48 protein-coding genes and 2 tRNA genes (2 of these 50 running past the window's edge) are annotated in these 57,671 nt (G+C 41.1%); 34 read left to right on the forward strand and 16 right to left on the reverse strand.

The features are described from left to right. A protein-coding gene (locus AK823_RS02660) for a LysR family transcriptional regulator (protein WP_068326011.1) crosses the window boundary here: on the reverse strand, nt 1-750 show its 5' portion. The gene continues 135 nt to the left of window position 1, outside the view; the window shows 750 of its 885 coding nt (coding positions 1-750); it begins with the start codon at nt 748-750; its stop codon lies beyond the left edge, outside the window. A gap of 148 nt (nt 751-898) precedes the next feature. On the opposite strand from AK823_RS02660, the gene AK823_RS02665 reads away from it, so the two are divergent. Continuing rightward, the gene (locus tag AK823_RS02665) at nt 899-2,041 is read left to right on the forward strand and encodes an alkene reductase (protein WP_068326012.1); all 1,143 of its coding nucleotides are present in this window, start codon (nt 899-901) and stop codon (nt 2,039-2,041) included. Nucleotides 2,042-2,622: 581 nt separating this feature from the next. Here AK823_RS02665 and AK823_RS02670 read toward each other — a convergent pair. Continuing rightward, a complete protein-coding gene (locus tag AK823_RS02670) occupies nt 2,623-3,468 on the reverse strand; it encodes a hypothetical protein (RefSeq protein ID WP_068326013.1) in 846 nt (281 codons plus the stop codon). A 375-nt stretch (nt 3,469-3,843) separates the two neighbouring features. Here AK823_RS02670 and AK823_RS02675 point away from each other — a divergent pair, with 375 nt between their 5' ends. Beyond that, nucleotides 3,844-4,338 (forward strand): hypothetical protein, encoded by a 495-nt coding sequence (locus AK823_RS02675; RefSeq protein ID WP_068326015.1) that lies wholly within the window; start codon nt 3,844-3,846, stop codon nt 4,336-4,338. Between the two features lie 104 nt (nt 4,339-4,442). After that, entirely contained in the window at nt 4,443-5,030 is a 588-nt protein-coding gene (locus AK823_RS02680) for an HNH endonuclease (protein WP_068326016.1), read from the forward strand. Here the strand turns inward: AK823_RS02680 and AK823_RS02685 are convergent. Continuing rightward, a complete protein-coding gene (locus AK823_RS02685; RefSeq protein WP_149031835.1) occupies nt 5,017-5,541 on the reverse strand; it encodes an IS630 family transposase in 525 nt (174 codons plus the stop codon). The genes AK823_RS02680 and AK823_RS02685 overlap by 14 nt on opposite strands. Before the next feature lie 20 nt (nt 5,542-5,561). Continuing rightward, the gene (locus tag AK823_RS02690) at nt 5,562-5,864 is read right to left on the reverse strand and encodes an IS630 transposase-related protein (RefSeq protein ID WP_068325749.1); all 303 of its coding nucleotides are present in this window, start codon (nt 5,862-5,864) and stop codon (nt 5,562-5,564) included. Nucleotides 5,865-5,979: 115 nt separating this feature from the next. Between AK823_RS02690 and AK823_RS02695 the strand changes: the two genes are divergently transcribed. Further along, a complete protein-coding gene (locus tag AK823_RS02695; RefSeq protein WP_068326020.1) occupies nt 5,980-6,972 on the forward strand; it encodes a hypothetical protein in 993 nt (330 codons plus the stop codon). Nucleotides 6,973-7,019: 47 nt separating this feature from the next. Here AK823_RS02695 and metH read toward each other — a convergent pair whose 3' ends face one another. Further along, a complete protein-coding gene (gene metH / locus AK823_RS02700) occupies nt 7,020-10,706 on the reverse strand; it encodes a methionine synthase (RefSeq protein WP_203226585.1) in 3,687 nt (1,228 codons plus the stop codon). Between the two features lie 752 nt (nt 10,707-11,458). Here metH and AK823_RS02705 point away from each other — a divergent pair. After that, the gene (locus tag AK823_RS02705) at nt 11,459-12,043 is read left to right on the forward strand and encodes a fasciclin domain-containing protein (protein ID WP_068326031.1); all 585 of its coding nucleotides are present in this window, start codon (nt 11,459-11,461) and stop codon (nt 12,041-12,043) included. Nucleotides 12,044-12,123: 80 nt separating this feature from the next. Continuing rightward, complete coding sequence (locus AK823_RS02710) at nt 12,124-12,744, forward strand: fasciclin domain-containing protein (protein ID WP_068034531.1); 621 nt, start codon at nt 12,124-12,126, stop codon at nt 12,742-12,744. Nucleotides 12,745-12,973: 229 nt separating this feature from the next. Here AK823_RS02710 and AK823_RS02715 read toward each other — a convergent pair whose 3' ends face one another. Beyond that, nucleotides 12,974-14,521 (reverse strand): alanine/glycine:cation symporter family protein, encoded by a 1,548-nt coding sequence (locus AK823_RS02715; protein WP_068326034.1) that lies wholly within the window; start codon nt 14,519-14,521, stop codon nt 12,974-12,976. Nucleotides 14,522-15,528: 1,007 nt separating this feature from the next. Between AK823_RS02715 and AK823_RS02720 the strand changes: the two genes are divergently transcribed. The 4 genes from AK823_RS02720 to AK823_RS02735 all read left to right on the forward strand — a co-directional run bounded on the left by AK823_RS02720 (nt 15,529) and on the right by AK823_RS02735 (nt 19,426). After that, nucleotides 15,529-16,161 carry a LemA family protein gene (locus AK823_RS02720; protein WP_068034535.1) on the forward strand — a complete coding sequence of 211 codons (633 nt, stop codon included), beginning with the start codon at nt 15,529-15,531 and terminating at the stop codon, nt 16,159-16,161. Nucleotides 16,162-16,379: 218 nt separating this feature from the next. Next, a complete protein-coding gene (locus tag AK823_RS02725) occupies nt 16,380-17,555 on the forward strand; it encodes a TPM domain-containing protein (RefSeq protein ID WP_068326037.1) in 1,176 nt (391 codons plus the stop codon). 296 nt (nt 17,556-17,851) lie between these two features. After that, on the forward strand, nt 17,852-18,382 hold the full coding sequence (locus AK823_RS02730) for a TPM domain-containing protein (RefSeq protein WP_068326039.1): 531 nt from the start codon (nt 17,852-17,854) through the stop codon (nt 18,380-18,382). A 45-nt stretch (nt 18,383-18,427) separates the two neighbouring features. Then, nucleotides 18,428-19,426 (forward strand): adenosine deaminase, encoded by a 999-nt coding sequence (locus tag AK823_RS02735; protein ID WP_068326040.1) that lies wholly within the window; start codon nt 18,428-18,430, stop codon nt 19,424-19,426. A 56-nt stretch (nt 19,427-19,482) separates the two neighbouring features. On the opposite strand, the gene AK823_RS02740 is transcribed toward AK823_RS02735, so the two are convergent. Next, entirely contained in the window at nt 19,483-20,286 is an 804-nt protein-coding gene (locus AK823_RS02740; protein ID WP_068326043.1) for an NAD-dependent deacylase, read from the reverse strand. A gap of 35 nt (nt 20,287-20,321) precedes the next feature. Here AK823_RS02740 and AK823_RS02745 point away from each other — a divergent pair, with 35 nt between their 5' ends. After that, a complete protein-coding gene (locus tag AK823_RS02745; RefSeq protein WP_068326047.1) occupies nt 20,322-20,690 on the forward strand; it encodes a hypothetical protein in 369 nt (122 codons plus the stop codon). Nucleotides 20,691-21,641: 951 nt separating this feature from the next. On the opposite strand, the gene AK823_RS02750 is transcribed toward AK823_RS02745, so the two are convergent. Continuing rightward, a tRNA-Arg gene (locus AK823_RS02750) sits at nt 21,642-21,718 on the reverse strand. A 359-nt stretch (nt 21,719-22,077) separates the two neighbouring features. On the opposite strand from AK823_RS02750, the gene AK823_RS02755 reads away from it, so the two are divergent. The 4 genes from AK823_RS02755 (at nt 22,078) to queF (ending at nt 25,731) form a co-directional block, all read left to right on the forward strand. Continuing rightward, nucleotides 22,078-22,770 carry a c-type cytochrome gene (locus AK823_RS02755; protein ID WP_068326049.1) on the forward strand — a complete coding sequence of 231 codons (693 nt, stop codon included), beginning with the start codon at nt 22,078-22,080 and terminating at the stop codon, nt 22,768-22,770. A gap of 232 nt (nt 22,771-23,002) precedes the next feature. After that, nucleotides 23,003-23,965, forward strand: coding sequence for an ABC transporter ATP-binding protein (locus AK823_RS02760; protein WP_068034549.1), 963 nt, complete (start codon nt 23,003-23,005; stop codon nt 23,963-23,965). Between the two features lie 32 nt (nt 23,966-23,997). After that, on the forward strand, nt 23,998-24,771 hold the full coding sequence (locus AK823_RS02765; RefSeq protein ID WP_068038942.1) for an ABC transporter permease: 774 nt from the start codon (nt 23,998-24,000) through the stop codon (nt 24,769-24,771). An 87-nt stretch (nt 24,772-24,858) separates the two neighbouring features. Beyond that, a complete protein-coding gene (gene queF, locus AK823_RS02770; RefSeq protein WP_068326050.1) occupies nt 24,859-25,731 on the forward strand; it encodes an NADPH-dependent 7-cyano-7-deazaguanine reductase QueF in 873 nt (290 codons plus the stop codon). Between the two features lie 100 nt (nt 25,732-25,831). Here the strand turns inward: queF and AK823_RS02775 are convergent, their stop codons facing one another. Then, nucleotides 25,832-27,550, reverse strand: coding sequence for a proline--tRNA ligase (locus tag AK823_RS02775; protein ID WP_068326051.1), 1,719 nt, complete (start codon nt 27,548-27,550; stop codon nt 25,832-25,834). 542 nt (nt 27,551-28,092) lie between these two features. On the opposite strand from AK823_RS02775, the gene AK823_RS02780 reads away from it, so the two are divergent. Then, nucleotides 28,093-28,860, forward strand: a complete 768-nt coding sequence (locus AK823_RS02780) for a DUF4230 domain-containing protein (protein ID WP_068326053.1) — start codon at nt 28,093-28,095, stop codon at nt 28,858-28,860. A 165-nt stretch (nt 28,861-29,025) separates the two neighbouring features. Here AK823_RS02780 and AK823_RS02785 read toward each other — a convergent pair whose 3' ends face one another. Next, nucleotides 29,026-30,693: an FAD-binding domain-containing protein gene (locus AK823_RS02785; protein ID WP_068326056.1), complete on the reverse strand. Its 1,668-nt coding sequence runs from the start codon at nt 30,691-30,693 to the stop codon at nt 29,026-29,028. A 194-nt stretch (nt 30,694-30,887) separates the two neighbouring features. Between AK823_RS02785 and AK823_RS02790 the strand changes: the two genes are divergently transcribed. From AK823_RS02790 to AK823_RS02835, 10 genes are all read left to right on the forward strand, one after another. Then, complete coding sequence (locus AK823_RS02790; RefSeq protein ID WP_068326059.1) at nt 30,888-31,559, forward strand: phosphoribosylanthranilate isomerase; 672 nt, start codon at nt 30,888-30,890, stop codon at nt 31,557-31,559. Between the two features lie 150 nt (nt 31,560-31,709). Then, entirely contained in the window at nt 31,710-32,984 is a 1,275-nt protein-coding gene (gene trpB / locus AK823_RS02795; protein WP_228138901.1) for a tryptophan synthase subunit beta, read from the forward strand. A gap of 11 nt (nt 32,985-32,995) precedes the next feature. Continuing rightward, nucleotides 32,996-33,739 (forward strand): hypothetical protein, encoded by a 744-nt coding sequence (locus tag AK823_RS02800; protein ID WP_068326061.1) that lies wholly within the window; start codon nt 32,996-32,998, stop codon nt 33,737-33,739. Between the two features lie 38 nt (nt 33,740-33,777). Further along, complete coding sequence (gene trpA / locus AK823_RS02805) at nt 33,778-34,602, forward strand: tryptophan synthase subunit alpha (protein ID WP_068326062.1); 825 nt, start codon at nt 33,778-33,780, stop codon at nt 34,600-34,602. Between the two features lie 391 nt (nt 34,603-34,993). Beyond that, nucleotides 34,994-35,932: an acetyl-CoA carboxylase, carboxyltransferase subunit beta gene (gene accD / locus AK823_RS02810; protein ID WP_082785745.1), complete on the forward strand. Its 939-nt coding sequence runs from the start codon at nt 34,994-34,996 to the stop codon at nt 35,930-35,932. Nucleotides 35,933-36,202: 270 nt separating this feature from the next. Next, on the forward strand, nt 36,203-37,552 hold the full coding sequence (folC, locus tag AK823_RS02815; RefSeq protein WP_068326063.1) for a bifunctional tetrahydrofolate synthase/dihydrofolate synthase: 1,350 nt from the start codon (nt 36,203-36,205) through the stop codon (nt 37,550-37,552). A 202-nt stretch (nt 37,553-37,754) separates the two neighbouring features. Continuing rightward, on the forward strand, nt 37,755-38,945 hold the full coding sequence (locus AK823_RS02820; protein ID WP_068326064.1) for a LysM peptidoglycan-binding domain-containing protein: 1,191 nt from the start codon (nt 37,755-37,757) through the stop codon (nt 38,943-38,945). A 273-nt stretch (nt 38,946-39,218) separates the two neighbouring features. Continuing rightward, the gene (locus AK823_RS02825; protein WP_068034566.1) at nt 39,219-39,758 is read left to right on the forward strand and encodes a DUF2726 domain-containing protein; all 540 of its coding nucleotides are present in this window, start codon (nt 39,219-39,221) and stop codon (nt 39,756-39,758) included. A 576-nt stretch (nt 39,759-40,334) separates the two neighbouring features. Then, nucleotides 40,335-41,819, forward strand: coding sequence for a hypothetical protein (locus tag AK823_RS02830; protein ID WP_068326068.1), 1,485 nt, complete (start codon nt 40,335-40,337; stop codon nt 41,817-41,819). Nucleotides 41,820-41,956: 137 nt separating this feature from the next. Then, a complete protein-coding gene (locus tag AK823_RS02835; protein WP_068326071.1) occupies nt 41,957-43,264 on the forward strand; it encodes a hypothetical protein in 1,308 nt (435 codons plus the stop codon). A 57-nt stretch (nt 43,265-43,321) separates the two neighbouring features. Here AK823_RS02835 and AK823_RS02840 read toward each other — a convergent pair whose 3' ends face one another. Then, on the reverse strand, nt 43,322-44,305 hold the full coding sequence (locus AK823_RS02840; RefSeq protein WP_068326072.1) for a DUF1853 family protein: 984 nt from the start codon (nt 44,303-44,305) through the stop codon (nt 43,322-43,324). A 152-nt stretch (nt 44,306-44,457) separates the two neighbouring features. Between AK823_RS02840 and AK823_RS02845 the strand changes: the two genes are divergently transcribed. Beyond that, nucleotides 44,458-44,760, forward strand: coding sequence for a monooxygenase (locus AK823_RS02845; protein WP_068326074.1), 303 nt, complete (start codon nt 44,458-44,460; stop codon nt 44,758-44,760). Nucleotides 44,761-44,840: 80 nt separating this feature from the next. On the opposite strand, the gene AK823_RS02850 is transcribed toward AK823_RS02845, so the two are convergent. From AK823_RS02850 to gatC, 5 genes are all read right to left on the reverse strand, one after another. Beyond that, nucleotides 44,841-46,637 (reverse strand): acyltransferase family protein, encoded by a 1,797-nt coding sequence (locus AK823_RS02850; protein WP_082785619.1) that lies wholly within the window; start codon nt 46,635-46,637, stop codon nt 44,841-44,843. A gap of 656 nt (nt 46,638-47,293) precedes the next feature. Continuing rightward, nucleotides 47,294-47,370 (reverse strand) — tRNA-Pro (locus AK823_RS02855). A gap of 114 nt (nt 47,371-47,484) precedes the next feature. Further along, on the reverse strand, nt 47,485-49,014 hold the full coding sequence (gatB, locus tag AK823_RS02860; protein WP_068326076.1) for an Asp-tRNA(Asn)/Glu-tRNA(Gln) amidotransferase subunit GatB: 1,530 nt from the start codon (nt 49,012-49,014) through the stop codon (nt 47,485-47,487). Further along, nucleotides 49,014-50,510: an Asp-tRNA(Asn)/Glu-tRNA(Gln) amidotransferase subunit GatA gene (gene gatA, locus AK823_RS02865; protein WP_068326079.1), complete on the reverse strand. Its 1,497-nt coding sequence runs from the start codon at nt 50,508-50,510 to the stop codon at nt 49,014-49,016. The genes gatB and gatA overlap by 1 nt, the downstream gene beginning before the upstream one ends. Before the next feature lie 70 nt (nt 50,511-50,580). Then, on the reverse strand, nt 50,581-50,895 hold the full coding sequence (gatC, locus tag AK823_RS02870) for an Asp-tRNA(Asn)/Glu-tRNA(Gln) amidotransferase subunit GatC (RefSeq protein ID WP_068034583.1): 315 nt from the start codon (nt 50,893-50,895) through the stop codon (nt 50,581-50,583). Nucleotides 50,896-51,573: 678 nt separating this feature from the next. On the opposite strand from gatC, the gene AK823_RS02875 reads away from it, so the two are divergent. The 7 genes from AK823_RS02875 to rplC form a co-directional block, all read left to right on the forward strand. Then, nucleotides 51,574-52,602: a rod shape-determining protein gene (locus tag AK823_RS02875; RefSeq protein ID WP_068034585.1), complete on the forward strand. Its 1,029-nt coding sequence runs from the start codon at nt 51,574-51,576 to the stop codon at nt 52,600-52,602. A 184-nt stretch (nt 52,603-52,786) separates the two neighbouring features. Further along, on the forward strand, nt 52,787-53,653 hold the full coding sequence (gene mreC / locus AK823_RS02880) for a rod shape-determining protein MreC (protein WP_068326082.1): 867 nt from the start codon (nt 52,787-52,789) through the stop codon (nt 53,651-53,653). Nucleotides 53,654-53,675: 22 nt separating this feature from the next. Beyond that, the gene (mreD, locus tag AK823_RS02885) at nt 53,676-54,161 is read left to right on the forward strand and encodes a rod shape-determining protein MreD (RefSeq protein WP_068326086.1); all 486 of its coding nucleotides are present in this window, start codon (nt 53,676-53,678) and stop codon (nt 54,159-54,161) included. A 104-nt stretch (nt 54,162-54,265) separates the two neighbouring features. Then, complete coding sequence (locus AK823_RS02890) at nt 54,266-54,961, forward strand: Maf family protein (RefSeq protein WP_068326088.1); 696 nt, start codon at nt 54,266-54,268, stop codon at nt 54,959-54,961. A gap of 188 nt (nt 54,962-55,149) precedes the next feature. Then, nucleotides 55,150-56,745, forward strand: a complete 1,596-nt coding sequence (locus AK823_RS02895; protein ID WP_068326089.1) for an Rne/Rng family ribonuclease — start codon at nt 55,150-55,152, stop codon at nt 56,743-56,745. 490 nt (nt 56,746-57,235) lie between these two features. Then, a complete protein-coding gene (gene rpsJ, locus AK823_RS02900) occupies nt 57,236-57,547 on the forward strand; it encodes a 30S ribosomal protein S10 (RefSeq protein ID WP_010196670.1) in 312 nt (103 codons plus the stop codon). Nucleotides 57,548-57,596: 49 nt separating this feature from the next. Further along, nucleotides 57,597-57,671: the 5' portion of a 50S ribosomal protein L3 gene (gene rplC, locus AK823_RS02905; RefSeq protein ID WP_068034596.1), read on the forward strand. It continues 564 nt past the right edge of the window; the window shows 75 of its 639 coding nt (coding positions 1-75); the start codon lies at nt 57,597-57,599; its stop codon lies beyond the right edge, outside the window.

The following is a 57,671-nucleotide window of genomic DNA, read 5'->3' on the forward strand; positions in this document are numbered from 1 at the left end:
TAACCTGGCTGGATAAAACGCAATCATGTCAGTGGTATGAAGAATATCTGGCACTGCTGAAAAACTTGGAACCGACATAACGATATTTCGTTTAAGCCCCCTTGCTGCGAACCATTGATCATGGGAGCCGCGCAAATTAGCACGTGAAGGCGACACTACCAGCTGAGGATAGGCGGCAATTTGTGCCAGTGTTAACGGCGCTTTTGCAAGCTCGTTATTACAACCAGTAATGCATAAATGCTGCTCTTCAAGCAAAGTCACATAAGTCAGGTTATTAGGAATAAATTCTGGAAAAGTAATTAGTAGATCAAGTTCACCAGCCGTAATCAGCTTATTGATATTGTCAGACGCAAAGTCGCGTACTATCAATTTTAGCTCAGGGGCGTCTCGCCTCGTTATCTTAAAAAGCTGTGGTAACAGCGCCTGTGTCGCGTAGTCGGTAGCGCTAATCGTAAAGACGCCTTTATAGGTTTCTGGGGTAAATAAGTCAGGCTCTAACAGCGATTCTAACTGTTCTAATATATCGCTAATAGGTTGCTGAAGTGAGAGCGCTTTTGGTGTTGCCACCATGCTATTGCCTTGACGAATAAACAAGCGATCATCAAATAAATCACGCAACTTGCGTAGCTGCTCGCTAATGGCTTGCTGGGTTAAACCCATTTTACGGGCGACTTGTGAGAGGTTTTTTAAATCTAGCAAAGCATGCAACACTCTAAGCTGTTTAATATCCAGCCGACTGATACCATTCATAATTGTATCTCAAACAAAAAATCGTTGTTTCTAATTGTATCTTTAAAGCCCTAAGCTTATCAATATTGCTTCAGTAAACCCTTAGTTATCAAAATCTATTAAGTGGTTCAAACAATAAGCTTATTTATACACTTTAAAAGAGAATTTTATGGAACAATCTAATCCAAATACTAGCGCCTTATTTTCATCTGTAGCGCTTGGACCTTATACGGCCAAAAACCGTATTGTGCTGCCCGCATTGACACGCTCTCGTAGCACTCAACCAGGCAATATTCCTAACGAATTAATGGCAAGCTACTATGCACAGCGCGCATCAGCGGGATTTATGGTGACGGAAGGCACGCAAATTGAACCAAGAGGACAAGGCTATGCGTGGACGCCAGGTATACACTCGCAATACCAAATTGACGGCTGGAAGAAAGTCACACAAGCCGTGCACGCCAAAGGGGGTATTATCTTTGCTCAGTTGTGGCATGTTGGTCGCGTGTCTCACACCAGCTTACAACCAAACGGCGCACAACCTATAGCGCCTTCTGCTATTACTGCTGATAACGTGAAGGTATTCGTTGAAACTGGGCCCGGTGCAGGCGCTTTAGATGATCCAAGTGAGCCGCGTGCGCTGAGCACTTCTGAGGTTGGTGAGCTGGTCGATATGTACGCGCAAGCAGCACGTAATGCACTAGAGGCAGGATTTGATGGGGTTGAGCTTCATTGTGCTAACGGTTACTTAGTGAATCAGTTTATCTCTGAGCATAGCAATCATCGTGATGACCAATATGGCGGTTCGCTGCCTAACCGCTTACGCTTTTTAAAAGAAATAGTCGAAGCCGTCAGTGCCGTCGTGGGTGCCGAGCGTTTGGGGGTCAGATTTGCTCCCTTATTTGCTAGTACCAATGAGACTCGTGTTTACTTAGGTTTGGTAGAGTCAGACCCGCATACTACTTATGTTGAAGCGGTCAAAGTGCTCGAACAAGCGGGCATTGCTTACTTGTCAATTGCCGAAGCAGATTGGGATAATGCCCCAGATTTACCGGAAGCATTTTATCAAGCGGTCAGAGCTGAGTTTTCAGGCCGTATCATCTATGCTGGTAAATATACCGTTGAAAAAGCAGTCAACATCTTAGCAAAAGGCTATGGCGACTTATTTGCTTTTGGCCGCCCTTTTATTGCCAACCCAGATTTACCTGAGCGCATCGCCAATGATTGGCCACTTAATGAAGTTGATCCCACCACTATGTATGGCGGCACTGACATCGGCTACAACGACTATCCGTTTTACCAAAACACTTAAAACAATCGAGGCCAAGGAAGGCCTCATTTTTTTGTTTTTAAATAGCGTGTGTTCTAGCCGTAAGCTGATGTGATAGTTGAGAGAGTGAGACTGTTTCTATAGAAGATATAGAATGTACTTATTGAGAAGGCTAGGATTTATAATTTTTCGGCTTTCCTTGTAGATTAAAACTATCTAAATGCCAAGCACATAGTGGCAACAGATTGTCCAAACACTCAAGTCCAAACGCTCAAGTCCAAAAGTATTCAAAACCTAAAAAATAATAGGCAGCCAATCCTGCTTTTCGCTCATATCTGCTGGTCTATGCGAGGCATTGGCTAAGTAGGATAGCCGCTATCAGAAAATCCCCTTTAATGGATTTTCTCTTGCGTCCCTAAAATTGCAGTGCAATTTTTTAACGGGTCTCAGGGCTAACGGCAACATCCTATTTTTACAAGTATTGGTCGTTTTTCAATACTGATTAATTTTCTAAATCTAAATTTATTAGTAAGCTAATGTTTGAGATAGGGCGGTATTAGACCTGTCAAAAAGAAGCACTGCTTCTTTTCGACGGCTTTCAGGTTACACTCTTTTAAACCTTCCTAAGATGGTCTTGAAAATTTAAAGAACTCATCGCTGTCTATTGAGCCGCTCTGATTGTTATCAGCTTCAATAGTAAGAGCAGTGTCACCAATAACTCGTGCGTAACGCGTACGTGGTTCTGATAATCCAGTGCCATCGTTATCGTCATAGATCAGAGAAGTTGCTAACTGCTTAGTCGTAGGATCAATGGTGTAGTAACCCCATTCCATACCGTTTTCGGGGTTATTTACAGAGCCAGCTTCATCAACTTGGACATGGACATAAGTACCATTATCGAAGAAGGCTAATCCGATTAGCTCATCGTCATCGGCATCATTGAAACTCCAAGACCCTAAAATCCCTTTAGGTTGGGTCTTTGAGAAGCTATAGGTCTCACTATTATCAATGACGCCATCATTGTTTTCATCGACTTCGAGGATCAGTTTGCCGTTAGATACCTGAGCATGACGGTTGACGGAGTCTGACAATCCAGAGCTACCATTTTTATCAAAAATAGGCGTAGCAGTTAGTTCGCCTGTACTATTATTGATGTTGTAATTACCCCATTCCATACCATTTTCAGGGTCACTCGTAGACTGACTACTATTGACTTGGACCTGTACATAAGCCTCGTCATCTATAAAGACAATCGTTGATAACTCACTACTACTATCGTCATTACTCCACGTTCCAACGATTTCAGTATTGATATCTGGTTGGTCTGGTTTTGGAGTATCTGGTTTATCAGGTTGTGAGGTATCTGGCTTATCAGGCTGTGACGTCGATGAACTGTCATTATCATCATTACATCCTTGTAAAAAGAATATAGCTGTCATGGCTAGTAGTGTTAATTTGAACGATTTCATTTTCATCTCTCCTTGATTTAAAAATGTAAAATCTCAATTTCTATAACTATTATGCCGATATACCTCCTTGTTTCTAACAGTTTGTAATGCTCATGCTATATAGTAGTAGTACTAATCAATTCAAATATATTCTTAACTATAAATATACCAAAAATTTTTAAGTTAATCTAATCAGATAGCTGTTTTTATTGAATATTTATTAAAGTGTAAGTATTGAAATATAGGCGTCAAAAAACCGCCACGTTTTCTAACCCAATGTTGCCAGAGGAGTAAGATAGAGGTGGCGGTGCTGTTACGGTTCATCACAGCTAAAGACGATAGTGCAAACAAGATTAATTAACGAGTTGAAGCCGTTATAAAGTATCAAGGTGAACTATGAGTAAACATTTTGAACACTCAAGCTTCCGAGAAAAGCTTATTGAACATTTATTTATTAGTGAAATGCTGAAACTATCGTGGCTAAAAGGTGATTGTCAGCTTGAAGTTATGAAACCTGAAGTCGACAATGCTGGCTGTGATGTTGTTCTAGAACTTAATAATGTTATTCGGCATATTCAGCTTAAAGCTTCAAAACTAGATGGTAAAACGTCAAGACAGAACATTCATACCCGTTTAGCAACCAAGCCCTCAGGATGTGTTATTTGGATAATATTTGATGAAGACACTTTGGAGTTATGTTCGTTTTATTTTTACGGCTCTGAAGCAGGAAAGCCATTAAATGATTTAGGCAATGTTAGAGTTGCCAAACATACTAAAGGTAATGCGGAAGGCATAAAAGCTGAGCGACCTAATATCCGTTCAATTAATAAAGGACAGTTTACTCGACATGATAGTATTGAGGATTTATATGACGTTTTGTTTTTCACATAAAAAGAGGATTGGAAGTAGGCACTTTATAGTTCTAAGTGATGCCAGCGAGTAAGAATTCTAAGAATAAAATTTAAGAATTTTCAATAAAAATTTGAGGGTATAAAATGGCTAGAGCTAAAGATAACGACTTTACAGATTCGACTAGACGAAAACTAAGAGATAGAGTAGCTAATCTGTGTTCAAACCCTGAATGCCGAAGAAATACCGTTGCTGCAAATTTAGAAACTATTGATAATAGAACCATAATAGGAGAAGCAGCACATATATGCGCAGCAAGTTCTGGAGGACCTAGATTTGATAATAGAATGTCGACAACGGATACAAAGTCTTTTAATAATGGCATCTGGTTATGTTCAATTTGTCATAAGATAATTGATAGAGAGCCTGAGACTTACCCTGTAGAGATGCTTAAAGACTGGAAAGTAAAGGCTGAGGAATACGCTAGTCAAAGTCTTGGTATGAAATATAGAACAGATGAGGATATTAGAGAGTCTCAGCAGTCTCTATTGTGTAAAATGCCATTAAGCCTAATAAACGATGCTATAAGTAATGTGCATGGGAGCGTGGTTCAAACCTTAGAGGTTTTAGACAATAGGTTAAAGCTATCGACCAAGTTTGATAATGAAACAACAATATATAAAGTAGAGCCTAGAAATGATTCGTATGTACCAACTATAGTCAGTTCAAAATAAAAATGTTATGCCTTGGACAAATATCATAAAACAATTTGGATAAGTCATTTTGCATCCAACCTTGGCGTAGAAACTTCACTTGAGCCCATTTCTTTTCGATAGGGTTTAGGTCTGGGCTGTACGGCGGCAACCAAAGAATACGATGCCCGTGCCTGTTTAGTAGCTTTTGAATGCGTTTGCTCTTATGAAATCTGGCGTTATCCATCACAATCACGCATTTGGTTTTAAGACTTGGGATTAGCTTGTGTTTGCACCAGTGATAGAAGACGATGCTGTTGATGTTTGTCTCAAAGTAATCAAGCGCAAACAGCATCTTTTCATACAGAGCACCAATAACGTTGGTTCGCTTTTTACCTTGCCAGTTGTAGCTATCGATACAAGGCTTACCGATCGGCGCATAGCCATGAGAGCGGATGGTCTCGTGCTCAAAGCCGCTTTCATCCATATAGACAATGGGATAGCCTTGCTGCGTAAAGCTATCAAGCTTTCCCTGATACGCCGCTCTTTTTATTGGGCAAGCTTTTGGATGCTCTAAGGTCTTTTTTGACTGATGCCTAGGCGCTTTAGGGCATGATAAATGCCTGTTTTACTACAATTTAAACGATGTGCTCGCTCATACTGGTAATCATCAGGATGTTCTTTGACATCATTAAGTAGCACGTCATCTGGTATTTTATAGGGTTTGGTTTGCCTGATTGTTTTGCTATGAACACGTCTTTTCCAGTTTTGTATGGTGGTTGGGCTGAGATTATAGAACTCAGCCGCCCCGGCAAAGGTCATACCCTCGTCTAAGCTTTTTAGTACTTGTTTGCGAAAATCTAGTGAGTAAGTCATGGTCTTTATGATAACAATTGGGTTTAATAATTAGTTTATAACACTTTTAAATGGGTTTGGCTATATCAACGTTAAAGACTTTTCAAATGAGAGTAATATAAGAAAATATAAAGACTTGATTTTCCATGGTTTAGACTGCGAAATTGAAGGAGACCTAGGTTTCTTAAGTGATTCTAGTCTTATAAATAAGTTGCTAAATGATAGTAGTATTAATTTCAAAAAAGCATCCATTAAAAGAACAAATAAAGTGAGTGCATATTTGAAAATTCCGTATCAGGACTCAAATATAAATAAAACTGTTATAAAAATTAATGGTTATCTCACTCACGGGTTAAAAACGGTAAGTTTCATAGGAGGTTTAAAACGTTATTTTAAATTTGAAGTAATCGGTATGCCTATGTTTGATAAGTCTATCACTGATATTGTTCAAAATTTTAATATGAGTTTTTGTTTTGATGACTGGAATGGTAAAGATATAAGGTCACTAGACAAATTAGAGGATCTATACACCCTAATTAATGAGATTTGCGATAACGAGAATGCTAATATAGGCTTATTCACTTCTGAGAACCATACCTTTCTCGCTAAAGCTAAAATAAATAACTCATCAAATAACGATGATGTTAAACAAATTAGATGGTTGTTAACGTATATTTATAAAGCATTTAGAATTTGTGAAAATTTTGGTGTTAGAGCAATATTTGATTTGAATAATAGTATATCAAATATTGATTATCAAAAAGTTATGAATTTATACAACGAAATATTTGAATGTGACACTTATTATGGTGAGGGTATTAAAATTTTTTCGGATTTAAAATTCTATATTACTAATAAAGAAGACATAAAGAAGTTAAAGAGTACTGAGAAATTTTCATGTAGAATTATAAAAAATGACGAGAAATATTTAAGAATATTTGATAGTGAAATAGAAATTCCTGAGAAGGTATACGTGGTTGAAAATTTCAATGTTGAGGTGTACGAAACTCAAGAACAGGACGTTTATAACGCTAATCTTATAGCAAATGAAGAGAGTAAATTAAGAATTGAATACCTGACAGAAAAAAATGTACTATATGAAGTACATAATTTAGAGGTTAATAAGTAAAAGAGGGGTTCATAATTTTAAAACCCCTCGAGTATTAGATAACAAACCTACAAATTCGGATTCAACCACTTCTCAGCCGTCTTCATATCCCAGCCTTTACGTTCAGCATAACTTTCTAACTGATCGCTGCTGATTTTACCGACGTTGAAGTACTCACTATCAGGGTGCGAGTAATAGAAGCCGCTGACCGATGACGCAGGCCACATCGCAAAGCTTTCGGTGAGCGTCGTGCCGATAGCCTCAACCGTACCGAGCCACTCAAACAGTTTGCCTTTTTCGGTATGCTCAGGACAGGCAGGATAGCCAGGCGCAGGGCGGATACCAACATATTTCTCTTTAATCATCTCATCATTGGTTAAATTCTCATCAGCCTGATAGCCCCAATAATCTTTGCGAATCAGCTCATGCAGATGCTCAGCGAAGGCTTCGGCTAAACGGTCAGACAACGCTTGTACCATGATAGCGTTATAGTCATCACCAGCCGCTTTATACTTCTCAGCCAGTGCTTCTGTTCCGACTATAGACACCGTAAAGCCACCAAGATAATCGGTTTGCGTGTCCGATGGTGAGATAAAGTCTGCCAAGCTAAAGTTCGGCTTGCCACTGGCTTTATCGCTTTGCTGACGTAAGTGCTCAAACTGATAGGTCGGCTTGCCGCCATCAGCTGGACTGTTGTCATAGACGGTGACGGTATCGGCGCCAGTACGTTTGGCTGGCATCAGTTTAAACACACCTTTGGCAACGATTAACTTCTCATCAATCATTTTTTGCATCAAGTCATTCGCATTGTCGAACAAATCACGGGCCGCTTCTCCAACCACATCGTCTTGCAAGATTTTCGGGTATTTGCCCGCTAGACCCCAAGAGATAAAGAAAGGTGTCCAGTCGATATAAGGCAGTAGGTTAGTGATAGGATAATCGTCAAATATTACTTGTCCTAGTTTGTTAGGTACAGGTGGCACATAGTTTTCCCAGTCATCTTTAAAGCCAATCTTGATAGCGTTGGCATAAGATATTTTGGCCGCTTTTGGTTGGCGCTTAGCGAGACGCTCACGTACCTTTATATATTCTTCGCGGGTCTCATCAATCAAGCCTTGACGGTGCTCTTTAGAGAGCAGCTTAGTCACCACGCCCACTGAACGTGAGGCATCAGCCACATAGATGACGGCATCGTTTTGATACTGAGGTTCGACTTTGACTGCCGTATGCGCTTTAGAGGTCGTTGCCCCGCCAATCATCAAGGGTAGGGTCATGCCGCGCTCTTGCATTTGCTTGGCAACATAAACCATTTCATCAAGGCTTGGCGTAATCAGGCCAGATAAGCCAATGATATCGACTTCCTCAGCGATAGCGGTATCGAGGATTTTTTCACAAGGTACCATCACGCCCATATCTACGATGTCATAGCCGTTACAGCCGAGTACCACACCGACGATGTTTTTGCCGATATCATGGACGTCGCCTTTGACGGTAGCCATGAGGATTTTACCTTTCTTTTCACCTTCGACTTTTTCCGCTTCGATATATGGATTCAACCAAGCGACTGATTGTTTCATTACACGTGCAGATTTCACTACTTGCGGTAAGAACATTTTACCTGCACCGAATAAATCACCGACGATATTCATACCGTCCATGAGTGGCCCTTCGATGACTTCTAGCGGTTTGGGGTATTTCTCCCAAGCTTCTTTGGTATCGGCTTCGATAAAGGTGGTGATACCTTTGACTAATGCATGAGCAATACGTTCTTCTACCGTGCCTTCGCGCCATGACATATCAACGGTGCTGTCTTTTTTCTTGCCGCCATCTTGGTAGTTTTCAGCGACGGTCATCAGACGCTCAGTAGCATCTTGACCAGTCTCACCTTGGTTTCGATTCAGCATTACATCTTCGATAGCATCGCGTGCTTCCTTCGGGATGTCGTCATATAGCTCTAGCATGGCAGGGTTGACAATACCCATCGTCAGACCGTTTTGAATCGCATGAAATAAAAATACGGAGTTGATGGCTTCTCGAATCGGATTACCACGGAAACTGAATGAAACGTTAGATACGCCGCCCGATACCATCGCATTGGGCAAGTTATCCGTAATCCACTTAGTGGCATTGATAAAGTCGGCGCCGTAATTATTATGTTCAGTGATACCGGTGGCGACCGCAAAGATGTTGGGGTCAAAGATAATGTCCTCGCTAGGGAAGCCGACTTCATTGACTAAGACATCATAGCTACGCTGACAGATCTCAGTTTTGCGCTCAAAAGTATCGGCTTGGCCATCTTCATCAAAGGCCATGACGATAATAGCCGCCCCGTAGCGCATACATAGTTTGGCGCGCTCGACGAACTCAGCATGACCTTCTTTTAAAGAGATAGAGTTGACGACAGACTTACCTTGGATACGTTTAAGACCTTCCTCGATGATGTCCCATTTCGACGAGTCGATCATTAAAGGTACACGGCTGATATCTGGCTCACCAGAGACCAAATTAACGAAATGAATCATCGCCTGCTTGGAGTCGAGCATGCCCTCATCCATGTTGATATCGACGATTTGTGCGCCACCTTCGACCTGATCACGGGCGACATCGAGCGCTTCGGTATAGGCTTCGGTTTTAATCAAACGTAGAAACTTCTTCGAGCCGGTAACGTTGGTACGTTCACCAACGTTGACGAATAAGCTATCAGGCGTGATAGTAAATGGCTCAAGCCCTGATAAGCGGCAGGCAGGTGCGATTTCAGGAATCACGCGCGGTGGGTATTTTGCCACCATATTAGCGATTTGGCGGATATGCTCAGGCGTCGTACCACAGCAACCACCGACGATGTTTAAAATGCCCGCTTTAGCAAAGCCTTCAAGCAGGGCAGTGGTTTCCTTTGCCGTTTCGTCATATTCACCAAACTCATTCGGCAAGCCGGCGTTCGGATGCGCTGAAACATAAGTATTGGCAATATTAGATAACGTTTGGATATGTGGACGCAGTGCATCTGCCCCGAGTGCACAGTTGAAACCAACCGATAGCGGCTTGGCATGGCGAATTGAGTTATAAAACGCCTCAGCCGTTTGACCTGATAGCGTCCGACCAGAGGCATCAGTGATCGTACCCGAAATCATAATCGGTAATTCAAAACCAATATCGTCAAACACCCCAGTAATCGCAAATATCGCCGCTTTAGCGTTTAGCGTATCAAAAATGGTTTCAATCAATATAAGATCCACACCGCCTTCTATTAAAGCTAGTGTCGCTTCACGGTAATTTAGCACCAACTCATCAAAGGTAATGTTACGAAAGGCTGGGTCATTGACATCAGGTGATAGCGAGCAAGTTCGTGACGTTGGCCCAATGACTCCAGCGACGAAGCGCGGCTTCTCAGGGGTCTTGGCAGTAAATTCGTCAGCAGCTTCGCGCGCTAATTTAGCCGCAGTCTTGTTTAGCTCTGGCACCAGATATTCCATATCATAGTCAGACATCGATAGCCGCGTACCATTAAACGTATTGGTCTCGATGATATCTGCACCAGCAGCAAGATGGTCGCTATGAATCTCTTTAATCATCTGCGGTTGGGTGAGCACGAGCAGATCGTTATTACCACGTACGTCTTGGCTAATATTAGCAAAACGTTCTCCGCGATAATCAGCTTCCTCCAGCTTATAATTTTGAATATGCGTGCCCATCGCCCCATCTAACACCAAGATACGTGAGGCCATCTGTTCAGTTATGCGCGTACGTGCAGTCAGTTGCTGCTCCTTAAAAGGAAATACAGCAGGCGGCGTCAAGATAAAGTCATCGGCAGCATTTGAGTGAGTGGGCATAGTATTATCTTCAGAAGAAGTCATCGAGGTCATTTTTTGAGTCATAGGAACACTGCTTATATCGTTAATATCATAAAAAGGAGAAAAAAGAGAAAATTTACAAAACTATAAGAAATAAGAAAGCACAAATCTGCAATATTCTAGCATGAAAAATATAGCGTTTATCGGTATGTTTTTATTCATATTTAGCATCAAAGACAATACCTTGAGCTTTTGAATATGTAAATTTACATAGCATTAAAGTCATACTCAAAGGCATCTTATATGCTTTTATACGAATATATGGTCATTGCATTAGTTGCTCAGGATATGAAGGTTTTTCTTAAGCGATTAAAAAATAGACCATGTTACAAAGCAGACAAAACTTACAAGGATGTGACAAAAAATAGCGCAAACGCAAATAGTTAAAGTTGTAAGCCATGCTAATTTGGCTGCGTAAGGTTTGGTTGCTCGTAAGTATAGCTTATAAGCTCTTAGATAATAATGGTGAACTATTATCCCTAGGCAGTACGTATATCATCTGTGATAAGTCACTGTATATACTCATTAACTGCGACTGTCTAGATAGATAGTAAGTCACCATGTATAAGTTAATTTATTAAAACTTTACCTTCAAAAAGAACGACTCAATCATTAAATTCGCACTCAGGATAGACCTCAAAATCAAGGATATGAATATGAAACTTACTAAACTCGCTACTATCGGTACATTGGCTGTCTCAATTGTTGGCCTAAGTGCTTGTAACAACATCATGCCAGCTAAAAAAGCACCGATGCCAGCAAAACAAGCATCTGCACAAGCTCAGCAAGCACCTGCACAAAATGTAGCTATGGCTAAGATGAATGTGGTACAAGTGGCTCAAAGCAATCCTGAATTCTCAACGTTAGTTGAAGCAGTACAAGCTGCTGGTATAGCTGGTCCGTTAGCTAACCCTGATGCGAACTTCACTATCCTTGCACCAACCAATGCAGCTTTTGCCCAAGCCTTACAAGAAACTGGTATGAGTAAAGAGCAGCTATTTGCTAACAAACCCGTATTAACCAAGATTTTAGGGTATCACGTGATTAATGGTGCAGCTCCAGTTTATGCCAAAGATGTAAAACCAGGCAATATTATGATGCTTAGCAAAGATACCTTGATGGTAACACCTGAAGGCAAACTAATGGATGAAAGTGGCCGTACTGCCAGTATCTTGCAAACAGACATCGCAGCTACCAATGGTGTAGTACATGTTATCGATAAAGTATTGTTACCGCAATAAATGAACGGAACGCTGCTTTTTGACTTTATATAATGTAATGAATGCAAAACTACTTAATTAATATTCATAAGGATAGACCCATGTTAAAAAAGACTTTATTATCTTTAGCAATCGCCACAACGGCAATGACATTGGTAGCTTGTAACGATGCAGAAACGGTTGCTGAGCCGGCAGTTGAGCCTGAAGTAACGACTGAACCGATGGTTGAGCCGGAGCCAATGGCAGAGCCTGAAGTTATGGAAGAACCTGCTGCTATGTCTGAAGAGGCTACTGCTACACAAAATATCGCTGAAATCGCCGCTGAAAATAATGATTTAACGATCTTGACCGCAGCATTAAAAGCGGCTGGACTTGATCAAACATTAATGGCAACGGATACCAACTACACGGTATTTGCTCCAACAGATGCAGCATTCGCTGATGTGCTAACCAAGCTGGATGTTACTAAAGAAGAGCTGTTGGCTGACAAAGATATGCTAACCAAGGTGCTGTCGTATCATGTTATTCCAAGCATGATAGTAAAATCTGCTGATATCCCTTATGGTACTGACATCGAAACAGTGAACGGTCAAGCGTTCTCTATTAGTGATGCTAACGTGATCACAGATGCTAGTGGTGGTACTGCCAATATCACTCAGCCAGACATCATGGCGACTAATGGTGTCGTTCATGTAATTGACACAGTGTTAATGCCTAAATAACGTTGTTCTAAAAGTAACATAGCTAAATTAGTCAATATTTTTAAAAGAAAAACCCAGCACTTATTGCTGGGTTTTTTGTTTTGCTAAAAAGTTATCTATCTCTTAATCTGAGCGATGGCGATTATTATCAATTAAACTTAATGTGTACTACACGAAAAAGCCCAAGACCATTGCCTCAGGCTTTTTTGATTTAATCGTTAGTTGCTACTTTTACATTCTTTAAAAAACGTTATTTATGCTCTTTATGTATTGGATTTTTTGCCAATCTTTCTTGCTCTTCTAGATGACGTGCTTCCCAATAAGGCGCATTTTTGATACCGAATTTTGCAGGATCAAAGGTATACCGCTTCACACCAGCTTTACGCTGTGCTTCATAATCTTTAAGCATAGTGAGTGTTGGACGTGCAACAACAAAGATAACAAGAATACCAACGATATTGAGCCAAGCCATAAGACCAACACCGATATCACCAATAGCCCAGATATAGCCGGCTGAGTTAAGACCACCGTAAGCAACCATCACCATAATTAAGACTTTGACGAAAAAGAGACCTTTTTTATTGGCACCGCGACTAATAAAGCGAGTCAAATAAGCAACGTTTACTTCAGCGATATAGTAGTAAGCCAAGATAGTCGTAAAGGCAAAGAAGAATACGGCGACAGCGATAAAGGTATTACCGTAAGTACCATAAACAGATTCCATTGCCATTTGCGTAAAGGCAGGCGAGTTAATTTCAACACCAGCAGCTACGTTTTGGACGATGAACTGACCATCTGGAAGCTTACCTTGAATGTTATACATACCTGTAGATAAAATCATGAAGGCGGTAGCAGAACAGACTAGCAACGTATCTACATATACTGAGAATGCCTGTACTAAACCTTGCTGTGAGGGATGCTGAACCTCTGCAGCAGCAGCAGCGTGAGGGCCAGTACCCTGTCCGGCTTCGTTAGAGTAGATCCCACGTTTTACACCCCAACCAATAGCAGCACCAAAACCTGCTTGTGCCGTAAAGGCATCGCCAACGATCATACCGAAGACTTGTGGAACCATGTCAATGTTACTAAACATGATAATCAAAGCAAGGACAATATAGCCTAGTGCCATAAAAGGGACTGCAAACTCAGTAAAGGTTGCAATACGCTTAATACCACCAAAGATAATAATACCTAGGACCACTAGAATAATGCCTAGCGCTACTAAACGCATAGAGCCAACTTCTAAGCTGCCAATATTTACTATTGTTCCTTCACCCATCACCTGTGCAAAAGCACTGATAACACCGTTCGCCTGTACACCAGGTAAGAACATACCACAGGCTAAGATAGAGGCGATCGCAAAGAGGATACCATACCATTTTTGACCAAGTGCGCGTTCAAAATAGTAAGCTGGACCACCACGATATTCGCCAGTAATCACATCTTTTTCTTTATAAATCTGTGCGAGTGTAGACTCAACATAGGCTGTAGATGCGCCTAAGAAGGCCACAATCCACATCCAAAACACAGCACCTGGACCACCGAAGCCGATAGCAGCAGCTACCCCAGCGATGTTACCCATACCCACACGTCCCGCGAGTGAGACGGCAAGTGCCTGAAATGATGAAATACCATCTGTACTGGATTTACCAGTAAATAGTAATTTGATCATTTCACCGAATAGACGCACTTGTACAAAGCGCGTCATAATAGAATAAAACAGACCCGCGCCCAAACACAGGTAGATCAGTGCAGGGCTCCAGATAATTCCGTTTACTAAATTGACTAAACCTTCCATATTATGTCTTCCTCAAACGTCCTCAAAGTGGTAATGCTCGGTGTTAATTATCCCATTAAGATAAAAATTAACACCCTTTTAACCACTAAGGATGGATTGTAATTGTCTGTATTTATCCGCTTGGCTTATCATTAACACAACTAGTGTTAATACAACCTTAGCTGCGGTCGCAATTCCTTTTGCCTTTCTGGTTGTCGCAGTATTATGATGACATAACGCAGTAAGAATAGGTAGATAAAGAATAGACCAGCGGATAAAACAAGTAGTTATTGTCATTAAATACCAATCAATATACTGACAGCATTCAACCTTTATTCAGCTGTTTTTGTTATCTCTACTTACTGATAGCTTTCAAATCCACAGTACATCAACTCTAACCACATGTTACTATTGAATAAATTAATAAATGTCGAAAAAGAATCAATGAGCAGTTCGCTCAGCAGCTGTGGCATTTGCATTTAGCACAAACAGGATATTCATCTTTTTGCGCTTAGCTAATACTAAATGAATAACAACTCCACTACCGAATGTATGCAAACCATACGGTTAAGTAACTGCAATTTGCCACAATTTCTTTATAATTACTAGATTTTTTTTTGAATCTACTGTGTTTATATTTTGCAATTACCACTTAATAACCTAATACAAGTCTACTAAAGTTATTAATAGAATGCGCTAATTGCTGGCAAGCTTAGTACTTTATAACTTTTTAATATGTGATTATTAGCAACTATTAATAAAATCTGAATCAGCTAGTCATAGCAAGATGATAGATAGTAGGGCGATAGGTAGAATAGAGAGTTATTTGGTGATAAAAAAGTCAATTATTTTGTTTTGCGGTTGTGTTTTGGTAACGATGAATTGTAAAAGAATAGCTATATCGCCATTATTAGCAGCATAATTAAAGGTAACCGTTTATTGACGATCACGATATTGTTTTCCAGAATAAATGGATAAACGGTAAGTTATCACTAAACGGTCAGCTATCACTATTAGGAGAATCAGATATGACGCGTAAATCTATTGTAAAACCCATGTTACTATCAGCGGTATTAGCTACTTCAACAGTTGGCTTAACAGGTTGTGGTTATAACAATCTACAATCACAAGATGAACAAGTGACAGCCGCTTGGTCAGAAGTAGTCAACCAGTATCAACGCCGTTCGGATTTGGTTCCAAACTTAGTGAAAGTCGTGCAGCAATATGCGGATCAGGAGCAAGAGGTCTTTACGCAAGTGGCAGAAGCGCGCTCGCGTGCAGGTAGCATTAATATAACCCCTGAAGTGCTCAACGACCCACAAGCGATGGAGCGTTATGCTGAAGCACAAGCACAGATGGGTGGCGCATTGTCACGTCTGATGGCAGTATCTGAGCGTTACCCTGAATTGAAATCAGATGCTTTATTTCAAGATTTACAGGCACAGTTAGAAGGTACTGAAAACCGTATTACCGTAGCGCGTAACCGCTATATCCAAGAAGTACAGGGTTACAACACGACAGTACGCCAGTTCCCCACTAATATCACCGCCAAAGTATTCGGTATGGATACCAAACCGAACTTTACGGTAGCTAACGAAGAAGAGATTTCTACTGCGCCAACCGTGGATTTCGGTGATGATGATGCCGCTACTGCTCAGTAAAGATTAGTAGATGAAAGTAAAAATAAAGCCATGCCAGAGTGTTTACGACTTTACTGCGTTAAGCCTATCTAATATAGGCGGCTTTACTTTTTATTTATCGTTGATAAGTATTAATAGAAGCATACATTTCATGGAAACGTACGGTAATACCGAACGCTTCGATATAGTACGTCACAATCCAGCTCAGCACGGATGTCATTCAAGGTGGTATAGATTAGATGAATAACTCGAAAGCGATCGTCTCTGCATTACTATTAACGCTTAGTGCTGGCAGTACCACGCTGCTATATGCTGCACCGGATGATGCTAGTGCTGCTACTAATAGTAGTGCCACCGATGCACAGTTGCAGAATCGTAGTGTTGAGGACTTGGTTGCTATTGCTAAAGCTGGTGAGGCTAATGAAGCTATCAATGATGCGGTACTCGGTAACGAAGCTATTAGTGGCACTATACTAGGTAATGATGCTATCAATCCCAACGCTGCTAATGACGAAGCTGTAGCACAGTCGCAGGCGACGACTAAGCCACCTATCCAATCAAGTGCTGCTAGTGTCGATGCTGATAAATTGATATTGAACGAACCAGTCGTTGATCAAGCCAACATCTTAAATCCTCAAGAAAAACAGCGCTTAGAGGCACAGCTGCGTAATATCTATCAGCAAGGTCTAGCACAAGCAGCTGTTGTCATTGTGCCAACCACTAATGGCTTGCCAATATTTGACTATGCTTTGCAAGTTGCCACTAAATGGGAGTTAGGGGATAAAGACATCGATGACGGTTTGCTAATTGTGGTAGCTGTCAATGATCGCGATATGTATATTTTGACTGGCTATGGGTTGGAAGGTGTTCTACCGGATGCTGCGGTTAATCGTATTATTCGTGAGGATATTACGCCATTGTTTAAACAAAATGACTATGGGGCAGGGATATTGGCAGGCGTTAGTGCCCTTGAAAATCGACTCAATGCTGACCCTGAAGTACTGGCCCGCGCTGATGCTCAAGCAGCGGAACGTACTGCTCAGCAAGGCTCGGATGAGCTACCAACTCCTATCTTCCTATTTATAATGGCAATGATTTTTGGTAAGTTTATTACTAGTATCTTTGGACGCGTATTTGGTTCTATCTTAACCGCAGGTGGTTTCTTCGCAGGTTCTCTAGCATTGGGTGGCGGATTTTTCATGACTGTCATTATGGCCATATTTATCTGGATGTTCTTGATTGCTCGAGGCTCAGGTGGCGGTGGTCGAGGAGGACGCGGCGGTGGACGTAAAGGCGGTATGATATTTTTGCCTGGTCTTGGTGGGGGCAGCGGTGGCGGTGGCGGTTTTGGAGGTGGTGGCTTTGGCGGTGGCGGCGGTGGCTTTGGCGGTGGCGGTGCTGGAGGCTCGTGGTAGACTTTGTTGAATTTATTCACTTATCACCAATTTTATAATCGATTTCTAGTTTAAAGTCAGTTTCTAGCGTCGAAAATTGAAAAAGCTGCTTGTATAATCAGTCCTAAATAAAAGAAGTACAAAAATAATAACGCGCTACTGAGATAGTTTTTCCTTGCTTGCTGCGCCTACGCAGACAGAGGCTGCGCAAAATTTATCTCAGTAGCGCTATATTTATTTTATAGTGGATTGACTATATAGCATGTTTGAATACCTACTAGATAACAGTTAGCAATCGCCTACTTGAGGAAAAAATAATGGTACAAAATAACTTACCTTTATCAGAGGCAAGTTTTGCCCGTTGGTGGCGTCAAGTCTTATTTGTCCCTATGCTGCATAGCAAATGGCTGACGGCAGAGGCCAAGGCACGCCTGACAGTAAAAGTGACAGAAGCGGAGCAAGGTCATCGTGGCGAGGTGTTTTTGATTGTAGAAAATCATCTGCCTATTCAAGATGCTTATAGCACCAACTGCCGTGAGCGCGCTATTGATCTGTTTAGCGAATATCGAGTATGGGATACTGAAGAAAACACTGGTGTCTTAGTTTATGTCAATATCTGTGAGCACAAGCTGGAAATCATCGCTGATCGTGGTATCAGTGCCCATGTTAGCCCAACAGTATGGCGAGCGATGTGTGATAAAGCAGTAACAGGCATTGCTAATAAGAAAATGGAAGAGAGCTTAAGCGATTTATTAGACGAGGTAGGACAGCTACTACGTCAATATTACCATTTGGAGCATGATCCAGCGGGCAATGAGCTATCTGATACAGTCGTATTTCTAAAATAGTGCTCTAAAAGGGTATATTTAGATAACAAAGACAGTGGGATTACTATGATTGAATTAATAAGAAAACTACCGAAAGCTGAGCTGCACTTACATATTGAAGGCTCATTAGAGCCTGAGCTTATGTTCAGATTGTCCAAAAAAAACAACATAGATATTCCTTATAAAGACATAGAAGATGTGCGCGATGCCTATAATTTCACCAATTTACAGACTTTTTTAGACATATATTATGCCGGTGCCAAAGTACTCATCACAAAAGACGATTTTTATGATCTGACTTGGGAGTACATTTTAAAGTGCGTTGAAGACAATGTTATTCATACTGAGATATTCTTTGACCCCCAGACGCATACCGCAAGGGGCATTGCTTTTGAAACGGTCATAACTGGAATAAAAGAAGCTTTGATGGATGCTAAGGAAAAATACGGCATTACATCCTGTATTATCATGTGTTTTTTACGGCATTTATCACAACAAGATGCTTTTGATACTTTAGAAGAAGCTTTGGCATTTAAGGATGACATTATTGGTGTCGGTCTTGATTCTTCAGAACTCGGAAATCCTCCATCGAAATTTACAGAGGTATTTAAGAAGGCCAAAGAAGAGGGGTTTAAATTAGTCGCGCATGCAGGTGAAGAAGGCGATTTCTCTTATATTTACGAAGCGCTAGATTTGCTAGGTATTAATAGAATAGATCATGGCGTGCAATCTATAAAAAGCGCTGAGCTTATGCAAAGACTAAAAGATGAGCAAATACCGCTTACTGTTTGTCCAAACTCAAACATTGAGCTAAAAGTATTTGAAACTTATAAAGAGCACAATATAAAAGAGCTTTTGGATTACGGCCTAAACGTAAGTGTCAATTCAGATGATCCAGCCTATTTCAAAGGTTATATCAATCAGAACTTTATCAATTTATGCGAAAACCTACCATTATCAGAGGATGATATTATCACTTTGGTAAAGAACTCTTTTAGATCCTCATTTATAGATGAAGAGTTAAAAGAAGTATATTTAGCTAAAGTTGATCGTGCACTACAATAATTTTGGTCAGGGTACGCCTAGTAGCTAGAGACCTAACCTTGTTTTTCGTAAAGCCATTATGATAGCGCAATGACTCGCTGTAACAGTAAAGGCATTACTACTCCTGCTTTCACCGCTAATGTGATATCAACGATGGTGTTGGGTGTTGGATCAGGGTTTATCTCAATAAGTTTTGCACCATTCTGCTTTGCTAAATGTGCCAGCCCCGCAGCAGGGTAAACCAAACTTGACGTACCAATACTGATGAATACTTCACAATTGGCGGCCGCATCCTCGGCGGTTTGCCACGCCTGTCCAGGTAGCGCCTCACCAAACCAAACAATATCAGGTCTGATATAACCATCGCAATGCTGGCAAGTTACTAGTTCATCGTCAAAGTTAATAGCCTCTTTGCTACTATCCCAAGCTGCGACTTCATTTTGGAAAGGCGTACCACAGTCATGACAACGATTACGCCACAGGTGACCATGTAAGTGCGTCACGGTGCTACCAGCCTGTTCATGCAAGTCATCGACGTTTTGCGTAATTAAGGTGAAGCTCTGTTTATTTTTTTTGGCATCTTGTTGCCATTCGGCAAGAGCAAGATGGGCAGGGTTAGGGGTTTTATCATGGACCAATTGCCTGCGCCATTGATACCACGACCATACTAGCTTTGGATCACGTTCGAAGGCGGTAGGAGTGGCCAAATCCTCGGCACGGTAGTGTTGCCAAAGGCCAGTCTGCTTATCTCGAAAAGTGGGAATGCCACTTTCGGCTGACACGCCTGCACCAGTTAAAACACAAATGCGTGATTTAGTAGCTAGTAATTTAGCAGCACGCTGCACTTCTGCTATTAATTTTGGCGACAATTCTGCTAACATGGCTAAACCCTTGCTAATAATGGATATATCTTCCTATGATAGACGGAATTTGGTGGCTTGTCATATTGCTAGCAGTCATTGCAGTGCTATGGTTTATAGCGCACCTACGCGGTACTAAAAGTAATTATAAAGATAAAAACCACAAGCTATCGGCTACAAAGTCACAAGCTAATGATAGTTTGCAGAAAACTGCCGTTTTAATTAAGCAGCACTTTCCTGACTACCGAACCAGTCGAAGAGCCAAGCACTTGCTTATCGTTAAAGAAGGTAAGAAGATTGCGATGATTACTATAGATAATAGTATAGCAGTAGGTCAGCGACGATTAGGAGATGTGCCTATTATTAATTATCATCGAGTACCGAATCGGGCGCAGCTGAGTACTGATTTGCAAGATGTCTATTGAGCTAAACATAGAAATACAAGCGCTGAGCTAGCAAAATAGTATTTGGTGTATAGGACTGTCTAAATGATTTTAGCTCTGTGAGAAAAGCAGGAGACCTACGGAAATTAAAGCAAGTTGGTCGTAACTTTTTCGTATTGAGAAAATAGCCTAGAAGTTAGGAAAAGTAATAAGGCTTAGGCGCCTAGCAAGTTAACAGCTAGTAGTCAGCGAATTACGATTAAACTTTCATTTTGAGTCATATATTTTTATTGAACCTACTCATAATGATTATATGAAGCTTTGTAAAAGCTCTTAAGACATTATTTAAATGGTTATGTTGCTACATAGGTAAAAATGCTAGATACCTATATTATTCTGACCATATCAAGATTTTGATATGGTTAAGCTCGATGTTACTCATCGTGTTGCCATTAACCAAACGACTACCATACCCCAAAATACAGATCCTACTGACAATGCAGCCATATAAAAAACACTCATTACGTCTCCTAGACTCAACTCATATAATATTAAAATTTACAAACTGCTAGCTTGTTTCAAGCATTTCTTAAATATGCAATTAACGAGCCAAACAAATATTTTTGTATTTAAGACTATATTTAGTTTCTAGAATATTGCGCTAATATTCGTTTATATACATATAGTTACATAAATACCTTAAGACGCAATAATACTCATATTGCTTTTGAAATGTAAGCAATATTTTTAATAAAGAAGTTTTTTTTGTAAAGATAGCTTGAGAGCTAGTTAAATAGTTGATTATATGCTGAAATTTACTTATTAAAGGTGTGATGAACAGAGTAGTATCTACGATTTTAGTGCTAGAAGAATAATGCAGTTAATAAAATGATGTTTACAAAAACTATATACATAGAATCACTGCTAAACAAAAGCAGATAAAAAGGCAAAATCAAACAAAAGGAGGGTTTAGAAAGTGGGTAATACAATGATTGGTGCGCTCGGCGGGAATCGAACCCACGACCCTCGGCTTCGGAGACCGATACTCTATCCAACTGAGCTACGAGCGCATAAAATGAATTGACTGCTATATTGAGTAACACGATTTCTAGACAAGCGTCTTTAGCAGTGCAACGTGTCGAAAAATAAAGACCGCTTAGTCTAACAAATAAAAGGTGGAAAGCCAATGAATGAAGCCAGCTATTAAGATTTTTTGAGAAAAAATAAGATAGTCAGCAAACAGGCATGGCAATCTACCTGCCTTTTCCCTTATAATGTTAGGGAGAATTCATATTTATAATCACCGATTACAAGTACGCTTGCATACGGGATGGCTGTTTGCCATCGATAACTAGATGTTATCGAAGGAAGATAGACAGAATGTCCAAGTCGTGCCAACACTTGTATACGTAATAAGAGAACGTGACGAATGAGAAAAGTAGTTATGTTATCGGCAGCTGCCATTCTAGGAATCGCTAGTATCGCAGTGAGCCAAGCTGAAGATGTTGCAGACACTCCTGTAACCGTATCTGATGTAGCAGAAGCACAAGAGGTTGTAGAAAATGCTCCTCAAAAGCTAGGTGACGAAACACAGGCTGCCGCTGATACTACCGATGGTACGGCTCCTGTTGCTGAAGCTGGGAATGCAGACGCTGCCACTGTTGCAGATGGAGATGCTACAGCAGAAGAAACCGTACAAGCTGCTCCTGCCGCTGCCGCTAATGAAGAGCCAATCCCTGAAGATACGCCACAAGTACAAAAGCTAATTGCGTTGTATCCTAACCTGATTGCTCGTATTCAGCCTGTTGCTAAAGTATGCTTTGAAGACGACGAAGTTTGTGATGTGACTGCTCGTTCATCTGGTCCATCAGCAGATGGTGAGCCACGTGATGGTAAAACAGTATATAACGCAGTATGTCAAACGTGTCATGCATCAGGCTTGCTTGGCTCACCTATGCTAGGTGATGCAGGCGCTTGGGGACCACGTATAGCAAAAGGTTCAGATACTTTATATACGCATGCTATTAATGGATTTAATGCTATGCCTGCGAAAGGTGGCGCTGATATTCCTGATGAAGAAGTTCAGAATGCTGTGGATTACATGGTTGGTGAGGCAAGCTAATTTATACTAGCGTTGTTACGCTATAGGTGCTTAATCTGTAACCAATGGCTTTATCTACATCATATGTAATTGTAAAACGTCTATTTCACTTAATGATATAGACGTTTTTTTATGGTTGATGATTGATGCAATCAATTATGTACTTATAGTATGCTGCAGTTGAAATCTATCTAAAGTAACCTCACATTAAGGCATTACATCACTCATTTCACAAATCTATAAAGAGGTATTCATGTCTGAGGTACCAGCGCTTTCTATCCAAAATCTATCCAAGACCTATGACAATGGGTTTTCGGCACTAAAAGATGTCAGCTTAACGGTGCCACAAGGCGGATTCTTTGCTTTACTTGGCCCAAACGGTGCTGGTAAGTCAACGATGATTGGCATTATTAGCTCACTGTTTAAGCCGACAACTGGTAGCGTCAATATTTTCGGTGTCGACCTTTTGGCCAATCCTTCGATTGCCAAGCAATATCTTGGGGTAGTACCGCAAGAGTTTAACTTCAACATGTTTGAAAAAGTACAAGATATCCTAATTACTCAAGCCGGTTATTTTGGTATTCCGCCTAAAGAATCAAAACCGCGTGCTGAGCGCTTGCTTAAAGCGTTAGGACTATGGGACAAACGCGATACTATGTCACGTGAGCTATCAGGTGGTATGAAGCGACGTTTGATGATTGCACGAGCGTTGATTCACAAACCTAAGCTATTGATCCTCGATGAGCCAACCGCTGGGGTGGATATTGAGTTGCGCCGCTCTATGTGGGAGTTTATGCAACAAATTAATATTGAAGAGAACACCACTATTATCCTCACCACGCATTATCTAGAAGAAGCTGAGCAACTGTGTAAGCGCATTGCTATTTTAGACCATGGTGAAATCCGTATTAATACGGATATGAAGGATTTGCTCGCTCAGCTATCGGTTGAGACTTTTGTATTTGATGTAACTACTCCGCTGACACATCAGATTGTATTGAACAATGTGACAGCAGTAGTGCAGCCCGATGATCTTACGATTGAAGTGACGTTGACTGAAGGTGAGTCGTTGAATGGTGTTTTCACTCAGCTGTCTAACCAAGGTATCACTATTGCCAGTATGCGTAACAAGTCCAATCGATTGGAAGAGTTGTTTATGCGCCTAGTTGACAAAAATATCCAGAGTGCAGACAGTATGAAGGAGGCAGGATTATGAACCAGAAGATAGTGGTAGACCCTAATGAAACCATGTCATGGGCTAAAAAATGGATTTCTTTTCGTACTATATTACTAAAAGAAGTTCGTCGAATTCTGCGTATTTGGCCACAGACGCTATTACCTCCGGTCATTACGATGAGTCTTTATTTTGTCATATTTGGTAAAATGATCGGGTCGCGTGTCGGGGAGATGGGCGGTGTTCCGTACATGCAGTTTATCGTCCCCGGCTTAATTATGATGGCGATTATCACCAATAGTTATTCAAACGTTGTATCGAGCTTTTTTAGTGCGAAGTTCACCTCCAGTATTGAAGAGCTGTTGGTATCGCCAGTCTCCAAGCACGCTATCTTGATGGGTTATGTCAGTGGTGGTGTCTTCCGTGGATTGACTGTCGGTTTTATCGTCTCTATCGTAGCGCTATTCTTTACTGATCTTGGTATTGAGCATTTATTTGTGACTTTGTTTACCGTGCTTGGAACATCTATTTTGTTCTCACTGGGTGGCTTTATTAACGCTGTGTTTGCGCGCTCATTTGATGATATTTCCATTATTCCAAGCTTTGTGCTTACTCCGCTTACCTATCTTGGCGGTGTGTTTTATTCGATGGAGAACTTGTCACCGTTTTGGCAAAATATCTCGCTACTGAATCCAATCGTCTATATGGTCAACTCGTTCCGCTACGGTATTCTGGGTTACTCTGATGTAAATGTTTGGTATTCAATGGCAGCGATTTTTACATTTTGTGTGGTGTTTTATGCTATTTCTTATCGCCTATTAAGTAATGGATCGCGTGTTCGATTGTAACAAGTATTTTGTAGATTACTAAAAACAGCGATAGGTATGGTTAGAAATAATCAAGTTCATAAGAATATATAGGATTAGGAAAAGTAAATGAGTATCCACGGTATTTTAGGTGAGCAGACCACCGACTATCCAACCGAGTATAGTCCAGAGACGCTATATCCCATTGCGCGTAGTATGGGACGTGATGCGATTGGCTGGCATGATGACAAGTTGGCAGTCGGTGTGGATTGGTGGCAAGCATTCGAGATGTCATGGCTTAATCATCAAGGTATCTCGCAAGTCGCTATAGCACGTTTTAGTGTACCTGCCAGCTCGCCATTTATCGTAGAATCAAAGTCGCTTAAGTTATACCTAAACAGTATTAACTTTACTGAATTTGTCAGCTGGGAAGAAGTGCAAACGCTGATTGCTAAAGATTTATCAGCATGTGTACAAGCAGAGGTGCAGGTTGAGTTATTTGGCCTAGATGATGACATGTCAGGGCTGTTAATTAATAAGCCTGATGGCGTCTGTATCGATAATGCATTGGCAGATAGCACAGATAAAATCGCTTTATGTGAGCATCCTGATGCGTCTTTGCTCAGTAGTGATAATAATTTAGACAGTGATAAGTTTTTGGAAAGTAACGTTACTCAGCCTTATACTTTTTATTCTAACTTGCTGCGTAGTAATTGTCCGGTGACCAATCAGCCCGATTGGGGTACATTGGCTGTTTCGATAACCAGTAATAAGACAATTAATGAAGCCAATATGTTGCGTTATATCTTAAGCTTTCGTCAGCACAATGGTTTTCATGAGCAATGCGTCGAGCAAATATTCGCTGATTTGAGTCAATACTATCGGCCAAGTGAGCTCATGGTTAGAGCTTGGTATACACGCCGTGGTGGTATCGATATCAATCCATGTCGTGTAAGTGATATAAACTTATTACCGAAGCCAAACCGTTTGATTCGACAGTAGGTAAAAGAATGGGCTTTTCATCATTTAGTTTATACAGTAAAAAGCCTCTATCTCATTAAATGAGATAGAGGCTTTTTACTGCACAGTCTTTATTAAAAAACTATTTACCGCTTACTTTTGCCATTACTTCTTCGCGGCTTAGCATTTGCTTTTCTGTTTCACGGCGATTGACGTACTCATATTTATCTTCAGCAAGATTGCGATCTGAGACCACAATACGATGTGGAATACCAATTAGCTCAAGATCAGCGAACTTAACGCCTGGACGTTCGTTACGATCATCAAGTAGCACATTAACACCTTGAGACTTAAGCTCTTCATACAGAGCGGTAGCTGTCTCCATGACGGTCTCTTCTTTTGACTTCATCGGTATGATGGCTACTTCAAAAGGCGCAATTGAGTCATTAACCGTCGGCGTTTTTGGCCACATGATACCGTTTTCATCGTTATTCTGCTCAATAGCAGCCGCGATAATACGGCTAACGCCAATACCGTAGCAACCCATCATCAGAGTAACTGGCTTACCGTCTTCACCAGATACAGTAGCATTCATCGCTTGCGAATACTTGTCACCCAATTGGAAGATATGGCCGACTTCGATACCGCGTTTGATTTTTAGCGTGCCTTTACCATCAGGAGAAGGGTCGCCTTCTTGTACGTTACGCACATCTACAATACGAGTAATACTCGCATCACGCGCCCAGTTTAGTCCAGTGGTATGCTTGTTGACTTTATTGGCACCGCTTACAAAGTCTGACAAAGTGGCTGCCGAGCGATCGACAAATACAGGCATATCTAAGTCAACACCGATATAACCTTTGTGCAGACCAGCTGCTTTAAGCTCTTCATCAGATGCCATCGTCAACGGCACGTTGGCTTCTTCAATTTTCTCTGCTTTGATAGTGTTAAGCTGATGATCACCACGTAGCACGATAGCGATCAGCTGTGGTTCATCATTTTCGGTATGTCCATGTACAATCAAGGTTTTAACCGTGGTTGCTAATGGAATATCCAAGTGTTCAGCCACCATTTTACAAGTGGTCATCCCTTCCGTTAATACGTCTTCGCGCTCCATTTTAGGCGGCTGACGCTCAGCGGTACTCACAGATTCAGCAAGCTCTACGTTGGCCGCATAATCAGATGAATCTGAGAAAGCAATGTCATCTTCGCCACTATCTGCCAATACGTGGAACTCATGCGAGGCAAAACCACCGATAGATCCGGTATCTGCTTGTACCGCGCGGAAGTCTAAACCTAAGCGGGTAAAGATACGCGTATAAGCATCAAACATATCATCATAGGTTTTAGCCAAAGACGCTTGATCAACGTGGAACGAATAAGCATCTTTCATGGTAAATTCACGTGCGCGCATCACCCCAAAACGTGGGCGAATCTCATCACGGAACTTACCTTGAATTTGGAAGAAGGTAATAGGCAGCTGCTTGTAACTACGTAGCTCACCTTGGGCAAGATTGGTGATGACCTCTTCATGAGTAGGACCTAATACAAAGTCACGATCATGACGATCTTTAAAACGTAACAGCTCAGGACCATAATCGTCAAAGCGACCGGTCGTTTGCCATAATTCGGCTGGCTGGGTCATCGGCATAAGCACTTCTTGAGCGCCGATGTTTTGCATCTCTTCGCGAACGATACGCTCGACTTTTTGTAAGATGCGTAGGCCCATAGGCAGCCAAATATATAATCCAGAAGCGATTTTACGGATGAGACCGGCACGCACCATCAATTGGCTTGAGGCGATATCGGCATCACTTGGGGTCTCTTTTAGAGTAGCGAACAAAAATTGACTGGCTTTCATAAATAAAGCGGAACCTTATCAACGATAAAATAAATAATAAATAAGGCGCTGAGCACTTAGTAGTCGCTACAAGCCTGCCTTTATATATAACCTAGTGTAACTAATGATCTGATCGATGCGACAGTGTATAAATTGGCTGTTTATATTCAAGCTTTCTGTTCACAAACTAGCTAATAGCAAACTAGTGTGAGATAGCCAATATACGTTGACATTTTATCGATGCAATCAGACTATGTTAGGTAAAGTTCGCCTAAGACGCAATGACTTTTTGTCTTTTGCAGCAGAACGATGCATAAACTTAAAAATACTATGAAAAATATAGTAATAATTTGATAATTCTAGCGCTTATTAGTCATAAAAGTCAGAGTAGCTTTAATAGTCTAGTAGCTCTTAAAAATATGGAGTAAGCAATTGTGTAGCGGATTAGTAGTTAATACTTGAAGTCATTTTTAAAAGTGTCATTTATACTATATAGCAGTACTTATTTAGCACTCATAAATAGAGGTTTTTGAGTGCCGTTGACAATATAAAAGGTAGCGCATATGACAACTCCTGATAATCGTACACCTACTAATGCTAGCGACAATAATATTAGTAAGCGCCCTAAACCAAAACAGCCCATTGGAATGGCGACGTGGATATTGTTAATTATCAGTTTTACGGCCTTAGCTTTTGCTGTTTATACTATCCAAAACCGGATTGTAGAAGAACCGATTGAGACTATTACTCGTGAAGGGGTGGTGACGCAAATTCAGCAGTTAAATCGACTACAAACGGTGGCTTTTAGCGTGGATACGGTGATTACCAGTCAACGTCAGGGAAGCTGGATGAAACTTTGGCAAGATGAGCAAAAAGGATTGTTTATCGCTCGTGGTCGGGTAGATGCCGGTATAGATTTAAGCGCATTGACGCCTGAGATGGTACAAGTTGTACAGCCTGAACAGTCTAATGCTAATGTAGACGAAGCACAGATAGCTGATGCTAATACACTAGCCTCAATGATGCCACAGATTAATATTACCTTACCACCTTCAGAAGTTTTTTCAGTGTATCTCGATAATCTAGAGATTTATGATTGGCAAACAGGCGCTTTTGGTTTGATGCAGGTTGATCCTAAAATACTAGAACAAGCACAGACGATGGCGAAGAAAGAAGTCCTTGAACGCGCTTGCCGAGGTGATGTAATGAATATGGCGCTACAAAATGCACAAACTCAATTGCAGCAGCTGTTTGCGTTAACTGGAGCCGTAGTTACGGTTACCACGCAAGGAGCGGGCGCGTGTCAGTTGCCATCAGTAGCAAATAGCTAATATAGCTTTTGCACGATAATGGATTCAGTCTAAAAAGAATACAGTGCTGCTGGGATGAATTTTTCGCAGCCTCTGTATCAGCAGCACGCAAGGAAAGCTTATACCAGTAGCACGTCAGAAGCTTTGTAACTCTTTTGTTTTGAACTGACTATACCTTAGGCTTTGTTAATCCTTTTTAAATTCAGCAATGGCTAATTGGCGTGCTGCTTTATGTTCGACCATCGGCAATGGGTAATTAATATCAGCAAACTTACCACCCTTTGCCAGCTCTTTACGCATTTTTTCCTCGCTGTGCAAGATGCTACTAGGAATGTCTTTTAGCTCAGGTAGCCACGTCTTGATGAACTCGCCATTAGTATCATACGTTTTGGCTTGGCTAAAGGGATTCATAATTCGGAAGTAGGGTGCAGAATCCGTACCTGTCGATGCGCTCCATTGCCAGCCGCCATTATTGGAAGCAAAGTCACCATCTATCAGCTGCTGCATAAAGTAGCGCTCGCCTAAACGCCAATCAATCAATAAATCCTTGGTTAAAAACATCGCCGTGACCATCCGCAAGCGATTGTGCATAAAGCCCGTCGCATTCAGACATCTCATCGTGGCATCGACTAAGGGCACGCCAGTCTCGCCTTTACACCACGACTTAAAAACATCCTCATTATATGACCAATTAATCTTAGTATCTGTCTCTTCTTTATAAGCCTTATGACGAATAAGTGCTGGCTTATCTACTAAGACATGACGATAAAAATCTCGCCACGCCAACTCGCTTATCCAGCGATTAATGTCGTTGTTATCAGAGTTATCAGAGTTATCAGAGTTATCAGAGTCATTAAAGGTATCGCTATCATTACCATGTAGTTTTTCTTGTGCTTTGCTCGCTTGTAGGTAGCAAAGTCTGGGACTAATTGATCCAATGGTAAGGTAGGCTGAGAGCTGACTGGTTGCATGTAGACTGGGCACATCGCGACTGACATCATAATTATCAATATCATCAGCGATAAAATCCTCTAAACGCTGGCAAGCAGCAGCTTCACCAGCAGGGTAAGCTGTTCGAGCGTGGTCAAGCTGTGCGTCCATATCAATATGCTTTAATGAATCAATACCTTGTGAACAGCCATCTTGTAATGTCTTTTGATAGCCATCGACAGTTTCTTTACTTAACTTTTCGATATCTTTGATAGTAGTTGCGCTAGCTTTCGAGGTTTTCAGCTTGTTCTTATTATTGCTCTTTACGGCTGTTGCTTCATGCATTTGCATATTGCTGACATCTAAGGTATGTCGCCATTTTTTATAAAACGGGGTGAAGACTTTATACATGCTATCGCTATCGTTGGTCGTGATGCTTTGCGGCGGTAAGATACATTGGTCATGCCAGCGGATAAACTCGATATCGTTTTTTGCTAGTTGCTTGGTGAGTTGTTCATCGCGGTCAATCTCATTGCCTTCGTACTCATGATTGGCCATGACAAGGCTGATAGTATTCGCCTCGCATAAAGTGTTTAGCGCATCCACGCAATCAGCAAAACTGAGGCAGACTTGCACTGTTAAGGTGATATTCAATTGCGTTTGCAAATCTTGGGCGAGTATCGGTAAAGTGCGCGCAATATGATCAACTTGGGCAAGCGAGGTATCGTGCGCTTGCCACTGTTCAGGGGTGAGGAAGAATATAGCACTGACTGATGCATTGTCTGCGTTGGCTTGTTCACAAAGCGCAGCCAGTGCCGTATTGTCATGCAGCCGCAAATCACGACGAAACCACATCAAGTAATGCGGCATACTGACATTCTTATTATCATGATTTTCGTCATTTGCTGACGCTGTCTTAGACATTCAATTATTCCTATTTTAATCAATCGCAATCATAAACAAAACTATGAATAAAAGTATGCTAGGATAAGTTTTTGGATGCAATTGATTTGCCAATTGATTAACAAATCAGCATCATATTTAGGGATTAGAGTTTAGCGCGAACTTGTCAAATGACATCATACTCAATACCACATTTAACGTTTTAAGGTCATATAATGCACGTTAAGTTTTGCGGCTTTACCCAGCTTAATGATGTCAATGCCGCTGTCCAGCTAGGTGTTGATGCGGTCGGTTTGGTATTTTATCCGCCCAGTCCGCGTGCTGTCACGCTAGTACAAGCACAGACATTAAGCGCGGCCTTACCTGCATTTGTCAGTGTCGTGGCTTTGGTAGTCAATATGTCTCATGATGAGCTGATTGAGCTGGCAAACAACGTCTCTTTTGATATCATTCAATTCCATGGTGATGAAACACCTGAACAGTGTCAGCAGCTGGCAAGTGCCGTCAATAAACGCTGGATTAAAGCGTTGCGTATCAATGCTGAGCAGGACACGCTAGAAAGCGTAAGCGCACGTATTGATAGTTTTGCCGCAGTAGGCGCGAGCAGTATTTTGCTTGATGCTTATCATCAGCATAAATATGGCGGTACGGGCGCGCGCTTTGACTGGAATCTGATACCACAAGACAGTTCGCTACCGATTATCTTAGCGGGCGGACTGGATGCTGACAACGTCGCTGCCACTCTTGATTTGCCTATTTATGGCGTCGATGTCAGCGGTGGAATTGAAGTTGATAAAGGCAAAAAAGACGCTGATAAGATGCGTGCCTTTATGAAAGCAGTCAAGCGTGACCGATGGCAAAACGAGACGGTCACTGACATCATCTAAGATAATTGCTATATTTATGCTATTTATTCTTATTTAATCGTTATTCCGATTTTCTGATTAAGCCTTATTTTCTTGCTGTCTTAATAGTTGTCGCACTATTTATACTACTAATACTTATACTAAAAAAAACCACTTATCGTAGGAATTATCATGAGTCATGCCACAAACAAAGCACCATCTGCTACTGCACAATCTATCAATACTTTTACCAATCCAACAGACGTTCAAGACTTTAACCAATACCCTGACGCACGCGGACATTTTGGCGTCCACGGCGGTCGTTTTGTCTCTGAAACACTGATGGCAGCATTGGAAGAGCTAGAGGCGCTATATACCAAAGTTAAAGCCGACCCTGCATTTTGGGAAGAGTATCACAATGATCTGGTCAATTATGTCGGTCGCCCAACCCCGCTTTATCATGCTAAACGTTTAAGTGATGAGATTGGCGGCGCACAGATTTACTTTAAGCGTGAAGACTTAAATCATACTGGCGCACATAAAGTGAATAACACTATTGGGCAGGCACTACTTGCCAAAATGTGTGGTAAGAAGCGCATTATCGCTGAAACGGGCGCAGGTCAACATGGTGTCGCGACGGCAACGATTGCTGCGCGCCTAGGTCTAGAATGTATCGTCTATATGGGTGCTGATGATGTCGAGCGCCAAAAGATGAACGTTTATCGTATGCGTTTGCTGGGTGCGACAGTTGTACCAGTAACGTCTGGTTCACGCACGCTTAAAGACGCGATGAATGAAGCTATGCGTGACTGGGTGACCAATGTCGATACGACATATTACATCATCGGTACGGTGGCAGGCCCGCATCCTTATCCGCTACTAGTGCGTGACTTTCAAGCGATTATTGGCAAAGAAGCGCGTATTCAGCATTTAGAAAGAACAGGCAAATTACCTGATGCGTTGGTCGCCTGTGTCGGTGGCGGCTCGAACGCTATTGGTTTATTCTTTGATTTCTTAAACGATACTGAAGTCAAAATGTATGGCGTGGAAGCGACAGGTGATGGTATTGAATCAGGTCGTCATTCAGCGCCATTGGCTGCAGGTCGTATCGGTGTGTTACATGGCAACCGTACCTATCTGATGGCTGACGATGAAGGCCAAATTCAAGAGACGCATTCTATCTCAGCGGGCCTTGATTATCCTGGTGTTGGTCCTGAGCACAGCTTCTTAAAAGATATGAAGCGCGTCGAATATGTTGGCTGTACGGATAAAGAGTCGTTAGAGGGCTTTCATGAATCCACGCGTAAAGAAGGTATTATCCCAGCGCTTGAATCTGCTCACGCGGTTGCTTATGCGCTTAAACTGGCTAAAACTATGACACCTGATCAAACGATTATTGTCAATATGTCAGGTCGCGGTGATAAAGATTTGCATTCGGTAATGAAGGCAGAAGGGATTGAGCTTTAAAAGGATATATTTTGAAGACGGATATGGTGGATTTGGTAAACTTAATAAACGATAGGTTCATTGAGTTTACTAGAGAGCAGATTTTTTCTAAAGAAACTGACGATTTCTTGGGCTTTGCACAACAAAAATTTAAATTGAATGCGAAGAATGATTGGAACGAAATTATTGCTTCTGAGGATATTCTAGAAGATTCTAATGAGGCTTTGAAGAGCTTTTTAAAGTTTGGTTTATCAGGTCCTACCAAATATAATGATTTGGGTGAGAAGTATCTGAGATTGTATGGAATGTTAAATGCTGTTTACCAACAGCAACAAGCTATCTTACATATATTCAAATTATTTAATTGTCCAAATCCAAAATCAATAAAACAAGAGTTTAATAACTTATCAATAACTCAAGCGCGTCACAAATTGGGTGCTCATAGTATTAATTATACTGTTCAAGGTGATTCTGAGACTGAAATGTTTGTACCTGTTAGAGTACAGTTCAATGATTATGAGCTAACATATTTTAATCATAAGAATAATGAAAGTAATGATATTGACCTTAAATTAACTCTTGAAGAGCATAGTAAACTAATCTGTAAGACTTATTTACTGATAGTTAATAAAGTTATCAAGACTGTTTATAAAGGTAATACTGTGAAGCAAGAACAGGTACTTACTAGTTTTAATGAATTAGAAATGGTTATGAATGGAGCATGGTTGATCAAAGTTCAAGATAGTGACACTATCATTAATATAAAATTTGAATAATAATTTGTCTGAAGAGATAGATAACTAAAGAGAAAACTATGACCCGTATTGAAAGTACATTTGAAACCCTAAAAGCACAGAACAAAAAAGCCCTGATTCCTTATGTAATGGCAGGCGATCCAACACCTGATAACTTTGTCGGATTACTACATGACTTAGTCAAACATGGCGCGGATATGATTGAAGTCGGCTTACCGTTCTCTGACCCAATGGCAGATGGCCCTACCGTTGCATTGGCTGGAGAACGTGCCTTAGCAGCGGGAACTAGTACACGCGATGCATTAAATATGGTCGCAGAGTTCCGCAAACAAGACACGCAGACGCCAATTATCCTAATGGGTTACCTTAATCCAGTTGAGATCATCGGTTACGATAACTTTGTCGCTTTATGTGAGCAGTCAGGTGTTGATGGTATCTTGATGGTTGATTTACCGCCAGTAGAAGCGGGTAGCTTTACTCAGCATTTAACTGAACATTCGATGAATGAGATTTTCTTGTTATCGCCAACCACTTTACCTGAACGCCGTGAGCAAGTACTAACACATTGCGGTGGTTATATTTATTATGTGTCACTTAAAGGCGTGACGGGCTCGGCAACGCTAGATACTGATGATGTCGCCACCCAAGTGCAAGCGATTAAAGCTGAGACCGATTTGCCAGTATGCGTGGGCTTTGGTATTCGTGATGCAGTGTCAGCCAAAGCGATTGGTGCTCATGCGGACGGTATCATTGTGGGTAGTGCGCTGGTACAGAATTTTGCTGATATAGATGCTAAAGATGCGTCTGCTGTTGCTAATGCTCAGCAAAAAATTATGGCTAAGATGGACGAGCTACGCGGCGCACTCGATAGTTTAAGCGCTTAATAGTCGGTCAGTGTGGTTTGCGTCAAATAAGCTGTTATTAAGATAGCGACGTTGTTTTCAGAGTTAGTGTTTTTTCTAAATATTTCTGATAACAGTTTTTTAAATAGTAGCGTTTTCAGTGGCAATATTTTAGCGATAGTTTTTTATGTACAAGGCTAAATGACTTTGCTAAATTTAGTTTACGAGTGTAAACTAACATGACGTATAATTTGTTACAATTACGCGATTCGGTTTGCCTGCTATTTATCTTATGTATAGATAGTATTAGTGTGATGGACTGTCGCGTCAGTTATAACTGCTCATGTTATGGCTGTATTTGATTCTTAGACTAGACAACAATTAAATTCTTAAGGACAAGTGAATGAGCAAACTTGCCGATAAGCCTTCAATAATGGCGAATATTATGACTGATACTATAAAAAAACCTGATACTCAAGACAATAGCAGTGCTGCTGATCCAACACGTCATTCTTGGTTTGATCGTCCAGTTCCAGGTATCAAGCAGCAATTGACACAGACGTTGACGGCAGTCGAGACCGAGCCGTCAACAGAATGTACCAGCTGTCATTCAATGATTACCAATACAGCGCTGATTTTTAACTGCTATGTCTGTCCGCATTGTGACCACCATTTACCGATGACGGCGCGTGAGCGTTTGAATTGGTTCTTAGGTCAAGTTGATGGTGAACTTGGCCAGCAGTTTACTGCGAAGGATCCTCTTGGATTTGTAGATAGTAAACCGTATCCACAGCGCATGACTGAAGCACAGACCAAGACGGGCGAGAGCGAAGCCTTAATTGTTTTGTATGGTAAATTGCGTAACCTTGAGGTGGTTGCTTGTGCTTTTGACTTCCGCTTTATGGGTGGATCAATGGGGTCGGTCGTTGGTGATCGGTTTGTAGAGGCCGCTGAAAAAGCGCTGAATGAGAAAAAGCCTTTGGTATGTTTTGCTGCCTCTGGTGGTGCACGTATGCAAGAAGGTCTGCTATCATTGATGCAAATGGCACGTACTGCGGCGGCGGTTGAGCGCTTAAGAATTGCTGGCGTACCTTATATCGTAGTACTGACCAATCCAGTTTATGGTGGCGTAACTGCCTCTCTTGCTATGCTTGGTGACATTCACTTAGCAGAGCCAAAAGCAATGATTGGATTTGCTGGTAAGCGCGTGATTGAGCAGACGGTACGTGAGACATTAGAAGAGCCGTTCCAACGTGCTGAGTTCTTGTTAGAGCATGGCGTGGTTGATGAAGTGGTGCATCGTCATCAGATGATTGATACGATTTATCGCTTGTTGGCTAAGTTGTGTCATCAGCCAAACGTCAATGCTTAGTCAATCATTGTTTGACTAAAGTATTTGGTTAAGTTATATGACTAAATTATATGACTAAATATTGTCATCCGTTTTGGCATTGACCTGCATCTAGCATAACTAGACTTAGTCCAAAATACTTAGTCCAAAAGCTTTCTAATAGCATTTGTCGTTATTTAACGATAAGTGCTATTTTTGGTTTTTAGGTTTGGTTTTTGAGAATGTTGTTATACACTGCTTTGAATTTCGATTTTAAATTATTTTCAATTTGAGTTTTTTAATAGGTTTTTTATGTCTGCATCCTTATCTGATACGATTGATACTAATAGTCCGAATAGCCAGTCGAGTCTAACCGAATGGCTAGATTACATGCAGCAGATACATGTGTCAGCGATAGATATGGGGCTATCACGTGTGCTGCCCGTTGCTGAAGCGCTAGGAGTAGTAAAGTCCGCGAAAGATGATGCTTATGTATTCACCGTGGCAGGCACTAATGGTAAGGGCTCGACGACGGCAGTCATCGCACAGATGTGTCAAGCAGGTGGTTACAAGACCGCCCTGTATCAATCTCCGCATTTAAGCGCTTTTAATGAACGCGTGCGCATCAACGGTGAAATGGTTAGCGATCAGACCTTGATTGATGCTTTTAGCAAAGTAGAAGCAGCGCGACTCCAATGCGATTTAACATTATCGTTTTTTGAGATGACGACACTTGCTGCATTGTTGATATTTGCTGAAGCCGATTGCGATGTTTGGGTGTTGGAAGTGGGGCTGGGTGGGCGTTTAGATGTAGTCAATATTATTGATCCAGATATGGCCGTCATCACCAATATCGGTATCGATCATGTGGATTGGTTGGGTGATAATGTCGAGGACATTGGTAGCGAGAAAGCTGGTATCCTGCGTGATGATATCACCTTGATCTACGGTGCCGCTGATATGCCAAATAGCGTGCAGCGACTGATTAACACGCATAATGCCAGCTGTTATCAAGTAGAGCATGATTTTAGCTACCGTGTAGTTGATGCGCAGACTTGGCAGTATAGTAATGCGGCTGTCACCCTAGAGCTGCCACGTCCTGCGTTGTCACTGACGAATACTGCTAACGCGCTGTCCGCGGTGCTAGCAAGTTCATTAACAGTAAATGTTGAAGCTGTCGAACAGGCATTACGTACTGTCAAATTAGCAGGACGTTTTGATTATCGTGAGGTAGCTGCGCGTCATTGGTTGTTTGATGTGGCACATAATGAGCAAGGGGTTGAGTTTTTGTTAGCGCAACTATTACCGTTATGGCAGGAACATGTTAGTCATCAATCAAACTCACCATCTGCGACTATTAAGATGTTATTCTCTATGTTAGGCGATAAAGATATCGCTATGGTTGCACAGCGTTTAACTGATGCTGATTTGTCGATTACGGATTGGTACATTGCAGAGATTGATCATCCTCGTGCAGCAAGTATTGACGAGCTGCAAACGGCATTAGTTACATACGTGGAGGATACTGCTATACATTCTTATGCTGACTTACAACAGGCTACACAAGCCGTAATCAAAAACAGTGAGCCACAAGATTTAATTGTAGTATGTGGCTCTTTTCATACGATTGGTGAAGCGCTTGCCACTCTTGATGTGAAGTGATATTTATTAGCCTGTAAAATTGATTGGCGCGTAAATATTTTCTAAACATCATTTTAAGAGATGTGTGATAGCAGACAGCGCGAAAAATATGTTTTATAATCAAAGCGTTTTACAAAAACGATATAACTTTTGCAATGAGATGGCGACAAAGATTAGTCATGCCTAGCAATCAACCTTATTACCAACTAAGAGACGTAAACGGATGAATTTTTCGAGACAAGCCTTATTGGGCATTGGGATGATTATAGGCGGTAGCGTAATGCTATATGCTATGGTGCAACAGATTGGTACTAGTGATAAACCAGCAACGCCTGCTGCTATCGTCGAAAAATCATCAACTGAGCAAACCTCAACGGCGCCGTTGACCACAGATATCGATACTGAAAAACGTATTTTGGCTCAAAAGCAAAAAGAACGTGCTGCTCGTGTCGCTGAGCAAGAGAAACGTGCACAGCAGTTTTTGGCAGAGCAAGAGAGTGCAGAAGCACAAGCACTGGCTAAGTCTCGTGCAGAAAACCAGCAGTATGTTGCCAACTCTCTTCCAGCAGAAAGTGATAGTACAGAGGTAGCAGAGGGTACTACAGTTGCGACACCGACTGTGCAACCGAGCAATGATACGACCACAAGTACGGCCAATGATAAGGCACAAAAAGCTCAAGCGGCTGAACAAGCTGAAGCGAAAAAGTTAGCAGATAATAAAAAGCAGGCTGAGGCGAAAAAGCAAGCTGAGGCAGAGGCGAAAAAAGAAGCTCAAGCTGCCGCTAAGAAAGAAGCTGCCGCTAAGAAAGAAGCTGATGCCAAGAAAAAAGCTGAAGAACAGGCTGCAGCTAAGAAAGAAAGGCAAGCTGAAGAAAAAGCTGAGGCTGAAGCTGCTAAAAAAGCACCACCAAAATCTCCAGCAGACTACACTGTAAAAAGAGGCGATGGCTTGATCAAATTAGCACGTCAGTATAATATGCCAGTTGAAGCTTTGGCTCAAGCTAATGACATCTCTTCATCGACTTCATTGCGAGTTGGACAAGAGTTAACGATTCCATCGCGTAAGCAAATTGAGCGTCTAGAACGTGAGGCTGCAGCAGCTAAGAAGTCTGCTGATGCCAAACGTGAAGCTCAACAAAAGCTGCGCGAAGCCCGTCAAGAAGTTAAAGAAACTGATGCCAAAGGTAGCTTTGGTGTGCAAGTAGCCTTGGCTAGTAATCAAGCTTCAGCTGACGATGTGGCCAAGAAATTTAAGTCCGCTGGTTATCAGGTCAAAACCAGTACTACTAGTCGAGGTGTACGAGTTGTAGTCGGTCCAGAACGTGGAAAGGTTGCAGCATTGGCGCTGAAAGATAAGATCAATACTGACCCTCAGGTTGATACATCAGGTGCATGGGTGTTGTATTGGCGTTAGGTCATTAGTTTGTTATCCATTATCTTTAAGACTCACTAATATCTTAAACTTTATTCTTATATCCAATTATGTATTATTCAAAACACGACATCTATTGTCGTGTTTTGTGGTTTATAAATTGTAGATACTTACTAGCTCGGATAGTATAAAAACAATTTGTTATTTACTTATTTTTCTCTGTATTACGTGTTAGCCAATAATGGTTGCCGCGTTGTGATTGATTGTTTAGAAAGTTCTAACATCAGTCATCCCAAAATTTTATAAGGTAGAATTATGTCATTTGGCGTTGTATTTTTGGTGTTAGCCGTAGGTTTTTTGGGGCTGATTACATTACCAAAGTTGTTGTCAAAACGTCAATCTAGTAAAAACATTGAGTCCGATCCACAACCTGTACGCGGTGATGATTTGGCTATTTGGCCATTTGCGCCGATGCCTATCATGACTGATACTGAAGTCATATTTTTTCATAAGCTCAAAAACGCCTTGCCCGAATATCATATATTTGTGCAAGTTCAACTCTCTCGCATTATTGAAGCTAATAGCGACGAAACCTCCGAACGTAGCTTTTGGTTTAACCGTATCTGCCGTCAAAGTGTCGATTATGTAATTACCGATATAGACGCGCAGACGACCTTAGTCGCTATTGAGCTCGATGACTGGACACATAGTAGTAAATCAAGACAAAAGGCGGATGACAAAAAAGACAAAGCGCTTGCGAGTGCAGGTATTCCGATTGTACGGTTTCATGCTGAACGTTTGCCAAGTGCAGATATGCTCAGATATGAGCTAATGCAGGTCATCGAGACTTATTGATTATTGAAACTTTCAATACCAATGCGTAATTTTACGTTCTATAAAACCATTGCAGCGTCAACTTTGATGACTACAGTAAGGTATAGTCACAGCCTGTAATTAGCTTCCTTATGTCGATATTATCGTGAATTGACTATCAATTACTTTTAGACTTTAGCTTACTTTTGAAACTTCAAATAAAGCCCAAAAACCTCTTAAAATTATAGAACTAAATAAAATCGTATTTATCTAAATAGCGTTCCTATCACTATATATATTAGCGAGAGTCTTCAGGTTCATCCTACTTATTATTTATTTATAAATTAGCAAGTTACAGTCATTATGATTGGTATTTTTTAATTATAAAATCCGTAAATCCTTTTTATCTTAATATTTGTGTAATATCTAAAATATAAATCATTACTGTATAGACTAAATCAATAAATGAATATATTATTCGCTTGTTGATTAGTGAACTTAAGTTTTGACTAAAAGTTTGATGGTGTTAGATCAGACAGATAATCATCATTTAATTATTTATTTAAGTATATCTACTACCGTAACTCGAAAGAGACCTCACAAATAAAGGATGATTTTATGAAGTTCTTCAAACTGACTGCATTAGCATTGGCCAGCACCTTAGCACTAGCAGGTTGCGGTAGTGATAGCGGTAAAACAACGGTTTCCAATAATAACGGTTCAGCCATTCCACCTAAGCCACCTGTAGACAACAGCCTGTCTGAGCTTGAGCAAGCTAAAAGTATTATTAATACTGCCAAGCAGTTCATTTTGGATAATAAAGCCATTGAAGATGCCTATGAAGGTGCTAGTGAAATTCTTACAGAAAGACAAGAGCAAAGAATTAGCGCTACGTTCGATGTGCCAACAGGTATTTTTTATTATATGGAAGAAAATAACCTAGCAAGATTAACATCAGCTGATATTATTGCCTTAGCTAATAATGCAAGTTTTAAATCAGCTTTGGGTGATACAACAATAAACCCAAGTAGTGATTTTATAGCGACACTTAGTACTGATGGTCAGTTTAAACTTTCAGGTACGACGTTACTTACGACTACAGAGTATGATTATAAATACAATTCCCAGACCATGAATTATGAAAAAACTGTTGTGAGTAAAGATGCATTTACTAATATCTATAAAGGTTATATAAATGCTTTAAGCTCGAACACTAGTACTAACAATTTCAAAGGTAGTTTTGGTTTTAATAGTATAAATATTGGTTCAGGTGCAGAAGCTGTTATTTTTAGTTCAACTTCACAAGGTGCAACGGTTAACGCCCAATTCAGCGATAAAGTATTGGTCAATGACGAGTTTGATCTAAATGATGTCAATAGAGAAGGCATTACTTTACAAAAGGCAGTGATAAAACTGGGTAATGTAAAGCTTAAAGCTAACGATAGTACTATCGAAGCCCGCGATCTTGAAATGGCGTTTTTGGATATGAGTCGTAAGCTTGCCGATGGCACCTTAGTAGTCAGAACTTTACCATCGACTATTAAATTGACAGGTCAATTGGTTAAAGAGAAGCCTGCAACTGATGTAACTATTTCGCTAAATGCAGTTGCTAATGAAGCTGATATCAAAAACGTTATCAGAGTAACTCAGGATGGTAATATTGAAGAGGCTGCTGGTAAGTTTGTTGGCATAGAGATAGTAATGTCTCTTAAAGGGACAGTGGCAAGAAAGAATGCTAACTCCACTTCTACCTCTACTATACCGCTGGATATTCAGGCAAACTTAAAGCGTATGTCGCGTGATGTTATAGAGTTGCAAGGTCTGAATGCAAGTGTTGATGGCAAGAAGTTGTATGTGACTGGTAAAACCATTTTAGACACTGAATATAATGTCAGCTGTAAATGTACACAGCTTAATATTACCCAAAATAATGCAGCTGTTAATTTAAAATTCGATGTTGATAATAAGTTCATTATCCAAAATGTCAAGACTGGTAAGTTTGCTGATATTACGGTCAATGGTAAAGTCTTTGGTAAATTATTACAGAATAACGGTACAGTAAGTGCTAAGTTTAAAGACAATAGCTTTATTCCTTTAGGTTAATTATGAGCATTCACCTCATCAGCTTAAAGTACGATGTTTCAAACATAATGATACGTATTTGAGATATCGATAATGTGTAAAAAAGAGACAGCTAGCCCTGTCTCTTTTTTATGCCTTTTAATTCATGGAAGAATTTTATGCTTTCCTCGCGCTCATCCACCTATATGCCATTTATACAAACTTTACTCTCACCTCAATCTATTGAGTCTTCTCAGGTACGCTATCAAATGGCCTCTATCACACGCAATATATTGGTTATCATAAGTACAGGTATTTCAATCTCTGCTATGGCACAAGAGTCACCGATGATTTATCAAGTTACTGATGATGCGTTAACTTCAAAGAACAGTTTAACGACTTCTTTGTTATCCACACCATCTATTGCATCTAAAAGGCCAGCCTTACAGATTGATTGGACGATGATGGCAACTGCTCATAGTCCAGCGCAGCCAATTGCTACTTTTATTAAGGATTGGGATGCGCCTTTAGATTCTGGCACGCACGCCTACGCACAGGGGCGCGCGTCACTTAATGTGCGCCAAGCTGATAGTCCGATTAGCTATGGTCTAGCATGGCGTTATGATTATATGATGACATTTAATCAAGAGACCGCAGATTTGTATTGGCAGTATCAAAACAAGCAAATACCTAATCAGAACCAAACCTATGCGTTAGAGTTAGAAGCACAGCATAATGAACGTATCGGTGCGAATGTGGGTTTTACCCAGCAGATAGCTCCTAATTGGCAGCTAACAACTTATGCCAATATTTGGAAAGGACTACATGTACTTGAAGGTAATGCTATGGGTAGCGTCACGTCTCAGGCATTTTCTGAGGGTGAGGTCGTTGGAAATATAGACCGTTTAAATAAAACGGAGACTTATGTGGATTACTACTATGATGAGCCAGCGCTTGGGGAAGAAGACCTGAATTGGTATCCTGAAAAACCAGCAGGTTATGGTTATTCGTTAGATGTAAATCTGACAGGGAAGTTATCGGACAGTACTCAGTTGTCGATCCGTGGTTACGATCTCTTTGGACGTATGCACTGGAAAGACACGCCCAGTACTAAATATGTACTAGATTACGATGTAAATAGACGACCTATAGATATGACAGAAGGTCAGCTGGATACTGATGACGTCACGCAGACATTGCCATGGCGAGTTGAGGGTAGCCTTATGCATCAGCTAGACAACCAATGGCAGCTCGGTGTGCATGGCCAAGTCAATGATATCAAAGACTTGTATCAACTATCAGCAGGCTATCAAACCAGACATGATACTTATCCTGTTACTATTACTGGTTTAATAGAGCCGCAGACGCAAGCATTGGGTTTGGCCGTAGACAGTCAATATGGCGGTATTAAACTGCTCACTGATAGTCTTGATTCAGAGAAAGCCCAGCGCAGTGAGATTAGCTTATACGGACGTTATTCTTGGTAATTTGATTGATTTATCAGTTGAAGAGGAAAAGTAACATTTTAGTGTGATAGTAGCTATTTAGGATTCATTATTTTTTTGGTCGCGCTGCTCAGGATAAATCACGATCGGTCTATCGCCTTCAAAATATAGCCCTGTCGTAGGCAAAGTATTGTTGTCTGGCCAAGATATTTGCGATTGACGCGATTGACGTAAGTCATAAAATCCGCGCCTAGTAAACCATTCGATATAATGTGCGTGCCGAAGGCTATTCATATCAATCGTAGCGAGATTATCTCTATCATTTTTATCGCACCATTTATGCATCGGAAAGCTTGGTGATAACCAAGTAGGCATATCTAAGTGTCTAGAATTAGCCCTGTTCATTGGCAAAAAGAATCGCCCCTTTATGACGCCATAACGTTTATCAATCCTAACTTGTCCATGTTTCTCGGTATCGACCCACACCGTGCGAAACTGCTTAGTTTGCATATGCGTCATTTTACGCTGTAGATTATCATTAGAATTAATCCCAACCCAGTTTATAGGTGCAAAAGGGGCAGACCCCATAAAGAACTTAATGGCCAACTCCCAATGTTCGGTGAGACCTTCTTCATGGTTATACAAAATCAAATCCAGCTCACCCGTCGTCTGCTTACCGTTATACAGTTGCACGTTATTGGCGAGCGTTTCGTATGGATGCAACTTACGCGCAAACCCATCCTCTAACCAAAATGACAATAACCCTTCGAAGTGAAAGCCCAAGCGATTCGGACTTGGGCGCGTCAGTAAAAAACGGGTTAGATCCTGATAAGCCTTGGTAGTATCTAGCTCTTCTAAACGCTGCTCATACGCCTCAAACTGCTGCTGCCAAAAGCTTGCACTATGTACCGATACGATATGCGTATTCTGATGCGGTGCAAAGTCCAACCATTCTGTTAAGACGTTAGGGCACGCCAGCACATAAGCCAAATCGCGCACATAAGGCCGCTGATAAGCTTCCCAAGGTGCATAGTTGGTATGAGTTGCAAGAGTGGCGGGACGTAGCGTACTAAGCTCAGACATAGGGTTAAACCAGAGTAAACGTAAGTATTTACCCTAGCTGCTCACTTGCTAAAAGTCTATAGTCAATCGTACTATGTTAAGATTGAAAACATCTGGCAGCACATACTCTGTCGATTATGAAACATAAATCAAATAATAATGAGGATTAATACATGAAATACCTTTTGCAAATCGACTTCCCATATAGCGGCCCTTTTGGCAATGAATTCTTTGAATCTATGCAAGAGCTTGCTGAAGACATCGCAAACGAGAGTGGTCTAGTTTATAAGCTATGGACAGAAAACGAAGAGACGCAAGAAGCGGGCGGCATTTATGTGTTTGATAATTTGGATGACGCCAACAGATACCTTGCCAAACATACCGAGCGTTTAGAGTCGTTTGGCTTCACTGATATTAAGTCTAAAACTTTTAAAATTAACGAAGAATTAAGTGCGATTACTAAAGCGTCTGTGTAGTAATGGGTAAAGAGTAATGAGCATAATAAAAGCCAGTCATTGGGTTCAATGGCTGGCTTTTTTGTTGCGCTTTCGAAAACCTAGTCTTTAAGTATTTTAGTAAAAACATCTGATAGCTGGTAGCTTCCAGTGGTGGTTAAATGGTGTTTATCAAAATATAAAGGTTTTCCCTCTTTGGATACGTAACGACATTCTGGCGCGCAAAAATAGTCTACTATAGGGAATGATATAAAGTTATCATCATTTATTGATCTCACAAAGCGAATTTGATCAGCATTTTCACTTAGGTAATCCTCTTTTGTTTTTTGAATTGTGGGCTGATTTTCGCCTTTCATCTTTTTGTACATATAAGTTGGAATGTTCTTATCCCATACTGGAACCGGTTCAATAAAATATACTTTAATTCCAGCTGACTTAGATAGTTTGATGACCTCATTTATAGTTTCATTCGAAATAGAATCAGGTGAAGAATGTATTACGATTTTACTAACTTTGTTTTCAATTGAATCATCAACTACTACTTTTGGACGAGCCGTACCCTTCGACAAGAACGTATTTGAAATTGGAATAAATAATTTAGTACCGTTTTTAATAGCCAGTTCAGTGAAGTGTTCTTTTACAGAATCACTATGACTATTACCAACGAACATTATGTTTTCCTCAGACTGCTCAATATCACTAGTCAAATCACAGGATGTAATGAACTTCTCAAGTTTTTGTGTTACTACACCACAACGAAAAGGCCCTTTATCTGAAGATGCATTGAATATAAGTAATTCTTTCTCTGAATAAAATTCATTTTGAACAGAAGGTAGTACTAATACTAAACCTATTAATAAGGCACTCGCAGTTAAAGCATAGTTCTTTATACTGTACTTAGATCTTTTATGTTCAAAAAAGTAATATAGAAGTGCTGACGCTATACAGACAAGTATAAACAACGTAATACCATCTTGAAGACTTGGAATTGTTAAATTTGTTCCATCAAAAGGTTTTGATAGATAGATCACTATCACAGGAAAGTGAGCTAAATAAATAGAGTATGAGTATTTACCAAGTTTTTCGAGTACCTTGGATATATATGAACGCTCTATAAGAGAGGGAATTCCAAAAGCTAGAACGGTTGCAGTCGCCAAACTTACAAATAGAGCATATAGACCAGGGTGGCCATTCACTGCACTTCTTGCTTCGCCACTGACAGAAAGTAATGGAATTATAAAAACTACAATCAAGCCTATAAGACCCAGCCACTTATATTTCGTGTACTTCACATTGCCTTGGTTAGTTAGGAAGTGAGCAGCACCATATCCAATCAAGAACTCCCAAAGTCTAAATGGGACAAGAAAAAATGACGTTTTAGGCGAAAATCCAACCATGATGAAACACAAAGCTAGGCTCAATATCATCGTGAGCCAATAGTTGATTTTTAGCTTCGTGAAGAACCAGTAGAGCAATGGTACTATCAGGTAAAATTGTATTTCAACTCCTAACGACCAAAGGTGTAGTAAAGGATTGAAATGAGAATTACTAAAATAAGAGTCTTGGAACCAGAAGCCTATATTAGACAAAAACGGAACTGCATATAGTGCTTGCTCGTTGACTTGGGCTGTTTCATTTGGAGTGGTCAAAAAATAAGAAAATATTAAAGTAAAAAAAATCGTAGCATAATAAGCTGGTAGCAATCGTTTAGCTCTTCTTAAATAAAAACCTGATATATCATTATTTTTATATAAGATAGCCATTAAAAAGCCACTAATAACAAAAAAAACATCAACTCCTAAAAAACCACTCTTTATTGAGCTGAAGCCAAGATGGAACAACACAACAAGTACAACGGAAATGCCCCTAAGGATCTGTATATCTGCTCTGTAATTCATAATTAATTACCGACAAGTTGTCATTTATAAGACAGGTAAGTGGTTAGGAAGTAGTAGTTAATGCTTACCTAAAGTTACTTTATATTTACATATGTGAATACATTCTATATTAATAAACTATAGTTTGGAACAAAAATTTACCATTATTTGAATAATAACTTAATAGCACGAAGACAAATCTGGAACTATTGTATTGGCTAGTCATTCTATGAGAATTTAATAGATACTTATAAATAATTTTTTATGATGAGGAAGTATATTAGACTGACTATATATTGATCTTTGAAAAAGGTAAATTTGTCTCAATTATTATTCAGCTAAAGGTGACAACGAATTTATTAGCAGTTCTATAACCATATATGCTTTATCTTGAATAATTAGTAAAAGTGGTATTTTTTTTGTCTAAAGCACGCCCTATTAAAATGTTATGAAGTTAGCATCGCAAAAAACATGAGCCATAGTAGTATGTATGTTTTCTTGAACTTAAATATATAAAGTAAAGTCAATTTATAATTTTGTAAATATATTATGCATTGGCTTAATCACCTTACCTAATGAATTTTATTTCAAATCTCGTTATTGTTTTTATAAATTCAACCCAAAAAAAAGCCAACCATTGAAAACAATGATTGGCTTTTCTCTTTAACTACTATGTTTGGTCGGAACGGCAGGATTTGAACCTGCGACCCCTACACCCCCAGTGTAGTGCGCTACCAGACTGCGCTACGCCCCGAATGACTGACCATTTTACGCAAAATTAAGCATATTGCAAGAGCTATTTATTTTGCTAATAGTTTACAACACAATTCTAAGTATCTTAGTCAGCATAACTACTTTGCCGTTTACCTTAACCCAACAATTCTTTTAGAATTTGGTTCACTTGCTGCGGGTTGGCACTACCACGACTGGCTTTCATGACTTGACCCACCAGACCGTTAAAAGCTTTTTCCTTACCGCCGCGGTACTCTTCCACCATCGGTTGGTTTTTCGCGATGACTTCTTCAACGATAGCTTTGATAGCGCCCGTATCCGTTTCTTGCTTAAGACCTTTTTCTTCGATGATTTTATCTGCTGCATCATCATCGTTGCCGCCTTCGCGCTCATACAGGGCGCTAAAGACCTTCTTAGCCAATTTGCCAGATAGCGTATCATCTTTGATACGTTCCAGCATGCCAGCCAATTGCTTGGCGCTGATAGGGGAGTCGATGATGTCTTTATCATCTTTATTCAGTGCACCCAGCAGATCGCCCATGACCCAGTTAGCTGCCATCTTCGCATCTTGCTGTCCCACTTCGGCAACAACATCTTCAAAGTAATCGGCAAGTTGACGGCTACCCGTCAAGATACGAGCATCATATTCTGATAGACCAAGCGCTTCTTCAAAACGTGCACGGCGGGCAACAGGTAGCTCAGGCATGGCTGCTTTAATCGAATCAACGGTATGCTGCTCAATACGTACAGGGAGCAGGTCAGGATCAGGGAAGTAGCGATAGTCGTTGGCGTCTTCTTTGGTACGCATGGTGCGAGTTTCATCGCGCTCTGGATCATAAAGCATCGTTGCTTGGATAACTTTACCGCCGTCTTCAATGATATCTATTTGACGCTCGATTTCACGATTGATGGCGCGTTCGATAAAGCGGAACGAGTTTAGGTTTTTGAGTTCAGTACGCGTACCCAATTCTGCGCCAGGCTTACGCACAGAGACGTTACAGTCGCAGCGGAATGACCCTTCTGCCATGACCGCATCTGAGATACCCAACCACGTGACCAGCTGATGAATGGCTTTGATATAGGCCAGTGCTTCGTGAGCAGAACGCATATCAGGCTCAGAGACGATTTCGATTAATGGCGTACCAGCACGGTTCAAATCCACACCAGTCATACCATCGACGGCATCATGAACTGACTTGCCAGCGTCTTCTTCTAAATGCGCGCGGGTGATGCCCATACGTTTAGGGTATTCGTTTTTCTCGCCTTCATTGACTATGACATCGATATAACCTTCGCCAACGATAGGGTTGGCCATTTGGGTAATTTGATAGCCTTTAGGCAAGTCAGGGTAGAAGTAGTTTTTGCGGTCAAAGGTATTAAATAGCCCCAGTTCAGCATTGACACCAATCCCGAATTTTAGCGCACGATCGACCACGCCAGCATTTAGAACTGGCAACACACCTGGCAAGCCTAAATCTACGATACTGGCTTGGCTGTTTGGCTCATGACCGAAGTCAGTCGGTGCGCTGGAGAATATCTTACTCTCTGTATTCAGCTGGCAGTGGATTTCGATACCGATGACTACTTCATAACCATCGACGAATAGCTCTTTACGAACAGCGTGTTTGCGGACGGCATTGTTATCAGTAGTAGTTGCTGTGTTCATTATACCGTCTCCTTCGCGATGGTAGAGTGTTGCAAATGGTGATCTGTATGCTGCTGGAACAGATGCGCGGTGGCTAGCAGCTTACTTTCTTGCCAATATTGACCAATTAGTTGCAAGCCAACAGGTAAGCCTTCTGAGGTCAGACCAACTGGCTGGCTGAGCGCAGGTAGACCGGCTAAGTTAACCGCGATTGTATAAACATCGCCCAAATACATGGTTGCAGGGTCAAGATCTTCAGCAAGCTTGTAAGCAGCCGTTGGTGCAGTTGGACTGGCAATGACATCACAGTTGGCAAAAGCGTCTTCGAAGTCTTTGACGATTAAGCGGCGTATTTTTTGTGCTTTAGTATAATAAGCGTCAAAATAACCAGCAGACAGCGCATACGTACCTGTCAAGATACGGCGCTGTACTTCAGGACCAAAGCCTTCAGAGCGTGAGCGCGTGTATAAATCAATAAGATCGGTTGGGTTTTCACAGCGATAACCAAAACGCACGCCATCGAAGCGCGACAGGTTCGAAGACGCTTCTGCAGGTGCTAACATATAGTAAGTCGCAAGCGTGATATCAGGGTCAGTGATGTTCACTTCTACGATTGTCGCGCCTAGTTCTTCATACTTCTTCAGAGCAGCACGTACCGATTGTTCTACTTCAGCATCAAGCCCTTTACTAAAATATTCTTTAGCGACACCAATACGTAAACCATCAAATGGCTTATCGCCAGCAGCAGCTTCTGCATCATTAAGGTCTTGCACGTAGTCCGGCATATCATGTTTGATAGAGGTTGCATCGCGTGGATCGTGACCAATCATTGGTTGTAATAGATAGGCACAATCTTTAGCGCTACGACCCATGCTACCAGCTTGATCAAGACTTGAAGCGTAGGCAATCATACCAAAACGTGATACGCGGCCATAAGTAGGTTTGATGCCTGTTAAGCCGCAAAATGAAGCAGGCTGACGAATAGAGCCACCCGTATCACTACCGGTTGCGACTGGGATAAAACCTGCGGCGACCGCTGCGGCACTACCACCAGAAGAGCCACCTGGAACGCGTTCTAGATCCCAAGGGTTTTGTACGGTACCGTAATAAGAGCTGCTGTTGTCTGAGCCCATCGCAAACTCATCCATATTGAGCTTACCAAGGCTAATCATGCCCGCTTTATCAATGTTAGAGACAATAGTGGCGTTATAAGGTGAGACGAAGTTATGTAGCATTTTTGAGCCACAAGTCGTTAATACGCCTTGGGTACAAAAGATATCTTTATGCGCCATAGGCACGCCCAATAAGCGTCTTTTATCACCTTGTGCACGCATCTCGTCTGCTGCTTGCGCTTGCGCTCGGGCAGTCTCCGAGGTATGAGTAATAAAGCTGTTAATCTTGCTATCTAGCGCGTCTATGCGCTTGATGTAATGTTCGGTCAGCTCAAGGCTGCTAAATTGTTTGTCTTGCAAGCCCATAATGAGTTGCTGGGTACTTAATAGATGAAGTTCAGACATAGGGTGTCGTCCGTCAAGATGTTAATAGCGTAAAATAGGATAAAATAAGCGCAAAAATAAGTAGAACAAATTACTCAATAACTTGTGGCACTAGATACAGGCCATCTTCTACAGCAGGCGCGACCGATTGATTACGTTCGCGGTTAATGTCGTGTTTGGCAACGTCAGCACGCAATTCTTGGCAAGCTTCATGGATATTCGATAATGGTTTGATATCAGTCGTATCAACGTTGCTAAGAGTATGCATCAGCTTTAATACTTTACTAATATCATCGGCATAGCTGCTCGCCGTATTTTCATCAACACCTAAACGTGCAAGGTTGGCAACTTCTAAGATTTCTTCACGGCTGACGTTGCTGTCAGACGTTGCTGGTTGCTGTGACATAATTTCTCCAGTGAAGGACAGTTTTTGTTAGAGTAAGTATTTATTAATTGAACGATTAGCAATTAAGCGACTATTAGTCCATTAGAGGTTCACTTGTTCAGATTAAGAACACGCCCTAATATAAGTAAATAATAAAACTAAAATAGATAAGTGCTAAAGAATCTCATATAGAGTTGGCTTATTATAAAGCATCTGACCCAAGTTTACAGAGCAGGGCGCCTGATTGATGCATAATATCAACCAAGATAGAATGGTTTGTCAAACTGACCGTATAGTTAATGTTTCATTCCTAATTGCTCACCCATTGTGTTCTGAAATACGTTACAGTATGCACCTGCTATTGAGCAAAATTGTCAACTGTTGATAGAGCCTTGTTAGTTATTGAATTAAATGATGTTTCATTAAGTTGAATAGTATTTACTACTATTTCAAACTTTGTAACAACTTTTAGCGTTTCAAACTAAAATCCTGACTCTCTGATGCAAATATCTGTGTTTTTTTTGAGCTAAATCGGTATAATTTAGCTCACTTTTGGCTTTTAGTCATTATTGCTCGGATTCAACTTGTCGCAAAGATACGCTTTTGCTAATCTGAGCACCTGACTACAATCTACTCAATACCGACGAGCACCGCCTCAGTCATCTCATTCGCCTCATTTGTAAGCCGCTGGATATATTAATGAACCCGTTTGGATTTTTATCAAATAATATCGCTATCGACCTTGGTACTGCGAACACCTTAATCTTTATTCCTAATAAAGGTGTGGTGCTCGACGAGCCTACAGTGGTCGCTTTACGTAGCAACCGTACTCAAAACCCTACCGTCGCTGCTGTCGGTCTTGATGCCAAGCAAATGCTTGGGCGAACACCTGCCAATATTACGGCTATTCGTCCATTAAAAGATGGTGTCATTGCTGACTTTGAAGTGACGCAAAAGATGCTGAAGCATTTTATCGCCAAAGTAAAAGCCAAGCGTTTTATGGCACAGCCCAATGTAGTAGTTTGCGTACCTTGCAAATCTACTTTGGTTGAGCGCAAGGCTATTCGTGAAGCGGTATCATCAGCAGGCGCTAACAAGGTATTGTTATTAGAAGAGCCGATGGCAGCGGCTATTGGTGCGGGCATGCCGGTACACGAAGCCAGTGGCTCAATGGTTGTTGACATCGGCGGCGGTACTACTGAGATTGCTGTTATTGCGCTATCTGGTTGTGTGTATGCAGAGTCAATCCGAATTGGCGGTGATATGTTCGATGATGCCATCATTACCCACGTACGCCGTACACATGGTTGCGTGATTGGTGAAACCACAGCTGAGCGTATTAAACAAGAAGTAGGTTCAGCGCTTAACGAAGATAGCAATTTAGAAGTAGAGGTTCGTGGTCGTAGTATGGCAGAAGGCGTACCTAAGACGTTTACGATCAATTCAGAAGAGATTCAAAAAGCACTAAGCGATCCATTAAGTGGTATCGTAAGCGCAGTAAAAGCAGCACTTGAGCAGACTCCGCCTGAGTTATCATCGGATATTGCAGAACGTGGAATTGTCTTGACTGGTGGTGGCGCATTGCTACGTGATTTGGACAAGCTCATCTCAAAAGAGACTGGTCTACCAGTTACTGTCGCAGAAGATCCACTGACCTGTGTTAGCCGTGGCGGTGGCATCGCGCTTGATTTCATTAATAACAAAAGCTTGAATATGATTTTTGTATAAGCCTTTTTGATTATTAAAGCGCCTTTAGATACATTTTAGGTGATAAATCTAAGCCAAAGAAAATATCTGCACAGAGGCGGTCAACGAGACTGCCTTTGTCACATTAATAACTAGCATATGTCGTCATCTCTTATGTGTGATGGCTTTATACCCCGCGCTGGGTACCGATCAAATTAGATGCCCTATGATCCCAAGTATTTTTGCCCGTCAACCACTCGCACTTCGTAGGACTGTTATTGTATTAATAGTGGCGCTAATAGTCATGTGGTTTGATAGCAAAAATCCAGAGTGGTTCAAGCCTGTTCGCAGTATCAGTCATGCAGCCATGCAGCCTATCTATGAGTTTTCTTTATTGCCAAGCTATGCTGAGCATTGGGTACGTGGTAGCGTGCAATCAAAAGAAGCGTTGCGCCGCGAAAACGTACAACTAAAGTCGCAACTAATTCATGCACAAGCAAAGCTGCAGCAACAAGACTATATCTTGGCACAAAATGCACGCTTGCAAGGAATTTTGTCAACTACCAAGCCTGACTTGTTTGATCTAAATTTAGCACAAGTAATCGGTACAGATACCAATTTGCTTAAGCAAATCGTTGTACTTAATAAGGGCGCTCAAGATGGTGTCCAAGTTGGGCAAACAGTTATTGATGAAAACGGTATTTTGGGACAAATTATTAATGTATATCCCAATACCAGTCGCTTGTTATTGATCACTGATGAACAGCAGTCAGTCGCAGTAACCATCAAGCGTACTGGTCAACGCGCAATCGTCACAGGTGCGGGTATCCCAACCTCACTAAGCCTTAACTACGTATTCAAAACCTCAGACGTACGTATTGGCGATGAGTTAGTGTCTTCTGGTCTTGGCGGACGTATTCCAGCAGGCTATCGAGTAGGCCGTATTGCTCGTATTAAAGATACCCAAGCTGATAACTTTAGAAGCATCGAGGTATCACCTGCTGCCAATTTTGTTGATAATGCTTATGTACTAATCCTGCAAGATAAAATAGTGCACGTTGACACCCAATCATCAATACCTGCCAGTCGCTAAATAAACGTTAAGGCAAGCACTCATGGCGCTTTCAAACTCTGAGCATTCACCTAGTAAGATGCTGCTCGCAATCATACTAAGCTTTGTGGTTGCTTCGTCACCTAATGTCTATCCATTAAGCCCGACCATGGCAACCTTACGTCCCATGATCATGATTATGGTGCTGATATTTTGGTTATTATTTCAACCACGCTACGTTGGTATTTTTACAGCATTTACTGTTGGTATTGCTGCTGACTTACTAATGGATACTCACCTTGGTCAACAAGCATTCGCAGCGGTAGTGATGGTATTAGCACTTAGGGTATGTAGCATTCAGATAAAGCAATTAAATACGCTTAGTGCTTGGTTCTTAGCAGCGGTAGGGTTAATCGTTTTTCAACTAAGCTTATGGGTATTGCAGCTAATGACTCAAAACCTGTTTGTCGCACAATCGGGGTTATCTTTATTAATGAGTATCTTAAGCTGGCCAATCATACTATTAATATTACGTGGATTTACTCGCTAAAATTTGCACGTTAGCTATGTCGAATACAATAAGTGCTTAGTGAGTTTCAGTACCTCACTGATAGTTCTAAAATTATAAAACATTATGACAATAAGAGAGTAGTGATGGATATCCTATTGGCTTCTGGTTCGCCGCGTCGTCAAGAGCTTCTTTCCAGTGCCCAGCTTGATTTGACTATTTTGAGCGTTGATATTGATGAGACGCCATATGATAACGAATCTCCAAAAGACTATATTCTACGGATGATTGCTGCTAAAGCCGATGCCGCTATTGCCCAGTTAAACCTAGACTATCAATGTAATAGCTCTCAGCTATCTAAACCAATTACGCCATTTATAATTTTAACAGCCGACACTATTGGTGTGCTGCCTGATGGTAAGACCGTGCTAGTCAAGCCAGCAGATCGCGCTCATGCCTATAGTATGTGGCAGCAGATGTCTGATAACACTCATCAAGTATGGACTGCTGTACAAGCGACCTTAGTAGCATTGCTTCCTGCTAAGCCAACGACAGATGCTGATAAACAATTAAGTAATGAGCCGTTAAAAGTGGTATGGCAAAAGCAAATCATTGAGTCTACTGATGTCACTTTTATCCCGTTAACGCAAGATATGATGAGTGATTACTGGGATAGCGATGAGCCTGCTGATAAAGCTGGTGGTTACGCTATTCAGGGTCTAGCCGCTGCTTGGGTAACGAGTATTAATGGTAGTTACACTAACGTCGTAGGATTACCATTAGCACAAACGCTAGCATTAATTGATGAAGCAACTAAAAGCCATAATATCTACGGTTTATAAGCGTAAATGGTATTGAAGAGGCGCATGCAAAAGTAATTAGTCACATAATGACACGGCAGGATGGTGGGCAGTACCCTAAGACGTTTGTTACACTACAAGTTCAGAAAGCTATATTTTTATTAAAGAGCTATTCATCACTATTTATAAGAACTGTTTATAAGAACTATAAGCAATAAGAGAAAAACAATATGTCTGAAGAGCTGCTGATTAATGTCAGTCCCATGGAATGCCGCGTGGCTGTCTTGGATAATGGTGTGCTCGGCGAGATTTACATAGAGCGCCATCATAAATTAGGATTAGTAGGCAATATTTATCTGGGTACGGTGGTACGTGTATTACCAGGAATGCAGGCTGCCTTTGTAGATATTGGTCAGTCACGTACGGCTTTTTTACATGTCAATGATATGCAGCGTGAACCACGACCCACTTCAAAGAATAAAAACCAATCTATACCAGAGGCCATGGATTCGACGGATACTGGAGTAACATCAGCCGACAGTCTAGAGATAACACCACCTGTTGTCAGCGCAAAGACCACTGAGATCGTAGCTGCACCTAGTAAGACTCTTATCCAACACCGTCTGCATGAAAGTCAGCGTATTTTAGTACAAGTGACTAAAGATCAATTAGGTAGTAAAGGCGCACGTCTGACTACCAACGTCTCATTGCCATCACGTTATCTAGTATATTTGCCATCAAGCGATCATGTTGGTATCTCCCAGCGTATTGATAGTGATGATGAACGCACGCGTCTCAAAACTGAGCTGACCAGTCTGATGCAGACAGTCAATTTAAAAGGTGGTTTGATTGCGCGTACGGCGGCTGAGCGCGTACCTGTCGACAAGCTCGAAGAAGACATTTACTATCTCGTGCAGCTCTGGCGAACTATTTGTGCACGTCGACAAGAGATGAATCACCATCAAAGCTCAGAGCTTATTTATCAAGAGCTGTCTTTACCGCTACGCTCTATTCGTGATTTGGTACATGCAGACACCGAAAAAGTCATCGTCGATAATACGCAAATCTACGAGCAAGTGCGGCATTTTGCTAAAGAGTTTGTGCCCTTCGTCTATGATCGCATTGTCCACTACACTGCTGAGCAATCACTGTTTGATGTGCATCGAGTTGAAGAAGACTTACGCGATGCCTTAAAACGTCGTGTTGATTTAAAATCTGGTGGTTATCTGATTATTGATCAAACCGAAGCGATGACGACTATTGATGTTAATACGGGCTCATTTGTCGGTGGACGTTCATTAGAAGATACTGTCTATAAGACCAATCTTGAAGCCACACATGCAATCGCCCGTCAAATACGTCTGCGTAATTTGGGTGGCATTATTATTCTAGATTTCATCGATATGCTAGAGCAAGAACATAAAGATGATGTACTGACAAGCTTACAAGAACAACTTACTCAAGATTATGCCAAGACTAATATCACCCAAGTCAGTGAGCTTGGTCTGGTAGAGATGACACGTAAACGGACACGTGAGTCGTTAGGGCAGCAACTATGCGAGCCTTGCTCGACATGCCAGGGTCGCGGCTTTGTCAAAACAGCCGAGACAGTTTGCTTTGAGATATTTCGTGAAATGATGCGCTGCGCTCGTACTTACAACTCTCCAAAGAAGTTTACAGTCGTGGCTCATGCTGCCGTTATTGACTTATTACTCACCTCAGAAGCGGATACAGTTGCAGATCTTGAATACTTATTAGGACGAGTTATTACTTTTGAAGTAGAAAACCTATATACCCAAGAGCAGTATGATATTGTATTAGACTAGATGGTAGCTAGTCTTCGACCTTAGCGTTTTAATTGAAGCAATTAAAACGCTAAGTAGTCAATAGAGTTGTAATGCTTCATTTTAGAAATCAATCAAATATATATAACTAATAATAGATAGTGATTAACTTTGAAGTGAACTAATTTTAATAATGCTGTTAAGTGTTCTAGATATTGGTCTTGCAATCAGATAAATACTATGTATAATATACACCACTGAATTATATATGCGCGGCCAATAAAAAAGCTGGCGCTATGACAGCTAGAGCATCGTTTCTAGCACTATTTCATTATGCCTTTGCTGACATCCTATAATGGAAGGGTCGGCGGGGCTTTAAACTATTTTGCTTTTAGTACGCTATAAGTTCCGTTAACGAACTCATTCTGGTTAAGAACAGAAGGCCGCTTTAAGTGAATATTTAACCAAACGGCTTTTACTCATTTACTTGCAAAGCAAGAATGATAAAAGCACATATTAGGAGCTTGCTGGCATGGCTAACCAGAGAATCCGTATCCGTCTTAAGTCTTTTGATCATCGTCTGATTGATCAATCTGCACAAGAGATTGTTGATACTGCAAAGCGCACCGGTGCGCAAGTTTGTGGTCCTGTACCGTTGCCGACTCGCATTGAGCGCTTCAACGTTCTAACCTCGCCACACGTCAATAAAGACGCTCGTGATCAGTACGAAATCCGTACTCATAAGCGTATGGTTGATATCGTTCAACCTACTGACAAAACTGTGGACGCGTTAATGAAGTTAGATTTAGCGGCGGGCGTTGACGTTCAAATTGCTTTGGGTTAATGCACATTAAATGCCCAACCCATTAATATAAGATATAAAGAGGTCTAAAATGGCGATCGGTTTAGTCGGTAAAAAATGCGGCATGACCCGTGTCTTCACTGAGACAGGTGCCTCTATCCCTGTA

The sequence above is a fragment of the Psychrobacter sp. P2G3 genome (genome assembly GCF_001593285.1).
Taxonomy (GTDB): domain Bacteria; phylum Pseudomonadota; class Gammaproteobacteria; order Pseudomonadales; family Moraxellaceae; genus Psychrobacter.

Bases quoted from the DNA above. Each gene is read 5' to 3' on its own strand.
- AK823_RS02665 (WP_068326012.1), top strand. From the start codon at position 899: ATGGAACAATCTAATCCAAATACTAGCGCCTTATTTTCATCTGTAGCG.
- AK823_RS02670 (WP_068326013.1), bottom strand. From the start codon at position 3,468: ATGAAATCGTTCAAATTAACACTACTAGCCATGACAGCTATATTCTTT.
- AK823_RS02675 (WP_068326015.1), top strand. From the start codon at position 3,844: ATGAGTAAACATTTTGAACACTCAAGCTTCCGAGAAAAGCTTATTGAA.
- AK823_RS02680 (WP_068326016.1), top strand. From the start codon at position 4,443: ATGGCTAGAGCTAAAGATAACGACTTTACAGATTCGACTAGACGAAAA.
- AK823_RS02690 (WP_068325749.1), bottom strand. From the start codon at position 5,864: ATGACTTACTCACTAGATTTTCGCAAACAAGTACTAAAAAGCTTAGAC.
- AK823_RS02705 (WP_068326031.1), top strand. From the start codon at position 11,459: ATGAAACTTACTAAACTCGCTACTATCGGTACATTGGCTGTCTCAATT.
- AK823_RS02710 (WP_068034531.1), top strand. From the start codon at position 12,124: ATGTTAAAAAAGACTTTATTATCTTTAGCAATCGCCACAACGGCAATG.
- AK823_RS02715 (WP_068326034.1), bottom strand. From the start codon at position 14,521: ATGGAAGGTTTAGTCAATTTAGTAAACGGAATTATCTGGAGCCCTGCA.
- AK823_RS02720 (WP_068034535.1), top strand. From the start codon at position 15,529: ATGACGCGTAAATCTATTGTAAAACCCATGTTACTATCAGCGGTATTA.
- AK823_RS02725 (WP_068326037.1), top strand. From the start codon at position 16,380: ATGAATAACTCGAAAGCGATCGTCTCTGCATTACTATTAACGCTTAGT.
- AK823_RS02730 (WP_068326039.1), top strand. From the start codon at position 17,852: ATGGTACAAAATAACTTACCTTTATCAGAGGCAAGTTTTGCCCGTTGG.
- AK823_RS02735 (WP_068326040.1), top strand. From the start codon at position 18,428: ATGATTGAATTAATAAGAAAACTACCGAAAGCTGAGCTGCACTTACAT.
- AK823_RS02740 (WP_068326043.1), bottom strand. From the start codon at position 20,286: ATGTTAGCAGAATTGTCGCCAAAATTAATAGCAGAAGTGCAGCGTGCT.
- AK823_RS02745 (WP_068326047.1), top strand. From the start codon at position 20,322: ATGATAGACGGAATTTGGTGGCTTGTCATATTGCTAGCAGTCATTGCA.
- AK823_RS02755 (WP_068326049.1), top strand. From the start codon at position 22,078: ATGAGAAAAGTAGTTATGTTATCGGCAGCTGCCATTCTAGGAATCGCT.
- AK823_RS02760 (WP_068034549.1), top strand. From the start codon at position 23,003: ATGTCTGAGGTACCAGCGCTTTCTATCCAAAATCTATCCAAGACCTAT.
- AK823_RS02765 (WP_068038942.1), top strand. From the start codon at position 23,998: ATGTCATGGGCTAAAAAATGGATTTCTTTTCGTACTATATTACTAAAA.
- queF (WP_068326050.1), top strand. From the start codon at position 24,859: ATGAGTATCCACGGTATTTTAGGTGAGCAGACCACCGACTATCCAACC.
- AK823_RS02775 (WP_068326051.1), bottom strand. From the start codon at position 27,550: ATGAAAGCCAGTCAATTTTTGTTCGCTACTCTAAAAGAGACCCCAAGT.
- AK823_RS02780 (WP_068326053.1), top strand. From the start codon at position 28,093: ATGACAACTCCTGATAATCGTACACCTACTAATGCTAGCGACAATAAT.
- AK823_RS02785 (WP_068326056.1), bottom strand. From the start codon at position 30,693: ATGTCTAAGACAGCGTCAGCAAATGACGAAAATCATGATAATAAGAAT.
- AK823_RS02790 (WP_068326059.1), top strand. From the start codon at position 30,888: ATGCACGTTAAGTTTTGCGGCTTTACCCAGCTTAATGATGTCAATGCC.
- trpB (WP_228138901.1), top strand. From the start codon at position 31,710: ATGAGTCATGCCACAAACAAAGCACCATCTGCTACTGCACAATCTATC.
- trpA (WP_068326062.1), top strand. From the start codon at position 33,778: ATGACCCGTATTGAAAGTACATTTGAAACCCTAAAAGCACAGAACAAA.
- accD (WP_082785745.1), top strand. From the start codon at position 34,994: ATGGCGAATATTATGACTGATACTATAAAAAAACCTGATACTCAAGAC.
- folC (WP_068326063.1), top strand. From the start codon at position 36,203: ATGTCTGCATCCTTATCTGATACGATTGATACTAATAGTCCGAATAGC.
- AK823_RS02820 (WP_068326064.1), top strand. From the start codon at position 37,755: ATGAATTTTTCGAGACAAGCCTTATTGGGCATTGGGATGATTATAGGC.
- AK823_RS02825 (WP_068034566.1), top strand. From the start codon at position 39,219: ATGTCATTTGGCGTTGTATTTTTGGTGTTAGCCGTAGGTTTTTTGGGG.
- AK823_RS02830 (WP_068326068.1), top strand. From the start codon at position 40,335: ATGAAGTTCTTCAAACTGACTGCATTAGCATTGGCCAGCACCTTAGCA.
- AK823_RS02835 (WP_068326071.1), top strand. From the start codon at position 41,957: ATGCTTTCCTCGCGCTCATCCACCTATATGCCATTTATACAAACTTTA.
- AK823_RS02840 (WP_068326072.1), bottom strand. From the start codon at position 44,305: ATGTCTGAGCTTAGTACGCTACGTCCCGCCACTCTTGCAACTCATACC.
- AK823_RS02845 (WP_068326074.1), top strand. From the start codon at position 44,458: ATGAAATACCTTTTGCAAATCGACTTCCCATATAGCGGCCCTTTTGGC.
- AK823_RS02850 (WP_082785619.1), bottom strand. From the start codon at position 46,637: ATGAATTACAGAGCAGATATACAGATCCTTAGGGGCATTTCCGTTGTA.
- gatB (WP_068326076.1), bottom strand. From the start codon at position 49,014: ATGAACACAGCAACTACTACTGATAACAATGCCGTCCGCAAACACGCT.
- gatA (WP_068326079.1), bottom strand. From the start codon at position 50,510: ATGTCTGAACTTCATCTATTAAGTACCCAGCAACTCATTATGGGCTTG.
- gatC (WP_068034583.1), bottom strand. From the start codon at position 50,895: ATGTCACAGCAACCAGCAACGTCTGACAGCAACGTCAGCCGTGAAGAA.
- AK823_RS02875 (WP_068034585.1), top strand. From the start codon at position 51,574: ATGAACCCGTTTGGATTTTTATCAAATAATATCGCTATCGACCTTGGT.
- mreC (WP_068326082.1), top strand. From the start codon at position 52,787: ATGATCCCAAGTATTTTTGCCCGTCAACCACTCGCACTTCGTAGGACT.
- mreD (WP_068326086.1), top strand. From the start codon at position 53,676: ATGGCGCTTTCAAACTCTGAGCATTCACCTAGTAAGATGCTGCTCGCA.
- AK823_RS02890 (WP_068326088.1), top strand. From the start codon at position 54,266: ATGGATATCCTATTGGCTTCTGGTTCGCCGCGTCGTCAAGAGCTTCTT.
- AK823_RS02895 (WP_068326089.1), top strand. From the start codon at position 55,150: ATGTCTGAAGAGCTGCTGATTAATGTCAGTCCCATGGAATGCCGCGTG.
- rpsJ (WP_010196670.1), top strand. From the start codon at position 57,236: ATGGCTAACCAGAGAATCCGTATCCGTCTTAAGTCTTTTGATCATCGT.